Below are 55,048 nucleotides of genomic sequence, written 5' to 3'. Positions count from 1 at the left end.
GCGGATCTGCTCAACCTGGCTGATCCGGCCTTGCTGATCGCGGCGTTTGCCGTGGCTTTCATCGCGAGCGCCGAAACCTTGCTCTCAGCCGCCGCGGTTGATCGCATGCACAGCGGTCAGCGCTCGGACTTCGATCGGGAATTGTCGGCGCAAGGTATCGGCAACATGCTGTGTGGCCTGCTTGGAGCATTGCCGATGACCGGCGTTATCGTACGCAGTTCGGCGAATGTTCAGGCCGGCGCAACCACGCGGTTTTCGACCATTTTCCACGGCCTGTGGTTGTTGGCGTTCATACTGTTGCTATCCAGCGTGCTGCAAAGCATTCCGGTGGCGAGCCTGGCGGGCGTGCTGGTGTACACCGGTTTCAAGCTGGTGGATCTCAAGGTATTCCGTGGTTTGGGCCGGTATGGTCGGGCACCGATGTTCACCTATGCGGCAACCGCGCTCGCCATCGTTTTCACGGACCTGCTGACTGGCGTATTGATTGGCTTCGGCCTGACGCTGGTGAAACTGGCGCTGAAAGCTTCGCGATTGAAAATCAGCCTGATCGACCTGCCTCAGGAAGGGGAAATGGAATTGCGCCTGGTGGGCGCGGCGACCTTCCTCAAAGTGCCGGCGCTGACCCAGGTGCTGGGTAGTATTCCACCAGGCGCGACGGTGCATGTGCCGCTTAACAACCTGAGCTACATCGATCACTCGTGTCTGGAGCTTCTGGAGGAGTGGGGCCGGGCGAATGCGGCCAAGGGTTCGAAGCTGTTGATTGAATCACGGGGGCTGAAGCGCAGACTTGAAGGCAGGGTTCGTACCAACACGGGCATAGGTGCGGCTGGCTGAGGCCCGATGTGGGAGCGAGCTTGCTCGCGATGGCGGTAGATCAGTCAACTTTGATGTTGAATGACATAGCCTCATCGCGAGCAAGCTCGCTCCCACAGGGGATTGTGTTTACCGGTGAATCAAGCCGCCGGTTGATCCAGTTCCAGGCCTACGCCCAAACGGCGGGACATGCACGGCCAGCGTTTCCACGCGGCGCCGGTGTCCGGGCTGTTGAGCTTCTCGCGGTAGGCTTCCACGGACTCCAGTGCGAAGGTTTCGTCGTTGAGCATCTCGTCGATGGCGTGATGCACCACTTCGTCCAGTTGGTTGGCGAACGTCTCACCGATCAATTGGTGAGCAATCAGGTTGGCGACAGTCATGTCCAAGGGGATCAGTGGCTGGCCAAGATGCTTGATGTACAGGTCGTTGACCTCTTCGACAAACCGGTGCGCCAGATAGGCTTCATCCAGCAGACTGTCGAGCCCGGCATGGCCGGCCATGATGGCTGGCGGCTGGAGGAAGTATTGCTCGGCGATTTTCAGCACCGGTTTGATCTGTGACTCAATGCCCGCTTCCCTGGCGACTTCATTGGCTGCATCCAGCAGATCAGGCACTTCTTCGATGTAGGCGGCGACAAATCGCGTCAGTACGCCTTTGGTATCGGCCTCCGGCAATTGGATCGCCGGGTGCAGATGAGCCAGTTTGCTTTCCAGTTGACGCGTCAGCAGACCGGTCTCGGCTTCGTGTTGTTGGGCTGTTTGGATCTGCTCGCGCAATGCGGCGGTGTTCATGAAAACTCCAGGAAACAAGGCAATGAAATAGGGAAGACATAACTTAGCTGGCTTACGAAAAATGCTAAGACGCATTTGTCATAATTATTTCATCCTTGAGACGGTCCCGTTATATCGATTTGCCACCACTCGTCTGCATCCTTCTCCATTCGTGCCCTGCAACGCAAGTTAATGCTGTTTCAGATCATTTACGCCTTCGCATTGCGAGGTGAGAGTCGCTGTCTATACTCGGGGTGGAATGGAGTTAGCTGATGACGCCCGACTGCATATGCAGCAAGGCCCGGTGCTCAAGTTCGTAGTCTGATGCAGCCGCTCCCTTGCCGCAGGTGAAAGCCGGCGGGATAACAAGAACGATAAGGGGAACCCGCAATGATGCGACATCCACATGTCTGGATGGGCCTCCTGTTGTGGTCGATTTTCAGTCAGGCGCAAGCGGCCTGGACTGTGAATATGGCGCCTGGAGCGACTGAAATCAGTCACGCAGTATTCGACCTGCACATGATCATTTTCTGGATCTGTGTGGTGATCGGCATCATCGTATTTGGTGCCATGTTCTGGTCGATGATTCTCCACCGCCGCTCGACCGGGCAGGTGGCCGCCAAATTTCATGAAAGCACCACCGTCGAAATTCTCTGGACCATCGTGCCCTTCCTGATCCTGGTGGCCATGGCGGTTCCCGCTACCGCGACCCTGATCAAGATGTACGACGCCAGTGAGCCGGAAATCGACATCCAGATCACCGGTTACCAGTGGAAGTGGCACTACAAATACCTGGGCCAGGACGTCGAGTTCTTCAGCAACCTGACCACCCCCCAGGATCAGATCCACAACAAGGAAACCAAGGGCGAGCACTATCTGCTCGAAGTCGACAAGCCATTGGTGCTGCCGGTCGGTGCCAAGGTGCGCTTCCTTGTGACCTCCGCCGACGTGATCCACTCCTGGTGGGTGCCGGCTTTCGCGGTCAAGCGCGATGCGATTCCCGGGTTCGTCAATGAAGCCTGGACCCGTATCGACAAGCCCGGCATCTACCGTGGCCAGTGCGCCGAGTTGTGCGGCAAGGATCACGGCTTCATGCCGACCGTGGTCGAGGTCAAGGAAAAGCCCGATTACGAAAAATGGCTGGCCGATCGCAAGGCCGAGGCCGCGCAGCTCAAAGAGCTGACCAGCAAGGAATGGACGCTCGAGGAGCTCAAGGAACGCGGCGACAAGGTCTATCACACCACCTGCGTGGCCTGTCACCAGGCCGAAGGCCAGGGTCTGCCGCCGATGTTCCCGGCACTCAAGGGCTCGAAAATCGCCACCGGACCGAAAGACGCTCACCTGAGCATTGTTTTCCACGGCAAGCCTGGCACTTCCATGGCCGCATTCGGCAAGCAACTCTCGGAGGTCGATATCGCGGCGGTCGTGACCTATGAACGTAACGCCTGGGGCAACAACAAGGGCGACATGGTCACGCCTAAAGAAGTGCTGGAGCTGAAACAGGCGGAAAGCAAATGACCCGGTCTATTGCGCACGTAAGGAACCGGTCGGGGCTACGCACCCCGGCCCGCCCAGTCCATCTGTTTGCAGGAGACAGGACATGACTGCTGTAATCGATGAGCATGTTCATACCGCCACCGACCACGCCCATGGCCCCGCAAAAGGCCTGATGCGCTGGGTGCTGACCACCAACCACAAGGACATCGGTACGTTGTACCTGTGGTTTGCGTTCTCCATGTTCCTGCTTGGCGGTTCGTTCGCGATGGTGATTCGCGCCGAGTTGTTCCAGCCGGGGCTGCAGATCGTCCAGCCGGAATTTTTCAACCAGATGACCACCATGCACGGTCTGGTGATGGTCTTCGGTGCGGTGATGCCGGCCTTCGTCGGCCTCGCCAACTGGATGATCCCGCTGATGATCGGCGCGCCGGACATGGCCCTGCCGCGCATGAACAACTTCAGCTTCTGGCTGTTGCCGGCGGCGTTCCTGATGCTGGTGTCGACCCTGTTCACTGCGGGTGGCGGGCCGAACTTCGGCTGGACGTTCTATGCGCCGCTGTCGACGACCTACGCGCCGGAAAGCGTGACTTTCTTCATTTTCGCCATCCACTTGATGGGGATCAGTTCGATCATGGGCGCGATCAACGTGATCGCCACCATCCTCAACCTGCGCGCCCCCGGCATGACGCTGATGAAAATGCCGTTGTTCGTCTGGACCTGGCTGATCACCGCGTTCCTGCTGATTGCGGTGATGCCGGTACTGGCCGGTTGTGTGACGATGATGCTGATGGACATCCACTTCGGCACCAGTTTCTTCAGTGCCGCCGGTGGCGGAGACCCGGTGCTGTTCCAGCATGTGTTCTGGTTCTTCGGTCACCCCGAGGTGTACATCATGATCCTGCCGGCGTTCGGCGCCGTCAGCTCGATCATTCCGGCCTTTTCGCGCAAGCCACTGTTCGGCTACACCTCGATGGTCTACGCCACGGCGAGTATCGCGTTCCTGTCGTTCATCGTCTGGGCGCACCACATGTTCGTGGTCGGCATTCCGCTGGTGGGCGAGTTGTTCTTCATGTACGCCACGTTGCTGATTGCGGTGCCGACGGGCGTGAAGGTGTTCAACTGGGCCAGCACCATGTGGCAGGGCTCGCTGACGTTCGAGACGCCGATGCTGTTTGCCGTGGCGTTCGTGATCCTGTTCTCCATCGGCGGTTTCTCCGGGTTGATGCTGGCCATCGCCCCGGCGGACTTCCAGTACCAGGACACCTACTTCGTGGTCGCGCACTTCCATTACGTGCTGGTGCCGGGGGCGATCTTCGGGATCTTCGCCTCGGCCTACTACTGGCTGCCGAAATGGACCGGCCACATGTACGACGAAACCCTCGGCAAGCTGCATTTCTGGCTGTCGTTCATCGGCATGAACCTGGCCTTCTTCCCGATGCACTTTGTGGGGCTGGCGGGCATGCCACGACGGATTCCGGACTACAACCTGCAGTTCGCCGACTTCAACATGGTGTCGTCGATCGGCGCATTCATGTTCGGCGCCACGCAGATCTTCTTCCTGTTCATCGTGATCAAGACCATTCGCGGCGGCGCGCCGGCACCGGCCAAGCCGTGGGATGGGGCTGAAGGTCTGGAGTGGAGCATCCCGTCGCCGGCGCCGTATCACACATTCACCACGCCGCCGGAAGTGAAATGAACGCCTGGCCCTTTGTAGGAGCGAGCTCGCTCGCGATGGTCGTCAACGATGACGCTGGAAGCCTGACACACCACGGCGCTCTCAAGTTTTTCGCGAGCAAGCTCGCTCCTGCAGGGGTGTGCGGAAATCATGGCTGACTCGATTTCGATGAAGAAACTGGTCACGCGCCTGCTGACCGTGGTGGTGGCAATGTTTGTGTTCGGCTTTGCCCTGGTGCCGATCTACGACGTGATGTGCAAGGCCTTCGGCATTAATGGCAAGACCGGCGGGCAGTACGAGGGTGAGCAAACGGTCGACACCTCGCGGCAGGTGCGCGTGCAGTTTCTGTCGACCAACACCGCCGACATGCCGTGGGACTTTTACCCCAAACATGACGAATTGACCGCGAACCCGGGGGCGGTGAACGAGATGATCTTCATCGCCCACAACCCCACCGATAAACCGATGAGCGCCCAAGCCGTGCCGAGCATCGCGCCCAGCAATGCGGCGGCGTACTTCCACAAGACCGAATGTTTCTGCTTTACCCAGCAAGTGCTGCAGCCCGGTCAGCGGATCGAGATGCCGGTACGTTTCATCGTTGACCGTGATATGCCCAAGGATGTGAAGCACCTGACGCTGTCCTACACGCTGTTCGATATCACCGCCCGACATCCACCGGTAGCTGTAAACACTGGCGGCTGAGCGTGCCCGATAAGGAGAACAATAAATGGCAACTCATGAACATTATTACGTCCCGGCCCAGAGCAAATGGCCGATCATCGCCACGGTCGGGATGTTCGTCACGGTGTTTGGCCTGGCCACCTGGTTCAATGATCTGAAAGCAGCGCGTCCGGAATCCCACGGGCCGCTAATCTTTTTCGTCGGCGGGCTGTTGCTGGCCTACATGCTGTTTGGCTGGTTCGGCACGGTGATCAAGGAAAGTCGCGGCGGCTTGTACAGCGCACAGATGGATCGCTCGTTCCGCTGGGGCATGAGCTGGTTCATTTTCTCGGAGGTGATGTTCTTCATCGCCTTTTTTGGCGCGCTGTTTTATGTGCGTCAAATCTCCGGACCGGCGCTCGGTGGTGAAGGCGCCAAAGGTATGGCGCATATGCTGTGGCCGAACTTCCAGTTCACCTGGCCGCTGCTGAGCAACCCCGACTCGAAACTGTTTCCGCCGCCCAAGGAAGTCATTAGCCCCTGGGGCCTGCCGCTGCTCAATACCGTGTTGCTGGTCAGTTCCAGCGTGACCGTGACCATCGCCCACCATGCCTTGAAAAAGGGCCATCGCGGCGCACTGAAACTCTGGTTGGCACTCACTGTATTGCTCGGCAGTGCGTTCCTCATCTTCCAGGCCGAAGAGTACATGCACGCCTACCGCGAACTGGGCCTGACCCTGGGCTCGGGCATCTACGGCGCGACCTTCTTCATGCTCACCGGGTTCCATGGCGCCCACGTCACCATCGGCACCATCATCCTGTTCGTGATGCTGGTGCGGATCATGCGCGGGCACTTCGACAACGAGCACCAGTTCGGTTTCGAAGCGGCGACCTGGTACTGGCACTTCGTGGACGTGGTGTGGATCGGGCTGTTTGTTTTCGTCTATGTGCTTTAAAGCAGCAGTTACCAGGGGGCATTGGAAACCAGCTGGCCGCTGAAAAAGCCCCAGGCAATCAAGCCAAGGGTAAGGGCGGCCAGGGTCACACGAACACTCAAGGCAATGACGAGGCGGTTTGAGCGGCTGTCGTCCTTGACCAGAAAAAACAGGCCGCTGAACAGGCTGACAACCGTGGCAATCAGCATCAGGACGATGGCTGCTTTGAGCATGGTGAGACTCCGGGGGGACAAGCGATGTACTTGAGTATAGCTATCGCGATGACCGATTTTCTGGCAATGCCATGAAGTGCTTTCGGCCAGGTATCGTGCCAACGCTGGTGGTGGCGCTGCTGCTGCCGCTACTGGTGTCCCTGGGGTTCTGGCAGTTGAGCCGGGGCGCGGAGAAAAGCGCGCTGCTGCAAAGCTACACCGAGCGGCGGGCCGCCGAGCCGATGGCCAGCACCGAACTGCAACACACGACAGACCCGGCCTTCCGTCGGGTTCACCTGTACGGCCGGTTCGATGCCGAACACAGCCTGCTGCTGGATAACAGTCAGCGCAACGGCAGGGTTGGCGTCGAGCTGTTGCAACCCTTTCACGATCAGGCCACCGGGCTTTGGCTGCTGGTCAATCGCGGCTGGTTGCCTTGGCCGGAGCGCCGCACACCACCGCAATTCAAGACACCCACCGAGGCGGTAAGCCTTGACGCGTGGGTCTACGTCTCCCCTGGGGCGACGTTCCAATTGCACGCAGATCCCACAACGTTGACATGGCCGAAGCTGATTACGGCCGTTGAGCCAGACAAGCTCTGGACAGCACTGAATCGCGAAGGCTTTGCCTACGAACTACGTGCCGAAACCGGACCCGCCATCTACCAGGCCGACTGGCCCGTAGTCGCCATGGGCCCGGAAAAACACATCGCTTATGCCGTGCAGTGGTTCGCCATGGCGATCGTCCTGTTCGGTCTTTATCTCTATCTCGGCTGGCACAACGCAAAGGAGAAACACCATGGGAGCGGCCATGAATCCACCCAGCATGTCTGAGGCGAAACCGTTGGTGAACCGGCGCAAGGGCCGTATGCAACTGCTGCTGATCCTGCTCGGGGTGATCGGTCCGATGATCCTTGCCACCGGCATGTACAAGCTGAATTTCTGGGTGCCCGAGGGCCGCAGTTATCACGGCGAGCTGATCGGTAACGGTCAGACCCGGGCGGACATCGGCGTGCAGGCCCAGGAAGAGCGTTGGCAGATACTGGTGACCGCGCCCAAGGATTGCGCGGTGGACTGCCAGCAACTGGTGTATCTGGCGCGGCAAATCCAGATCGGCCTGGGCCGCGATGCGTCCCGCGCCAGCCATGCATTGGCCACCGCGCAGACGCTGAACAGCGATTACGAGACTAAACTTCAACGCGAGTACCCGCAGTTGCAACGTTATTCACTGGACTTGCCTGCCTACACAAAAGGCGCTCAGAGCAATGACGTGCCGCACCTGTGGATCATCGACCCCCACGGCAATCTGGTGCTGCGCTACGACCCGTCGGTGAAGGGCAAGGACTTGCTCAACGATCTGCGCCACCTGCTGAAACTGTCGAACATCGGATAAGGGCATCGTCATGGCCAAGCCTGGATTTCGCCTCGCGTTGTTTGCCACCTTGCTGGCACTGATTGTGGTGTTGCTCGGCGCCTACACCCGCCTGACCCACGCCGGCCTCGGCTGCCCGGACTGGCCCGGCTGCTATGGCTTCATCAGCGTGCCGAAAAGCGAAGCCCAACTGGCCCATGCCGAATTGCATTTCCCGGACGCTCCGGTCGAGGCCCACAAGGGCTGGAACGAGATGATCCACCGCTACACCGCCGGCACGCTGGGGCTGTTGATCGCGGTGTTGGCCGGTCGTGCGTGGGTGCATCGCCGCCATCCCGGACAGCCGGTGAAGCTGCCGTTGTTCCTGTTGGCGGTGGTTTTTGGTCAGGCCGCGTTCGGCATGTGGACGGTAACGCTCAAGCTCTGGCCGCAGGTGGTCACCGGGCATTTGCTGGGCGGCTTCGCGACCTTGAGCCTGTTGTTTCTGCTGACCTTGCGCCTGTCCGGCGTACTGCCGGCGTTGACGGTGCCACGACGTTTACAGCACTGGGCGACGGCAGGGCTGTTGCTGGTGATCGGGCAAATCGCCCTCGGGGGCTGGGTCAGTTCCAATTACGCCGCCGTGGCCTGCATCGACTTTCCGACCTGCCACGGCCAGTGGTTGCCAGCGGCGGACTTCGCCAACGGCTTTCACCTGACCCAGCACATCGGCCCGAACTACCTCGGCGGGCAACTGGACAGCGATGCCCGTACGGCCATTCACCTGACTCATCGCATCGGCGCGTTACTGGTCACCCTGGTATTGCTCGGTCTGGCCTGGCAACTGAAGGCGGTTGGCATGACGCGCCTGGCAGGCCTGGTGCTGATCGCACTCGGCGCACAAATCACCCTGGGCATCAGCAACGTGCTGTTCCATCTGCCGCTGCCGGTGGCCGTCGCGCATAACGCGGGCGGCGCGGCGCTGTTGCTGACCATGGTGCTGGTTAATTACCACGCCCGAACCAGTCTGGTTCGGGTCAAGCAAGCGCGCTGGCACTTCAGCCCACGTAAACACTCAGCCGGGCCCATAACAATAAAAGGAGAAATGCCATGGCGATTCTGATCGGCGAACGTCCCAGTCAGGCGATCTGGCGTGACTACCTGGAACTGACCAAGCCCAAAGTCGTGGTGCTGATGCTCATCACTTCACTGGTGGGGATGTTCCTTGCGACCCGTGCGGGCGTGCCGTGGACGGTGCTGATTTTCGGCAACCTGGGCATCGCCCTGTGTGCCGGTGGCGCGGCGGCGGTCAATCATGTGGTGGACCGGCGCATCGACGCGGTGATGGCGCGCACCCACAAACGGCCGCTCGCCGAAGGCCGGGTTTCGCCGACCGCCGCGCTGACGTTCGCGCTGGTATTGGCGGTCCTCGGGCAAGCCATGCTGCTGGCGTTCACCAACCCGCTGACCGCGTGGCTGACCCTCGCCTCGTTGCTCGGCTACGCGGTGGTCTACACCGGATTCCTCAAGCGCGCGACCCCGCAGAACATCGTCATCGGTGGTCTGGCCGGTGCCGCGCCGCCATTGCTTGGCTGGACCGCCGCCACCGGTCACGTCAGCGCCGAACCGCTGCTGCTGGTGCTGATCATCTTCGCCTGGACCCCGCCGCACTTCTGGGCGCTGGCGATCCATCGCAAGGAGGAATACGCCAAGGCTGACATCCCGATGTTGCCGGTCACCCATGGCGAGCACTACACCAAGATTCACATCCTGCTTTATACCTTCGCATTGCTTGCCGTCAGCCTGATGCCTTATGTGATCCACATGAGCGGCACGCTCTACCTGGTCTGCGCGCTCGGGTTGGGCGCGCGGTTTCTGCAATGGGCCGTGGTGCTGTACCGTGGCACTCGGCCGCACGCGGCGATCAACACGTTCAAGTACTCTATCTACTACTTGTTCCTGCTGTTTATCGCCCTGCTCGTAGACCACTACCTATTGTTGAACCTATGACTCGAACCCAGAAAACCGTCTTCATACTTGTCGCCCTGGTCGCACTGATCCTGGGCCTGACCGTCAACAAGGTGTTGTCCGGGAAAAACCAGGGCGATCCGACGGCGCTGATCGACGCCGGCATCATCTTGCTGCCGCAGAGCCGTAATCTGCCGGACGTGATGATGACCAATCAGGACGGCCAGCCGGTCGCGATCAATGAATTGAAAGGCAAGTGGAGCCTGCTGTTCTTCGGCTACACCTTCTGCCCGGACATCTGCCCGACCACCCTCGCCCAGTTGCGGCAGATCAAGAGCGAATTGCCACCCGAGGCTGTGGATAAATTGCAGATTGTGCTGGTCAGCGTCGACCCGAACCGCGATACGCCCAAGCAGCTCAAGCAGTACCTGGGCTACTTCGACCCGCAGTTCATCGGCCTGACCCCGGCGTCGACCGATGAACTGCAAACGATCGCCAACGCGGTGAGCATTCCGTTCATTCCGGCGGACACGAGCAAGCCGAACTACACCGTTGATCACAGCGGCAACCTCGCGGTGATCGGGCCGGATGGGACACAGCGTGGGTTCATTCGGGCGCCGTTGAACAATGCGAAGCTGGTGGCGCAGTTGCCGGTGATGCTCAAGCGCAATTAAACAACACAAAACCCTTGTAGGAGCGAGCTTGCTCGCGATGGAGTGTCAGTCGACACCTATGCAGCTGACACACCTTCGCGAGCAAGCTCGCTCCTACAAGGGGTGGTGGTTCGGGCACAAAAAAGGGGCGCATTCAATGCGCCCCTTTTTCGTTTACGTCAGCTGATCAGAACGCCGGCACCACCGCGCCTTTGTACTTCTCGAGAATGAAGGCCTTCACTTCCGGGCTGTGCAGGGCAGCCACCAGTTTCTTCATCGCATCGGTGTCCTTGTCGTCTGGACGGGCAACGAGGATGTTCACGTAAGGCGAGTCGCTGCCTTCGATGAACAGCGCGTCCTTGGCCGGATCAAGCTTGGCTTCCAGCGCGTAGTTGGTGTTGATCAGCGCCAGGTCGACCTGAGTCAGCACGCGCGGGATGGTCGCGGCTTCCAGTTCGCGGATTTTCAGATCCTTGGTGTTCTCGGTGATGTCCTTGACGGTCGACAGGATGTTGTTCGAATCCTTCAACTTGATCAGGCCGGACTTGGCCATCAGCAACAGCGCACGGCCGCCGTTGGTAGCGTCGTTCGGGATGACCACGTTGGCACCGCCAGGCAGTTCAGCGATGGTCTTGTACTTGCTGGAGTAAGCGCCCAGGGGCTCCAGATGCACGCCAGCCACAGAAACCAGATGGGTGCCCTTGGCCTTGTTGAACTCATCCAGGTACGGCTGGTGCTGGAAGAAGTTGGCGTCCAGGCGTTTTTCCGCGACCTGCACGTTTGGCTGGATGTAGTCGGTAAATACCTTGACCTTCAGGTCCACGCCTTCTTTGGCCAGGGCCGGCTTCACGAATTCGAGGATCTCGGCGTGCGGAACCGGAGTGGCCGCGACGGTCAGGGTTTCAGCGTGGGCAGAGAATGCCGCAACGGCCGCGAAGGCAACGAGTAGTTTTTTCATTCAGCTAACTCCATGTGAGGCGCCCGTTTGGCGCCTGCCAGCGAATGGCCGGCTCATGTCTTACTTACGGGAAAAGTGGACGACCAATTTGTCGCCAACGGTTTGCAGTACCTGGACCAGTACCAGCAGCAACACCACTGTCACCACCATCACATCGGTCTGGAAACGCTGGTAACCGAAACGGATCGCCAGGTCACCCAGACCACCAGCGCCAACGACACCGGCCATCGCCGTGTAGGACACCAGTGTAATGGCGGTCACCGTAATCGCCGCGAAGATGCCCGGACGAGCCTCCGGCAGCAAGGCATTGGTGATGATCTGTCGTGTAGTCGCGCCCATGGCCTGGGTCGCTTCGATGATGCCGCGATCTACTTCACGCAGGGCGGTTTCCACCAGGCGCGCGAAAAACGGCGTGGCACCCACTACCAGCGGCGGAATTGCACCGGCGACACCAAGGGAGGTACCGGTGATTAACACGGTGAACGGAATCATCACGATCAGCAGGATGATGAACGGCAGCGAGCGCAGGATGTTCACCACCAGCGACAACATCGCGTAGATGCCTTTGGCTTCCAGCAACTGGCGCGGGCTGCACAGGAACAGCAGCACACCCAGCGGCAGGCCAAGCAGTACGGTGAACAACAGCGAACCACCCAGCATCAGCAAGGTGTCACCGGTGGCCAGCCAGATTTCGAACCAGTCGATATTGGCGAAGAAACTTGTCAGGGCTTCCATTAGCGCAGCACCTCCATGTGGACGTCGGCTGCGGTGAAGCGGGCGAAGGCTGCTTCCATGTCACCGCCGGTCACGGCCAGGGTCAGTTGCCCGTAGGGGATGTTTTTGATGCGGTCGATGCGACCAGCCAGGATGCTGTAGTCCACACCGGTTTCCCGGGCGACGGTGCCCAGCAACGGCGCGTAGGTCGCGTCGCCCTGGAAGGTCAGACGCACGATGCGGCCTGGCACGTGAGCGAAGTCGTCACGCTGTTCGCTTTCGTCGATCTGCTCGTCTTCCTGCACGAAGCGCTTGGTGGTCGGGTGCTTCGGATGCAGGAACACTTCGGCCACCGAGCCTTGCTCGACGATCACGCCGGCGTCCATCACGGCTACCTGGTCGCAGACCCGGCGGATCACGTCCATCTCGTGGGTGATCAACACGATGGTCAGTTTCAGCTCGCGATTGATCTCGGCCAGCAATTGCAGGACCGATGCGGTGGTTTGCGGGTCGAGGGCGCTGGTGGCTTCGTCGCACAGCAGGATTTTTGGCTTGGTCGCCAGCGCACGGGCAATGCCGACACGCTGCTTCTGCCCGCCGGACAATTGCGCCGGGTACTTTTTCGCGTGGTCGGACAAGCCGACCCGCGCCAGCAACTCGGCCACGCGCGAATCGATCTCGCTGCGCGACAATTCGCCGGCCAGGGTCAGAGGCAGCGCGACATTGTCGGCGACAGTCTTGGAGGCCAGCAGGTTGAAGTGCTGGAAAATCATCCCGACCTGCTGACGGAAGCGGCGCAGGCCGTTGGCGTCGAGTGCGGTGACTTCTTCACCGTCGACGGTGATTTTGCCGCCACTGGCGTTTTCCAGGCGATTGATCAGACGCAGCAGGGTACTTTTTCCTGCGCCGGAATGACCGATCAAGCCGTAAACCTGCCCGTTCTCAATCGTCAGACTGGTCGGATGCAGGGCGGGGATTTCCTTACCGGCGACGCGGTAGGTTTTATGGACGTTTTGAAACTCGATCACGTAGCGAACCTTGTGGGGCGCGTTAGAAAAGGATCAGCGGTTAGCCGGGCGCGCATTTTAGCCTGTCCGTATAGAGGTTCTTAGCATTTATTTCGTATTTGTCCTGTCATTTGGCAATAACGCGATCAAAGGTCAGAAAAAAGGAACGGCTGAAGAAGCACGTCAGTCACTACTTAGGCCACTGGAATACGCCTGAGGAGTTCACGCCTGATGAGTACCAAGAAGCCTGCCGCCACCCGGAGTGCCCTGGCCGGGTCCGATACCCCGGACCGCCACAACACCAACGCCAAGCTCGATAGCCTGGAAACATTTCGCTCCGATGCCACTGAGCAAGCCTTGCGCACCAACCAGGGTGTGAAAGTGGCGGACAACCAGAACACCCTGAAGGCCGGGGCCCGCGGGCCGTCTTTGCTGGAAGATTTCATCATGCGTGAAAAGATCACGCATTTTGATCACGAGCGGATCCCGGAGCGCATCGTTCACGCTCGCGGGACCGGTGCCCATGGTTATTTCCAGAGTTATGAAAATCACTCTGTGCTGACCAAGGCCGGTTTTCTGCAGGATCCGGCGAAGAAAACCCCGGTCTTCGTGCGCTTTTCCACGGTGCAGGGGCCGCGAGGGTCCGGTGATACCGTGCGCGACGTGCGAGGTTTCGCCGTGAAGTTCTTCACCGACGAAGGCAATTTCGACCTGGTGGGCAACAACATGCCGGTGTTCTTCATTCAGGACGCCATCAAGTTTCCTGACTTCGTGCACGCGGTCAAACCCGAGCCACACAACGAAATCCCTACCGGGGGCTCGGCCCATGACACCTTCTGGGACTTTGTCTCGCTGGTGCCGGAGTCGGCGCATATGGTGATGTGGGCGATGTCCGACCGGGCGATCCCGAAAAGCCTGCGCAGCATGCAGGGCTTCGGCGTGCATACCTTCCGCCTGATCAACGCCGAAGGAAAATCGCGGTTCGTCAAATTCCACTGGCGACCCACGGCCGGCACTTGCTCGTTGGTGTGGGACGAAGCGCAGAAGCTTGCGGGAAAAGATGCCGACTACCACCGTCGTGATCTGTGGGAGTCGATCGAGATCGGCGACTACCCGGAGTGGGAGTTGGGGGTGCAGGTCATCGAAGAAGAGAACGAACATGCCTTCGATTTCGACATTCTCGACCCCACCAAGCTGATCCCCGAAGAATTGGTCCCTATCACGCCGCTGGGCAAGATGGTGCTGAACCGCAACCCGGACAACTTCTTCGCCGAAACCGAGCAGGTTGCCTTCTGCCCCGGGCATATCGTCCCGGGGATCGACTTTTCCAACGACCCTCTGCTGCAAGGTCGATTGTTTTCCTACACTGACACGCAAATCAGCCGACTTGGTGGGCCGAACTTTCACGAGATCCCGATCAACCGTCCTGTGTCACCCTTCCACAATGGCCAGCGGGATGCGCAGCACCGCACCACTATCGACAAGGGACGTGCCTCCTATGAGCCGAACTCCATTGATGGCGGCTGGCCAAAGGAAACGCCGGCCTCCGCTCAGGACGGCGGGTTCGATAGCTACCCGGAACGCATCGACGCCAACAAGATTCGCCAGCGCAGCGAGTCGTTCGCGGACCACTTCTCCCAGGCTCGCTTGTTTTTCCACAGCATGAGCAAGCATGAGCGGGAGCACATCATCTCGGCCTATAGCTTTGAGTTGGGCAAGGTTGAGCGCGAAGCGATCCGCGTCCGGGAAGTGAACGAAATCCTCGCCAATATCGATCTGGAGTTGGCCAGGCGCGTGGCGCAGAACCTTGGATTGCCTGCGCCCAGTCGAGGAACCATCGAGGTGCGCAAAACTTCACTGGATCATTCACCTGCACTGAGCCAGGCCAATCTGTTGCCGGAAACCATCAAGACGCGAAAAGTCGCGTTTTTGGTGGCAAACGGCGTTGATGTCGCTTCGATCGCTGCAATGAAGAAAGCGCTGGAAGCAGAGGGCGCCCACGCGAAACTGTTAGGGCCGAGTTCGGCGCCAGTGAAAACGGCTGATGGCAAAACCCTGGCTGTCGATGCTTCGATGGAGGGTTCGCCGTCAGTGGCGTTCGATGCGGTGTACGTGCCGGGCGGAGCCGCGTCGATCAAGGGGTTGAGCACTGACGGGGTGGCGCTGCATTACTTGCTGGAGGCATACAAGCATCTGAAGGCTATTGCCTTGCAGGGCGAGGCGAAGCAGTTGCTGGATGTGTTGAAACTGGAGGCTGATGCGGGATTGATCGTTGGCGCGGATGCGAAATTGGTCAAACCGTTTTTGGCCGCGATCGGGCAGCATCGGGTTTGGGACAGGGAGGCGAAGGCCAAGGCGATTCCGGCCTGAAGATCTGCGGAGCCAGGGAGACCGCCATCGCGAGCAAGCTCGCTCCCACAGTAGAGAAGTGTTGGTCACAAAATGTGTGGGCAACCCGAAACCCTGCGGGAGCGAGCGTGCTCGCGATGCTTTTAAGATTTACGAGGCGTTAGAACCATCTGCGCCGGGACACTGCGCAAAATCTGCCGCTCCAGCTTCAGGTCAAACTCAGGATCGAGTTTCTTCACCCGTTTGGTCAGCAAGTTGGCCAGCCAAGGGTAATCATTGGTGCGTGGAGCCTGAATGCTCACGTCGCACTGAAAATTCACCACATCGGCGGCAATGGCATCCAGTTGGCGACGCAGTTTGCCCATATCGTTGATATTGAGCACGACCGTGGTGCTTTCAGCCGTCAGGTCGATAACCTTGGCTTTTGGCTTGGCTTCGGCAGCCTTGAGGGCGGCTTCGGCTCTTTCCAGTTCGGCCTTGCGCGCCTGGGCAATCGAGCCGTTGACTCCGCCGGTCAGTGCCGGAGCCTTGGGCATCAACGCGCGGGCACGGCTCAGGGCAGTTGCTGCGGCATCCACGTCACCCTTTTGCAGCACGATCTGGCTGCGGCGCAGATAGGCTTCGGCCAGCTGCCGCTGGTATTGCTCAAGGGAAGCATCGTTGGGCGATTCGGCCTGCAAGGCTGCCAATTGGTCTTCGGCGATGGCCAGTTCATCGCTGGCGATGTTTTGTTCCAGCTGTACGATGGCCGCGGCCCGCGCATCGGCGGCCTCGGTGGCCGCCGGTGGCGTGCTTTGGCAGGCGCCCAGCAGCAAAGAAAATGCGACAAGGAGCAGATAACGGGAGGCGAACGACTTCATTCCTGCGACTCTCTATTTGCGCAAAAAACGAGCAAGTCTACACCCCTCGACGGGGCAGAACAAAACTCAGCAGAAATAGCGCGGCGGCCGTCACCACAATCGACGGGCCGGCCGGGGTGTCCTTGAACCAGGACAGCGCCAGCCCGCCACACACGGCGAGTATGCCCAGCAGGCTCGCGCCCAGTGCCATCTGTTCCGGCGAGCGAGCATGACGTTGTGCCGCCGCCGCCGGGATGATCAGCAACGAAGTGATCAGCAACACGCCGACGATTTTCATCGCCACGGCAATTACCACGGCGATCAACAGCATTAACGCCAGGCGCAATCCCGCCACGGGCAAACCTTCGACCCTGGCCAGTTCTTCATGCACCGTGATCGCCAGCAATGGGCGCCACAACGTAACCAGCAAGACCAGTACCGCCGCGCTGCCGCCAAGAATCCAGGCCAGATCGGTCGGGCTGATCGCCAGCAGGTCACCGAACAGATAGGCCATCAGGTCGATCCGCACTTCGTGCATGAAGCTTAGTACCACCAGGCCCAGAGAGAGCGTGCTGGGTGCGAGAATTCCCAAAAGTGTGTCGGATGCCAGCGGCTGGCGTTGTTGCAACGTCACCAGCATCACCGCCAACAGCAAGCAGCCAACAGTGACGGCAACGGTCGGGCTGACATCCAGCAGAAAACCCAGGGCCACGCCGAGCAATGCCGCGTGGGACAGGGTGTCGCCGAAATAGGCCATGCGCCGCCAGACCACGAAAGACCCCAGCGGGCCTGCGACGACGGCCAGGGCCAGGCCTGCAAGCAGGGCGTAGAGCAGAAAATCAGCCATGCTTGCAGCTATCTCCGTGAACATGGGGTTGGCCCGACGCGGGCGCCTTGACCACCGAGCCATGCAAGTCGTGGGCGTGGTCGTGATGGTGGTGATAAATCGCCAGGCTTTGTGCGTTCTTTCCGAACAGCTCGACGAAAGCCGGATCGCCGCTGACCTGCTCGGGATGGCCGGAACAGCATACGTGACGATTGAGGCAAACCACCTGGTCCGTGGTGCTCATCACCAGATGCAAATCGTGGGAGACCATCAGCACACCGCAACCATGACGGTCACGCAGGCGGGTGATCAGGCTGTACAGCTCGGCCTGGCCGGCCACGTCGACGCCCTGTACCGGTTCGTCGAGTACCAGCAGTTCCGGTTCGCGCAACAAGGCACGGGCCAGCAACACACGTTGCATTTCGCCACCGGAAACGCTTTGCACCGGGCTGTCGATCACCTGTTCGGCGCCGACTTCCTTGAGTGCAGCCAACGCCATCGCACGGTCCACCCCCGGTACCAGGCGCAGGAAACGCAGGACCGACAGCGGGAGGGTCGGATCGACATGGAGTTTTTGCGGCATGTAACCGACCCGCAGTTTCGGCTTGCGCCAGACGCTGCCGCTGTCCGGTTTCAACAGGCCGAGCACGGCACGCACCAGGGTGGTTTTGCCTGCGCCGTTGGGGCCGATCAGGGTAACGATCTGCCCCGGCTCGACGCTCAGTTCGATGTTGTCCAGCACCGGTTGCCCGGCGAACGTGACGGCAACCTGCTCAAGACGGATCAGCGCGTTGCTCATCAAGCCCCCTGGCAGCCGGAGCAGAGACCGACCACTTCAACGGTCTGGCCTTCGACGACAAACCCGACATCCCTGGCGCTGGCGATGATCGCGTCGCTGATGGATTTTTGCTCAAGTTCGATCGCGGCGTGGCACACACGGCAGATCAGGAACTGACCCTGGTGAGCATGTTCCGGGTGATTGCAGCCGATGAAGGCGTTGAGCGAGGAAATCCGATGGACCAGGCCGTTTTCCAGCAGGAAATCCAGCGCGCGGTACACCGTCGGCGGTGCGGCGCGGCGACCGTCCTGCTCGCTGAGGACCGCGAGAATGTCGTAGGCACCCAAAGGCTTGTGGCTTTGCCACACCAGCTCCAGCACTCGCCGGCGCAACGCGGTCAGGCGCAGACCTTGACGTGCGCACAGGGCATCGGCCTCGGACAAAGCGCTGTGAACGCAATGTGAGTGGTCGTGGGGACGGCTGGCGATCGGTGTTTTTAGCATGAGCGGCGACGAGGTTTGTGAGAGACGTTATTATGTTACCCGTTCTCGCCTCTTCGAGTGGTCATCGTGTCCCGACTTTTTTCTGTTTTTGTCGCATTTATCGCAAGTTTTCTGCTGATCGGTTCGGCGCAGGCCGAGGTCAAGGTCCTTACCAGCATCAAGCCTCTGCAACTGATCGCCGCGGCGGTGCAGGACGGCGTGGCGATCCCCGAGGTTTTGCTGCCACCGGGTGCCTCACCGCATAACTATGCGTTGCGCCCTTCCGACGTACGCAAGGTGCAATCGGTGGACCTGCTGTACTGGATCGGCCCGGACATGGAGGGCTTCCTGCCACGGGTGCTCAATGGTCGTACGTTGCCCAACGTCGCCGCGCAGGATTTGCCGGGCATGAAACTGCGTCACTTTGCCGAAGATAACCACTCCCACGCTGAAGAAGCCGACGAACACGACCACGATCACCGTCCGGGCAGCCTGGATGCGCACTTGTGGCTGTCGCCGGTCAACGCCCGGGTCATCGCCACGAAAATGGCGGCTGACCTGAGTGCCGCCGATCCTGCAAATGCCGCGCGCTATCAGAGCAATCTGAAAGCCTTCGACGAGCGTCTCGATGCACTGGATGCGCGCCTGAAGAACCGCCTGGCCGATGTTCAGGGCAAGCCCTACTTCGTTTTCCACGAAGCCTTCGACTACTTCGAAGACGCCTACGGCCTCAAGCACGTGGGTGTGTTCAGCGTCGCGGCCGAAGTGCAACCCGGTGCTCAGCATGTCGCGGCGATGCGCGCGCGATTGCAGGAAGTCGGCAAGACCTGCGTGTTCAGCGAACCGCCGCTGCGGCCCCGTCTGGCGGAAACACTGGTGGCGGGTTTGCCGGTGAAACTGGCTGAACTGGATGCGCTGGGCGGGTACACGCCGGCGACTGCCCAGGGCTATGAGCAGGTGTTGGAGAAATTGGGGAATGATCTGGCGGGGTGCCTGGAGTCGTTGTAACCGACACCAGACCCTGTGGGAGCGAGCTTGCTCGCGAAGGCGGCATTACATCAATATCAATGTTGACTGACCCGCCGCTATCGCGAGCAAGCTCGCTCCCACAGGTCAAAGCCTTTAAAGGGCGAAAGGCAAAGGCGTGTTGACTGTCTGTCGCTGTGCCAATCGCAATTGAAATTCCATCGGATCGTGAATCAACACATCCTGTCCGGCAAACGACTCCGCCGCGATCAGGCGTGACAACCAGAACCGTACACAAGCCACCCGCAGCATGGTCGGCCACAACTCGGCTTCAGCGGCGGTGAACGGTCGCAAGGCCGCGTAAGCGCCCAGCAAGGCCCGCGCTCGCGGTCCATCGATTACGCCATCGTCGTCCGAGCACCAGTCGTTCAAGGCAATCGCCACGTCGTAGAGCATCGGCCCGGAGCAGGCGTTGTAGAAATCGATCAGCCCGGTCAGGTGAGTGCCTTCGAACATCGCGTTGTCGCGGAACAGGTCGGCGTGAATATTCGCCCGCGGCAGTGCCAGGATTTTTTCTTTCTGCCGGGTGATTTCTTCCAGCGCCCGTTGCAGCAGGTCTTTCTGTTCGGCATCGAGGTGCGACAAAAACTGCGTGCCCTCCTCCAGCATCCAGTCCAGGCCGCGATCGGTTTTGCGCTTGATCATATTGGCCTGGGTTGCCAGGTGCAGATGGCCGAGCAATTCACCCACCTGCGCGCAATGTTGCGCGTTGGCTTGCTTGATGTGCTTGCCGGCCAGGCGCGGTTGCAGCAACGCAGGTTTGCCCGCCAGTTCGCGCAAGGCCACGCCGTCTGTGGTGCGCAAGGCGTAAGGCACCGGCAGGTCGGCGCCGTGCAGTACGTCGAGCAGTTCGATGAAGAATGGCATCTCCTGAACCGGACCGCGCTCGACCAGGGTCAGGACAAATTCGCCCTGCTCCAGGCTGATAAAGAAATTGGTATTTTCGCTACCGGCGGCAATCCCCTGGAAATCAAGCAGGCGGCCGAGGCCATAAGGGGCGAGAAAAGCTTCCAGCTCGGGCCGAGCCAGGGGGGTGAACACAGACATGTTTAAGCTGCCAGTACGGGCGCCGCTGTTGAGCCGGCGCCGATTAAAGTTAAGGACGACTTACCACTTAAAAATTTCCCACGCCGGAATCAGCATATCCGGGTAGTCGGAGCGGACGAAGTTTCCCTCCGAGCCATCCGCGCGCACCAGGAAATACGGTTTGCCAACCTTTGGGGTGACCTTGATGGCGTACAAAAAGCCGTTTTGCCGGTATTCCTGAATGAGTTTATCCCCTTCCGTGCGAATGGTGACATCCGGGTCCGCCGATGGCGCATCGTCCGCCGCCATCACGGCCGATGGTGCGATTGCAAACAAGCCAGCCAGCAACAGGCGATTTAGTGTGCGCATGATAACCTTGTCCCTTTGTCGTCAACGGTCCCGCTATTCTAGCGCCGGACCCGCCGAAAAGGTTGATCCTGCTCATGAGCCAAGCCCCCCTCGTCCTGGTGGACGGTTCTTCTTACCTGTACCGCGCCTTTCACGCGCTGCCACCGCTGACCACGTCCAAAGGCCTGCCGACCGGCGCGGTCAAGGGCGTGCTGAACATGCTCAAGAGCCTGCGCAAGCAATATCCGGACAGTCCGTTCGCCGTGGTGTTCGACGCCAAGGGTGGGACTTTTCGCGATGAGATGTTCGCCGAATACAAGGCCAACCGTCCGAGCATGCCCGACGATATGCGCGTGCAGATCGAGCCGCTGCACCAGAGCGTGATCGCCCTGGGCTTCCCGCTGCTGTGCGTCGAAGGCGTCGAGGCCGATGACGTGATCGGCACCCTGGCCCGCAGCAGCGCGGCGGCGGATCGTCCGGTGATCATCTCCACCGGTGACAAGGACATGGCGCAACTGGTCGACGGTCACATTACCTTGGTCAACACCATGACCGGTAGCAGCATGGACGTGGAGGGCGTGAAGGAGAAATTCGGCGTCGCTCCGGAGCAGATCATCGATTATCTGGCGCTCATGGGCGATTCTTCCGACAACATTCCGGGTGTTCCAGGCATCGGTCCGAAGACGGCTTCCGGCCTGCTGGTCGGTGTGAACGGCGGTCTGACCGAGCTCTATGCGCAACTCGACATCGTGCCGACCCTGCCGATTCGCGGCGCCAAGACCCTGCCGGCCAAGCTCGAAGAGCACAAGGAAATGGCCTTCCTGTCCTATCAGCTGGCGACCATCAAGGTTGACGTGCCACTGGACGTTGGCCTCGACGACCTGAAAATGGGCGCGGAAGATCCTGCGAAACTCTACGAGTTGTACTCTCTGCTGGAGTTCAAGAGCTGGCTGAACGACCTTGATCGCGACGCCAAACGCCAGGAACTGAGCGCTGCTGCCGAGCCAGCACCGGCCGCCGATCTGTTCAGCGAACCAGAGGCCGAAGCACCGGCCGTCGCTGCTGAAGCCGCCTATGAAACCATCCTCGATCAAGCGCGGTTCGATGCTTGGCTGGAAAAACTGAACAACGCCAAACTGTTTGCCTTCGACACCGAAACCACCGGCATCGATGCGCAGCAGGCGCAATTGGTGGGTCTGTCGTTCGCGGTTCAGGCTAACGAAGCGGCCTACATCCCGTTGACTCATTCCTACATCGGTGTGCCGCAGCAACTGGATCGTGACACGGTCCTGCGCGCGCTCAAGCCGATTCTGGAAGATCCGAACAAGCTCAAGGTCGGCCAACACGCCAAGTTCGACATGAACATCCTGGCCAACTGCGCCATCGGCGGCGATCAGGACAACGGCATTACCGTGCGTGGCATCGCCTTCGACACCATGCTTGAGTCCTACGTGCTCAACTCCACGGCCACCCGCCATGACATGGACAGCCTGGCGCAGAAGTATCTGGACCACACCACGGTAAGTTTCCAGGACATCGCCGGCAAAGGCGTGAAACAGCTGACGTTCGACCAGATCGCCCTGGAGCAGGCCGGGCCTTACGCCGCCGAAGATGCAGATATCACCTTGCGTCTGCACCATGCCCTGTTCGAAAAACTCTCGGCTATTCCGAGCCTGGCCAGCGTACTGACCGACATCGAAATCCCGTTGGTGCCGGTATTGGCGCGTATCGAGCGCCAGGGCGCATTGGTCGACGCCGCCTTGCTGGGCGTGCAAAGCATCGAACTGGGCGACAAGATGGTGGCGCTGGAGCGTGAAGCCTTCGAGATTGCCGGCGAGGAATTCAACCTCGGTTCGCCCAAGCAACTTGGTGTGATCCTATACGAGAAGCTCGGCCTGCCGGTACTGAAGAAAACCGCCAAGGGCCAGCCATCAACCGCCGAAGAAGTGCTGGCCAAACTGGCAGAAGACGACTATCGATTGCCGAAAGTGCTCATGGAATATCGCTCCATGAGCAAGCTGAAAAGCACCTATACCGACCGTCTGCCGGAGCAGATCAACCCGCGTACCGGGCGGATCCATACCTCGTATCACCAGGCGGTGGCGTCCACCGGGCGGCTCTCCTCCAGCGATCCGAACCTGCAGAACATCCCGGTGCGCACCGCCGAAGGGCGTCGCATCCGCCAGGCCTTCGTGGCCTCGGTCGGTTACAAGCTGCTGGCTGCGGACTATTCGCAGATCGAACTGCGGATCATGGCGCACCTGTCCCGGGATGAAGGGCTGATGAACGCCTTCCGCCACAATCTGGACGTACACACCGCGACCGCCGCCGAAGTGTTCAAGGTCGAACTGGCCGAAGTGACCTCCAACCAGCGCCGCAGCGCCAAAGCGATCAACTTCGGCCTGATCTACGGCATGGGCGCGCAGAAGCTCGGCAAGGACATCGGCGTCGACACCAAGACCGCCAAGGCCTACATCGATACCTACTTTGCCCGGTACCCAGGCGTTCGCCAGTACATGGATCGCACGCGTGCCCAGGCCGCCGAGCAAGGTTATGTCGAGACGTTCTTCGGCCGTCGTCTGTACCTGCCGGACATCAACTCCAACAAGCCGCAAGAGCGCGCCGCTGCCGAACGCACGGCAATCAACGCACCGATGCAAGGCACCGCTGCGGACATCATCAAGAAAGCCATGGTCGCGGTGGATAACTGGCTGACCGCGTCGGGCCTCGACGCCAAAGTCATCCTGCAGGTGCACGATGAACTGGTGCTCGAGGTGCGTGAAGACCTGGTCGACCAGGTTCGCGATGAAATTCGCGTACACATGAGCGAGGCGGCGAAGCTGGATGTGCCGTTGCTGGTCGAAGTGGGTGTTGGAAATAACTGGGATGAGGCTCACTGAGCCTTCTTGTAGGAGCGAGCTTGCTCGCGATGGAATTTCAGTCGAAATCGATGTGTCTGACACTCCATCGCGAGCAAGCTCGCTCCTACAGAAAATTGTCGAGTTCTGCTGCGGCATAGTGCCGCGGCAGAAGGGCGTAAAAAACAGCTTGGGCCGGAGGGCTATCAGAGTTATTTCAAAGCTCTCTGAAAAAAATCTGAACTAATCTTGCACACCACCACTCAGAGTTACTGAATGGCTGGTGAAGCCCTTCGATGCTCCTATGTTGTGTTAAGTGTTGGCAGATATCTGGACCCCGCCCTAGCGGTCTAGAGCTTCAACCCCGGAACTTCTCCCTCCCCATATGAAGCCCGGGGTTTTTTTTGCCCCGAGAAAACTGCCTGCGTGCGCCGCAGGCAGTTTTCGGCACTTACTGAGCTTCTGCTTCAGCACCCTTGTCCGCCAGCTCCATCCAGCCAGCCAGTACGGTGTAGGCATCTTCCAGGCCCATGCGTTTGGGGGCCGAAAACAGCTGGATTGTCACCAGATCGCCCCAACCCTTGCGGATTTCCGCCTGAACCTTGAGCAGGGTGTTCTTGGCCGCGCCATAGGTCAGCTTGTCCGCTTTGGTCAGCAGAATGTGCATCGGCATCCCGGCAGCCACGGCCCAGTCGAGCATCAGCAGGTCGAAATCGGTCATCGGATGGCGGATGTCCATCATCAGGATCAGACCCTTCAAACTCTCGCGACCACCCAGATATGCCTCCAGGTGACGCTGCCAGTGTTGCTTGAGCGGGATCGGTACTTTTGCATAACCGTAGCCCGGCAGGTCGACCAGACGGCGTTCATCGTCTAGCTTGAAGAAGTTCAACAGCTGCGTGCGTCCCGGGGTTTTCGAGGTGCGCGCCAGGCTGGCGTGGGTCAGGGTGTTCAAGGCACTCGACTTGCCGGCGTTGGAACGCCCGGCGAAGGCGACTTCGAAGCCCTCGTCATCCGGACATTGATCGACTTTGGCGGCGCTGAGCATGAAGGTGGACTGTTGGCACAGACCGAGGATGGGATTCTTGAGTTGCATGGGATTTCCGATGTGGGCGGCGCCAGGAATGGGTGTGGCAAGCAGTGTCGCTTCCGTTTCAGTGACGCCAGTATATAATGCCGCAGATTTTGTGTGCGCTTTGTCCCAGCGTAGGACGAAGTTCACGAGAGCGACAGACCTTGATTGCGCACTAGAACGCAGCTCGCTCTCAACCCTGAAAAGGTCGTTTTATGACGAAATGGCTGCTAGCTGCCGGTGTATTGATGCCGCTTTACAGCGCTCAGGCTACACAGGATCCGGAAGCTGTGTACAACCGTGTTTGTGGTGCCTGTCATTCCGGCCAACTCCCCATGGCGCCGAAAAAAGGCGATCAGGAAGCTTGGACGCCGAGGTTGGCGAAAGGTATGGAGACGCTGGTGCAACACGTGACCCAGGGTTTCAAGGCGATGCCGCCGCGTGGTTTGTGCATGGACTGCAGTGCCGAGGATTACCAAGCCATCATCCTTTGGATGAGCGAGTAAGCCCGGTCCATAACTCTTAACCCTTAGCCGTAGTTGGATTAGCTGATGAAGAAATTGATCGTGAGTCTGCTGTTGACCGTGGGCATCTCCGGCATGGCCCATGCTGCAGGTGAGGCAGTACAACCGGGTGATGCAAAAGCCGGCCAGGCCAAAGCCGCCGTCTGTGGCGCCTGCCACGGCCCGGATGGCAACAGCATGGCGCCAAACTTTCCGAAACTGGCAGGTCAGGGTGAACGCTACCTGACCAAGCAATTGCACGACATCAAGTCGGGCAAGCGCACCGTTCTGGAAATGACCGGCCTGCTGACCAACCTGAGCGATCAGGACCTGGCGGACATCTCTGCCTACTTCGCCAGCCAGAAAGGCAGCGTCGGTGCCGCCGATCCGAAGATCGTCGCTCGCGGTGAGGCCCTGTTCCGTGGTGGTGACCTGGCCAAGGGCCTGCCAGCCTGCACCGGTTGCCATTCGCCAAATGGCGCAGGTAACGCGGCTGCCGGTTTCCCGCACCTGGGTGGACAGCACGCTCAATACGTCGGCAAGCAACTGGTCGATTTCCGCAAGGAAGAAGGTGGCCGCACCAACGACGGCGATACCAAACCGATGCAGAGCATTGCCAAGAAGCTGAGCGACGAAGACATCGCCGCGGTGTCCAGCTACATTCAAGGCCTGCACTAAGGCCGGTGGATCGGGCGTTGAACGGCGTGCTGATCGCCTGCAACGTTAACGCTCGATTAATCCGTCTCGGCAAGTATAAAAAGGGTGGCCTTGGCCGCCCTTTTTTGTGGCCGCTGCCGTTACACTACAGAACTCAAGCCCGCCAGGATCTGTCTGAAAACAATCGCGCGCGGCGAAAAAATTTGTCCAGGAGTAAAGCATGCGTAATCTGATCATCAGTGCCGTTTTTGCCGCTGCCAGCCTGTTTGGCATGACTGCCCAGGCCGCCGACGCCCCAGCCGCCCCTTATGTCGAGCTGACCAATCCGGTTCCGGTTGCCGTGCCTGGCAAGATCGAAGTGGTGGAGCTGTTCTGGTACGGCTGCCCGCATTGCTATCATTTTGAACCGACAATCAATCCTTGGGCTGAAAAGCTGCCATCCGATGTGAATTTCAAGCGTATTCCAGCCATGTTCGGCGGAGCTTGGGATGCTCATGGCCAAATGTTCTTGACCCTTGAGTCCATGGGTGTTGAGCATAAGGTTCATGCCGCGGTATTCGACGCGATCCAGAACAAAAAAATGAAGCTGATCGACAAGAATGACATGGCTGACTTCCTGGCTACCCAGGGCGTAGACAAGGATAAATTCCTGGCCACCTTCGACTCCTTTGCTATCAAGGGCCAGGTTGTTCAAGCCCGTGAACTGGCCAAGAAGTATGAAATCTCCGGCGTTCCAACCCTGGTCGTCAACGGCAAGTATCGCTTCGACGTGGGTTCTGCCGGCGGTGCCGAACAGGCCCTGCAACTGGCCGACAAACTGATCGACAAAGAGCGAGCGGCTAACAAGGCTGCCGCCAACTAAGGGCAGTCACTGCCATGCGCCGATGGGGTACTGAACGCATCGTTGGCCTGCATGATCCGCGGGTCAACGAGCATCATCTGGAATCCACGGGCCTGCCCGCAGACAGTCGTCTGCGCTTGCTCAGTTTCAATATCCAGGTCGGCATCAGTACCGAGCGCTATCGGCATTACCTGACCCGGGGCTGGCAGCACCTGCTGCCGCACACGGGACGTGCCGATAACCTGCAGAAAATCGGCAATCTGCTGGGCGACTTCGATCTGGTTGCCTTGCAAGAGGCCGATGGCGGCAGCCTGCGATCAGGCTACGTCAATCAGGTCGAACACCTGGCCCAGCTCGGCGCCTTTCCCTACTGGTATCAACAACTCAATCGTAATCTCGGTCGCCTGGCCCAGCACAGCAATGGCGTGCTCAGCCGATTGCGTCCGTGGGCAATTGAGGATCATCCGTTGCCGGGACCAAAGGGTCGCGGAGCCATTCTGGTACGGTTCGGCGAAGGCCCGGAAGCGCTGGTGGTGGTCATGATGCACCTGGCGTTGGGCGCCCGGGCACGCAGTCTGCAATTGGCCTACATCCGCGAGTTGATCGGCGACTACAAGCATCAGGTACTGATGGGCGACATGAACACCCATGCCAGTGACCTGTTGCAACATTCCCCGTTGCGCGATCTCGGCCTGCTCGCGCCGCAACTGGAAGCGACGTTTCCCAGCTGGCGCCCACAGCGCTGCCTGGACCATATCCTGCTGAGCCCGAGCCTGACCCTGGAAAAGGTTGAGGTGCTGGCACAGCCCATTTCCGATCACCTGCCGGTCGCGGTAGAGATTCGTCTGCCGGGTTCGCTCACGGCCGATGCATTGCCCGCGTTGAGTCCTGCCCCTCGCGGATCCCATGAATGAGCGACGAAGCACAGCGCTGGAAAGAGAAATACCTCAAAAGCATCGAACAACAGGAAAAGCTCGAACGTCGCTGGGACGCGCGGCTCGACTTGCTGCGTCGCGGGCTGGTGCGCAGCACCCTGGCAGCGGAAGGTACGGACCGCGCCGTTGACCAATGCATGAAGGAAATGCGCGAAGTCGTGCGCACCGATGACATGGACGCCGGCCTGGCTGCGCTGATTCCACGCCTGGAAAAAGCCGTGCTCGACTCCGAACAGCGTCGGGAAACCCGAGTCAACCAGACCAGTGCCGCCTTGACTGCGCTGGTCACGCAACTGCAAACATTGCCATTGCCACGGGATGTGAGTCGGCCACTCAAGAATTTCGCCAAGCACCTGGATGCGCGGGTCAGTCAGGCGCGCGAGATGCCCTTGCTACTCAGCGAGCTGAGTGGCTTGCAGGGCAAGGCCCTGAGCCAGCTGGAGACCCCAACGGAGAACGGCCGGCCGGGTTTGCTGCAGCGGTTGTTCGGCGGTCGTGAAGCGCAGGAGGCGGAGGCATCGACGGCCGCTGCTCCTGCGCTGGCTGCCCCTGTAGCCGAGAGCCCTGCGGCAAGCTGCGAGGTACCCGCTGTTGAGCGAGTCGAAGACGAGTTCGCGCCGACCGAGCCAGCCGTGGCTTTTGCACCTCCGGCTGCGGAGCCTCAACCAGCCAGTGCAGCCGCGGCAGAAATCGAATCGGCCGAGAAACCGACCCCGGAAACCATCGCGACATCACCTGAGTCGCAAGCGAACCCCGACGAGCTGACCGCGCAAGCATCGCCCGATAGCTTGCCCTTACCTCCGATTCCGATGCAGGACGTGGCCGTCGTCGATCAGACGCCATCCGAACACGACATTCTCTACGCACTTCCGGATTCCCCCGAGCCCTCCTACAGCTCGGTGGCCAGCCACATCGAAGACACGTTGCTGGGGCTGCTCGACGACCTGACACTGCCCGAGCGTCATCGTCCACAAGCCGAATCCATGCGCGATCGTCTGAAAAACGGTCTGAACTGGTACGAATTGCTGCCGATTCTCGACGACTTCGCCACATTGATGCTGGCCATTACCGACAGCGGCCAGCATGAGTTCGAAGCCTATCTGCAACGACTGAACGAACGTCTCGAATCGTTCCAGAGCAACTTGCAGGCCGCCACCGCGGGACACGCCGACAACCGTTCGGCTGCGCGACAGATGGACACGCAGATCCGCGAACAGGTCGATGGCCTGCAAAGCAGCATGCAGGAAGCCGCGGACCTGGAAGATCTCAAGCACGTACTGGAAAACCATCTCGAAGGCTTGCTGGGCACCATGGACCAGCACCAGAAACAGCGCGATGAGCGCGAGCAGGAGGTCGCTGCGCGCCTGCACAGCCTGGCCGAGCGGGTCGCCCATATGGAGCAGGAGGCCCAGGGTTACCGCGAGCACCTTGAAGAGCAACGACAGAAGGCATTGGTCGACCCGTTGACCGGGCTGCCCAACCGCGCGGCCTGGAGCGAGCGCCTGGGTCATGAAGTCACACAATGGCAACAACATGGCAACACGCTGTTGCTGGCCATGCTCGACCTCGATCATTTCAAGCGCATCAATGACAACTACGGGCATCTGGCCGGTGACAAAGTGCTGAAAATCATCGCCAGCGTACTGCGCAAGCGGCTGCGCGGAACGGATTTCATTGCCCGGTTCGGCGGCGAGGAATTTGTGCTGTTAATGCCATCCACGGTGCCGGCGGCGGGGCTGAAGATGCTGGAAAGCTTGCGGGCCTCCATTGAAGCCTGTCCGTTCCACTTCAAGGGAGAGCCGGTGACCATCACCGTGTCTATCGGAATGACGGCGTTCAGGCCGGGTGAACATAGCGATCAGGTACTTAAAAGAGCCGATCAGGCGCTGTATCGCGCAAAAAATGCCGGCCGCAACCGAGTGGAACCGAGCTGACGGTGATCTGTTCCATTTTGTTTAATTCGATGGGATTGCCGTCCGCCCGCAAGGCATTACGTTACACTGTTGCATTATTGTCTTGCGTGTACTGCCTTTCGCCATGAAATATTTTGCTCTGATCTTATCGCTGATTGTGCTTGCCGGCTGTGCCAGCGGCCCCCGTTTCAACACCAGCCACTCTTCGGCCAATTACGACAGCCGCGTGCAATTTGTGGTGGTGCATTACACCAATGCCTCGCTGGAGCGTTCGTTGCAATTGCTGACCCACGGTGAGGTCAGCAGCCATTACCTGATCGGCGACGACAAGGGCGCCACCATCTACAAGCTGATGGATGAAAATGTGCGGGCCTGGCACGCCGGGGAGAGTGAGTGGAATGGCCGCACCTGGCTGAACTCCAGTTCCATCGGTATCGAAATCGTCAACCCGGGCTTCGAGGACACCCCGACCGGACGCGTGTGGTATCCCTACACCGAAGACCAGGTCCAGTCGCTGATCGTGTTGCTCAAGGACATTAGCAAACGTCACGGCATAAAACCTCGCGAGATCATTGGCCATAGTGATATTGCACCCTTGCGCAAGCTGGACCCGGGGCCGCTGTTCCCCTGGAAGCGTCTGGCCGCCGAAGGCTTGGGCATCTGGCCGAATGAACAGTCGGTGGCGCGCCAGCAAATGTTGTTCGCCGAGCAGTTGCCGAGCATCAGTTGGTTTCAGGCGCAGTTGGCCCGCCTGGGTTATGCCTCGCCACAGACCGGCGAGCTCGATGTCGCGACACGACATGTGATAGCGGCATTTCAGATGCATTTCCGTCCGGCGCGTTTCGATGGCACTCCGGATGCGCAAACCGCCGCGCTACTGTGGGTGTTGAACCAGACAAAATAATGACGCCCGCCCGACGGTCAGGGCTTTTTTCCAATCAGCAGCTATAACTCATTGGTAATACATCGGATATTGCACAATGACTGCTGCTCGAGAGACCTTCCGTAGTTGGTTCCATCGCCCCTGGTTCCTGGGGCTGATGTCTACTGTCTTGAGCGCAACATTATTGATGGCCGGCAGCCTGTTCGTCGCCATACACCAGGTCGAGCAAAGCGAAAGCGAAGAAATGAATGCTCAGGGCGAACGCTTCCTCGCCCGTCTCGAACAGCTCTTCGGGCAACTGCGTGAAAGCCTTGATGACCTTGAAGCGCAACCGTTGCGCGGCTGCGATGCTGAAATGATCGCGACCTTGCAACAGGTTACGTTCAATTATCGCTTCGTCTACGAAGCCGCCTACATGGACTCTTCACGAATCTGCTCCAATCGCCCTCGTCAGGAAGGGCTGTCGCTGAGTCGATCGCCAGACATCAAAGGCCCGACTTACAGCTATTGGCTCAATACCACCACTGAACCCGATGAAAACCGTGCCGCGCTGATGCTCGGGCGCGGGAATTTCCGGGTGGCGACCTCTCGCGGGCATTTGACCGATATGGTCGACCTGTCGCCGGGCAGCAGCCTGCTGGTAGTTCTGGACCATGGCGCGCGCGCGATTCCGGTGCTGGGCGCTTCTCAGGTCTGGCCGCCGGCCGAGGCCTGGCCACCGAAAAACCGTGATGCGCTGCAGATCACCCAGGCACGCCTGATATACCGGATGCCCACCGACAACCCGGAATATCAATTGGTGTTGATCAGCCCGCGCACCGGCATGCATATCCCGGCGGTCTGGTGGTGGTTGCTGCCGGCCAGCCTTGCGCTGGGCATATGCGTTGGGTTCCTGGTGTTTCTGCTGGTGCGCCAACGGCAGTCGCTGGACGCCGAACTGGCCGGCGCGATTCGCCGTGGCGAGTTGCAGGTGCTGTACCAACCGATCTTCGACCTCGATAGCCGCAACTGTGTCGGGGCAGAAGCACTGCTGCGCTGGCGCAGGCCGGACGGTACCCTGACCAGTCCCGACCTGTTCATTCCGATGGCGGAGAACACCGGGCAGATTCGCCAGATGACGGACTTCGTCTTGCAGCGCCTGCTCGAGCAACTCGGCCAGTTGCTGCGTGCGAACCCGCAGCTGTACATCTCGGTCAATCTCGCGGCGTGTGATGTGATGGTTCCGCGGATTGGCCAGGTGATGGCGCGGCTGCTGACCCTGCATCGCGTCGCTGCGCGGCAAATTGCTTTTGAAGTCACCGAGCGCGGGCTGGTCGATGTGGTGGTGGCCCGGGAAAACCTGCAAGCGCTACGGGATGTCGGGCATCAGGTGTTGATCGATGATTTTGGCACCGGCTATTGCAGCCTCGCCTATTTGCAAACCCTGCCGGTCGATTGTCTGAAAATCGACAAGGCGTTCATTGATGCGCTGGGCCATGACGCCGCCAGCAGCGGCGTCGCGCCGCATATCATTCATATGGCCCAGTCGCTGCACCTGAAGGTGATTGCCGAGGGCATCGAACATGAGGCCCAGGCCGCGTTCCTGTGCAGTGAAGGCGTGAAGTTCGGCCAGGGCTGGCTGTTCGCCCGCGCGTTGAGCGCAGTGCAGTTCACTGAATTGATTACCCGGGGACGGCGTCGAGCCGGCCGGCGCCTGGATGACGAGGCGTGAGGGTGACCTAAACGGTCAGCGTCATGTAGAACTGAGTACCTTGCCCCGGCCGTGAATAGACACCCATCCGTCCGCCATGCAATTGCACGATTTCCTTGCACAAGGCCAGGCCGAGCCCGGCCCCGCCCTTCTTGCGTCCAACCTGCACGAAGGGCTCGAAGATCCGCCCCTGCTGACCGTAGGCAATACCTTCGCCGTTGTCTTCGACACTGATGATGACCCGGTCACCGTGACGCCGGGCCTGCAAGCGTATCCGCCCGCCGGAGCCGGTGTGACGCAAGGCGTTGTCGAGCAAATTGTCGAGTACCCGCTCCAGTTGTGGCTGGTCGGCCTGCAACCGCGGCAAAGGCCCCTGCACTTCCACGAGCAGATTGATTTCCTTCTCTTCGGCCGATGTGGCAAAACGTGACCGAGCCTGTTCCAGCAACGCCTCGATGGAACACGGCGTCAGGGTGAGTTTCTGCAAACCGTTCTGGTAACGGGAGAAATTCAGCAGGTCATTGATCAACTGCATCAGCCGCTGCATCTCTTCGTTAACGGTATCGAGCAGGTCGGCTTCCCGGGAATCCGGGGCAAAGTGAGCGCGCTCACGGAACAATCCGAAGGCCATGTGCATGCCGGTGACCGGTGTGCGCAATTCATGGGAGGCTCGCAATACGAATTCGCTGCGTACCCGTTCGAACGCTCGTTGCTCCGTGACGTCATGCAGCACCATCACGGCACCCAGAATATGGCCCTGGGTATGGCTGACCGGGGTCAGGCTGTAGGTCAGCAGTCTCGACTCACCATCGACTTCGACACTCAAGTCTTCCGGCGCCCGCTCCAGCGTGCCGCCGCGCAGCACCAGTTGCAGCTGCTCATCGAGCTCGGGGCGCTCCAGCGCCGTACCCAACCCCTGCCCCAGACGATCGGACTCCCAGCCCAACTGACGCTGGGCTACAGGGTTAAGGTGTTCCAGATGGCCCTGACGGTCGATCATCAGCAGTCCGTCGTCGATGCTGTCGAGCACGGCCTGCAAGCGCTGCTGACCGGCCAGCAGCTCATCTACGTTGGTGGCCTGATGTTCACGCAGCGCCTGGGCCATGATCCCGAAACGCCGGGTCAGCTGGTTCAGTTCCACCGCCGAAGAAATCGGCAGGGTGACATCGAAATTGCCTTGGCCGATATTGTCCGCCGCCTTGGCCAAGGCCTCGATGGGCTCCCCGAAACGCCGGGCGATGGCTTGTGCGGTCACGAAGCCGATGATCAGCACCGCCAGCCCCACCAGTCCAAGCAACCCGGCAAACAGCAGCGCCTGCTCCCGGGCCTGGCGCTCGGTATCGCTGATGTTATCAAGCGCGCGCTTGTGCTCGGCGATCAGGCCATTGCGTAGCGCATTGAATTTTTCCGTCAGGTTGTCGTGGCTGCTGAGCACCTTCGACGGGTCCGGGGACGCTTCATAAGCCTGGATAAAGCGCTCGTAGTCGGCCTTGGCTTTTCTGAAACCGTGCTCGCTTGCGGTTTCCTCCGGTTCCTGGGCGATGCCCTCCTCCAGCAGTTGGAAATAACGCTGCTTCGAGGCGGCGAAAGCGGCGGAGTCAGGCTTCTCGCTGAGCATGATGATCAGTTGATCACCCAGGGTCTGACGCAGCTTGAGCCCCAGGTCCAGGGTGATGAAGTTACTGCGGATCAGTGCTTCCTGGCTGCCGGCCATCTGCATCACGCTGACCAGCCCGAGCAAGAGCCCGAGCAACGCGACGGTGATCAGTGCGGAGATGCTCAGGAAAAGCCGGGTCCGCAATTTCATCGCCAGTTTCATCGGCGATTGCTCACAAGTTGTACTGCTTGCGTTTGCGGTACAGCGTCGAGGCGTCGATACCCAGGGTTTTCGCCGCTTGATCCAGGGTATCGGCGGTGGCCAGGACCGCGCCGATGTGGGCCTTCTCCAGCTCATCCAGGCTCAATGCCGCGCCGATGCGCGGTGCATTGTTGACCGGGGTTTCAGCCATGCCCAGATGACTGATCTCGACCCGCTCCTGCGGACAGATGATGCTCGCCCGTTCGATCACGTTGCGCAGTTCACGGATGTTGCCCGGCCAGCGATAGCCCAGCAGTGCTTCCCGGGCCTCGTCGCTGAAGACGCGCGCGGGACGGGCGTACTCCTTGACGAAGCGTGCCAGGAAACGGTCGGCCAGGTTGAGAATATCTTCGCGGCGTTCGCGTAGCGGTGGCAGGTGCAAGGTAATGACATTCAGGCGATAGAGCAGGTCTTCACGGAAACGACCGTCGCGCACCATGTCCTCAAGGTTGAGGTTGGTGGCTGCAAGGATGCGCACATCGGCACGGCGGGTCACCGGATCACCGACGCGCTCATATTCCTTGTCCTGAATAAAACGCAGCAACTTCGGCTGTAATGTCAGGGGAAAGTCGCCGATCTCGTCGAGAAACAGCGTTCCGCCGTCAGCTTGGTTGACTCGGCCCAAGGTGCTTTCGCTGGCGCCGGTGAAGGCGCCGCGGCTGTGGCCGAAGAGTTCGCTTTCCATGAGCTCGGCGGTCAGCGACGGGCAGTTGATCGTGACGCAGGATTTCTTCGCGCGTTTGCTCCAGCCGTGAATGGCTTGGGACAGTTCGCCCTTGCCGGTACCGGATTCACCCAGAATCAGGATATTGGCATCGGTCGTGGCAACCTGGCGGGCGGTTTCGAGTACCACTTTCATGGCCGGGCTGTGGGAGTCCAGACCATCCATGGGCTTGCGTACCTCGCCTTCCAGGGCTTCCAGTCGCGCCGACAATTGCCGCACTTCCAGTTGCTTGGCGGTTGCCAGCCGCAATTGATCGGGGCTGCACGGCTTGACCAGATAGTCGGCGGCGCCAGCCTGAATCGCATCCACCGCCGTGTCGACGGCAGAGTGCGCAGTGACGATCACCACCCGCATCCAGGGCGCCTGGATACGCATCTGGGCCAGCACATCGAGGCCGTTGTCTTCACCCAGGCGCAAGTCGAGGAAGCACAGGTCGAAAACCTGCCGTTGCAACAGGGCTTCTGCCTGCGCGGCGCTGGTGGCGGTGGCCACGCTATAGCCTTCGTCTTCGAGGCAATAACGGAAAGTACGCAGGATGGCGGATTCGTCATCCACCAGCAGAATGCGGCCTTGATGCTCAGTGGCGGACTCCATTTTCCTACGCTCCTTAATGAATGATCGTTATTTAGTCTCGGAGAAATCGGGCATGTTGCATGATTGATTCTGAGCCATTCCTGTCATGGCAGGGTAGCTTTCATCCCATGTATCGCTTAGCCGGTTAATTTCGTGGGTCTTAAATGGATGCCCGGTTTCCTGCAAAGGCCAGCGTGTATTTCTGACATCCGCGCCCTTCTCTCAATTCAAAAAATTTACGTCTTCCTTCAAACCAATCGTGCAATACGCACGACTGAACAAGAGGCATCGTGCAGGATGCGTGCGAAGTGAATTTTTTTATGCTCATAAAGCATTGATATAAAAAGAAATTATTCAAAATAAAAGCTGGCATGCAGGCTGCAATTGTCTGGTTAACCAGGGCATTCAAAAACAAACGCCCGCAATCGAATACCGACCCCAGTGGTAGGAGCTCCAGGATGAACCGTCAACGTGCCGCCCACCTGCACCTCTCGCCTGTGTCTATCCAGCAAGGGTTGTTTGCCGTTCTGGCACTGTTGATCACCCTGATCGGCGGCCAGCAGTTTCTGCGCTGGGAGCAGAGCCAGCAGCCGGAAGCGCCACGCTTGTCGGTTCCGCATCCGACCCAAACCCATTTCAGCGCTGTCAGCAGCGGTCAGGCCGATAGCCCCCCGATGCGCATGATGGATGTCGACCAGGCCGGGCCTGTGGGTGAGATACGTCATCAAGAACGTTGGGTGTTCTAGGCAAAACTTCCGCCGCACCCCATGCGCCGGGAAACGCAGCACCTTTAAACAGAAGCGTAAGGAGAATCACCATGTTGAGCTGGGCAATCACATTCCTGATCATCGCCATCATCGCTGCTGTACTGGGCTTCGGTGGTATCGCGGGCACCGCCACGGGTATCGCCAAGATTTTGTTTGTCGTGTTCCTGGTGATGTTCATTGTCTCCTTCTTCTTGGGCCGTCGCGGTCGAGGCTGATATGAGAAGGGTTGTTCAAGACTTGGCAGCCGCCCAGCTGTTGGGCGGTAGTGCCATGGCATGCGGGCTGGCGTTTCCCCGATATGCCTGACCTGCCCATGCAGGCTTGTTGACCGGACAGAATTTGTACACGAAGGAGGCCAGCGCCTCTTTCTACCTGCGCCACCTGAGGAAGGCCGGCGCATGACCAAGGGGTCGGGACGTTCTGCCTGTTTCAGGGGCGGAGTGACCTACGGGTACAGGGAGTACCTGCGCAAGGGCCGGGTCAGGAAAAGCTGCTGCGCAAGTTCGTCGGACCGCCAAGGCTCGACGGACTTGCCAAGGGCTTGATCAAGCAACACATTGAAATAGAGCGCTCGTCTCGATTTCATCAGTGTTATCCCGTCCTTGTCCGTGTTACGTCGGAAAATACTTTTCCCGGTGTTTCATCTGCGACCGTATATCGAGAAAAATCACCTTTCTTTGGCCGCGATTTTTCCCTTCGTCCTGCGGGATTTTGCTGAAAAATCAACGCTCGGCCACTGCTCGAAAAATACTCAATCTGCTCTGTGATGGCCGGTTCACGGCACTTATGCCTGCCGAAATGTCGTATTCGAACCGGTTGGGACGCGCGTTTCGGTAAAAAAACCTCATGCCGATTCGGCATAGGGTAGGCGTTTACGGCATTAGACGGCGCTTCCTTGCATCGGAATAGTTGCGCCTTTTTTCGCCTGCCAGAGAGCCGTAAACACGCGCTCCGGGGCACCTTATACGGGGGGCAGATGCACTGGACTTTTTCGCCACAAGCGTTCCAGTTCGCGCATCTCCCTGAGTCAAACAACAAGTAAGGGTAAAGATATGAAGAAGGCAAAGCTTAGCCTCGCCTGGCAGATCCTCATCGGTCTGGTATTGGGGATTGCAATCGGTGCACTGCTCAACCATTTCAGTGCCGAAAAAGCCTGGTGGATCAGCAACGTCCTGCAACCGGCAGGCGATATCTTTATCCGTCTGATCAAGATGATCGTGATCCCGATCGTCATTTCCTCTTTGATCGTCGGCATTGCCGGCGTCGGTGACGCCAAGAAGCTGGGGCGCATCGGCTTCAAGACCATCATCTACTTCGAAATCGTCACCACCATCGCCATCGTGGTCGGTCTGCTGCTGGCCAACCTGTTCCATCCGGGTGCCGGCATCGACATGAGCACCCTGGGCACTGTGGACATTTCCAAGTACCAGGCCACGGCGGCCGAGGTTCAGCATGAACATGCGTTCATCGAAACCATCCTCAACCTGATCCCGTCGAACATCTTTGCGGCCATGGTTCGCGGCGAAATGCTGCCGATCATCTTCTTCTCTGTATTGTTCGGTCTCGGTTTGTCGAGCCTGCAGGCGGACCTTCGCGAGCCGCTGGTGAAGATGTTCCAGGGCGTATCGGAAAGCATGTTCAAGGTCACTCACATGATCATGAACTACGCCCCGATCGGCGTGTTCGCACTGATTGCGGTGACCGTTGCCAACTTCGGCTTCGCGTCGCTGATACCGCTGGCCAAACTGGTGATCCTGGTTTACGTCGCCATCGCCTTCTTCGCTTTCGTGATCCTGGGCCTGATCGCTCGCCTGTTCGGCTTCTCGGTGATCAAGCTGATGCGCATCTTCAAGGATGAGCTGGTACTGGCCTACTCCACCGCGAGCTCCGAAACCGTGCTGCCGCGCGTGATCGAGAAGATGGAAGCCTACGGCGCGCCGAAAGCCATTTGCAGTTTTGTGGTGCCGACCGGTTACTCGTTCAACCTCGACGGTTCGACCCTGTACCAAAGCATCGCGGCGATCTTCATTGCCCAGCTGTATGGCATCGACCTGTCGATCAGCCAGCAACTGCTGCTGGTACTGACGTTGATGGTCACCTCCAAAGGCATCGCCGGCGTACCGGGTGTGTCCTTCGTGGTACTGCTGGCCACCCTGGGCAGCGTCGGTATTCCACTGGAAGGCCTGGCGTTCATCGCTGGTGTCGACCGCGTCATGGACATGGCTCGTACCGCACTGAACGTGATCGGCAACGCCCTGGCCGTTCTGGTTATCGCTCGTTGGGAAGGCATGTACGACGACGCCAAGGGCCAGCGCTACTGGAACTCCCTGCCGCACTGGCGCAGCAAGGAAAAACTGCCGGCGGGTGAAACCTCCAGCAATTGATGCAAAACCTGTGGGAGCGAGCTTGCTCGCGATGGTGGCAGGAGCACCGGGCTTATCCAGAATGCCCGCATCATGATTGACGTCCATCGCGAGCAAGCTCGCTCCTACAACAAACCCCGGAGAAATCCGGGGTTTGTCGTTTCTGGCTACCCCGCTATCATTCGCGGATCTTTTGGGGGGATTTGACTGATGCTCAATGGCCTGTGGCTTGGCTTCTTCATCGTGGCAGCTGTATCGGCGCTGGCCCAGTGGCTGATCGGTGGCAACGCCGGGATATTCGCGGCGATGGTGGAAAGCATTTTTGCCATGGCCAAGCTGTCGGTCGAAGTCATGGTGCTGCTGTTCGGCACCCTGACCCTCTGGCTGGGTTTTCTGCGCATTGCCGAGAAAGCCGGGATCGTCGAATGGCTGGCAAGGGCCCTGGGGCCACTGTTTTTGCGCCTGATGCCTGAAGTCCCGCCAGGTCATCCAGCCATCGGCCTGATCACCCTTAACTTCGCGGCCAACGGCCTGGGCCTGGACAACGCCGCCACACCGATCGGCCTCAAGGCCATGAAGGCACTGCAGGAGCTCAATCCCAGCGCTACCGTCGCCAGCAATGCACAGATCCTTTTCCTGGTGCTCAACGCCTCCTCGCTGACCCTGCTGCCGGTGACCATCTTCATGTATCGCGCCCAGCAAGGTGCGCCGGACCCGACGCTGGTGTTCCTGCCGATCCTGCTGGCGACCAGTTGCTCGACCATTGTCGGCTTCCTGTCGGTGGCGTTCATGCAGCGCCTGCGCGTCTGGGACCCCGTGGTGCTGGCCTACCTGATCCCCGGCGCCCTCGCCCTCGGTGGCTTCATGGCGTTGCTGGCGACCCTTTCGGCGACCGCTCTGGCCGGCCTGTCATCGATCCTCGGCAACTTGACGCTGTTTGGCCTGATCATGTTGTTTTTAGTGATCGGCGCGCTGCGCCAAGTGAAGGTCTACGAGGCCTTTGTTGAAGGTGCCAAAGAGGGTTTCGATGTCGCCAAGAACTTGCTGCCCTACCTGGTGGCGATGCTCTGCGCGGTGGGTGTCCTGCGGGCATCCGGGGCACTGGACTTCGGTCTGGACGGGATCCGTCATCTGGTGGAATGGGCCGGTTGGGACACGCGTTTCGTCGATGCGCTGCCGACGGCGATGGTCAAACCCTTCTCGGGAAGCGCCGCCCGGGCGATGCTGATTGAAACCATGAAGACCTCGGGCGTGGACAGCTTCCCGGCGCTGGTGGCAGCAACAATCCAGGGCAGTACCGAAACGACGTTCTATGTGCTGGCGGTGTACTTTGGTGCCGTGGGCATCCAGCGCGCACGCCATGCGGTTGGCTGCGCATTGCTGGCGGAGCTTGCCGGGGTGCTGGGGGCTATCGGGGTTTGCTACTGGTTCTTTGGTTGATCGGCCCCGCCAGCCAACACTTTCAGCGCGGCCTTGCGCTCGCCCGTCGGCAAGGCGCCGAGCTTTTCCACGGCGGTGTAAAATTTGAGCCAGTCGCCACCCTCCTGATGGAACAGCGCGGCAAAAGCCGGCACCCATTGGTCGTACAAACCAAACGGCAATAACCGGGCGTTGTTCATGGGGGCATGGATCCACGCGTCGTAGCGTTTGTCTGCGGCCCACTGACTGTCACGCAATTGCCGGTATTCGCTGCGCAAGCGTTCGAACTCGGCCGCCTTGCGCTGGCGCATTTGTTCGGTTGGCAACGGCAAGGTGTAGAGCTTTTCCAGTCGGGTGCGGGTCTTGAGTACCAACTCAGTGAACTGGTCGCGCTGACGTGCCTGCGCATTGTTATCCGGTGGCATGTGGCGGTAGGCGCGCCATTGGCGAGTACCTTCCTGCTCGACGAAGGTGGCGAAGGATTCGTTGAACTCCGTGTCGTCCTTCACATAGAAACGCTGATGGGCGAGCTCGTGAAAGATCAGCGTGGCCAGTCGCTCATCCCCCCAGCCCATCATCGAACTGATGATCGGGTCGTTGAACCAGCCAAGTGTCGAATAGGCCTCGACGCCGCCAATCGACACGTCCATGCCTTGCAAGCGTTGCAAAGCCGCTGCACCGCGGGCTGCGCTCTGGCTGTAGTAACCGCGATAAGCCACACAACCAGCGATGGGGAAGCAGTGGTTTACGGGCTTGAGGGAAAACTCCGGTGTGGCGAAGACATTCCAGACGACGAAGGGACGCCCAATGTCCGCGTACAGGCGGTAGCTCTGGTTATCCGGCAGGTGCAATTGCTGGCTGGCGAAGGTTCGGGCTTTTTGCGATTGCTCCAGGTGTGTGCGCAGTTTTTGATCGCGCGCCGGGTCGGCAATCACGCTGGAAACAGGCTCCCTCGCCCGCAGCAACTGCAGTTGGCCGCTGGCCAGTTGGCTGTAATAGCTGGTGCTGGTGCAGCCGTTGAGCAACAAAAACAGCAGGCTCGGAAACAAAACGCGAAAAACGCGATCAAGTAACCCAAGGCTAGGAAGCGGCCTGATCACAATAATTCTTCCTTGGAGAGTCTTTCCACAAGACTATCCCGCCAGACTGGAGCTCCGCTATGCGCATGTTGATACTGTCAGGAGGCCTGCTGATGCTGGCCGGCTGTGCTGGTTTCGGAATACCCCGCCATGATCCTGCGCAAGCCTGGATCGACCTTGATTCGAAGCAGGAAGATACGGCGCTGCAGGCGCTGGAGGTCGATGACAAAATCACCGACGATAAACGCTATTTCCAGGTTCATCCCGGTAGCCATGAGTTGACGGTCCGCTACCAATTCGCGGTCCAGCCCACCAATATCGGCCCGGACGCCGAGCCGTTGTGGCGCGATTGTCAGTTGAGCGTGAAATTCAGCGACTTCAACGCGGGTGAGCGTTATCAACTACAGGCGGGGAACATCGGTTTTCGGCCTTGGGCGAAACTCTACGATCAACAGCGCAAAGTGATTGGCCAAGGCACACCGGCAGGCTGTCAACACACCTGATCGGCGTTATGCTGGATGCATATCCCCTTGGGACATCCATCATGCGCAGGTTGATGCTGTTACTCGCCGTCGGTGTTGTCGCGGGCTGCCAAAGCCCGATGCCGACACCCAATCCACAGATGGCCTGGGTAGAGTTTTCGACGCCCTTCCCTAACGACAAGTTGTTGATGGCCGAACGACTGGATAAACAACGCCTGCGTGACGGGCGTTTTTTCGAGGTCACGCCGGGAAGCCATGAACTGATCGTGCGTTTCGACTTTGAAGTACCCGGTGGCGGATTGGGCATGATGGGCGGCCCCTCGGAACGGCTGTGCTACCTGACCATCAATTACGATCATTTCGAAGCCGGTCAGCGTTATGTGCTCGAAGGCCGTTCCATCGCCTTTACCCCCGGTGCCCGGCTGTACAATGCCAAGCGCGAAATCGTTGCTGAAGACCGGGAATCCTACTGCCTGATGTGAGCGGTCAGCGGTCGTTTTTCTGGTAGATGATTTTCTTGGTGCCGTTTTCGCACGAACCCACAACCATGTTCTGGTCATGGACCTCGTCGTTGGTGACGATTTCAAGCGTGTAGGAAGATACGCCGCTGGCCTGGATCTTGGCTTCGATCTCGGTCTTGAGCTCTTCGCAGGGTTTCGGTGCCGCCAAGGCCGAAGTGGCCAGTGCGCAACAGATAACCGCCAAGGCAAAACGTTTCATGGTTGAAGCTCCTTTGAGGCAGCACGCACAATCGTGGTTTTCGCTGCTGTCATTTATTCGACCACAGTTTTAGCGGGCGAGTCTGTCGCGACGCAAAAAAGATCGCAGCCTTGAGCACCTTTTGCCAAATGATCCCGGCAGGTTGCGCAAGGCTGCGATCTTTTCGTTTCAATTAAAATCTAGCCGACCAATGTTGCCTCCAGGCTGATCTTCGCATTCAGCACTTTGGATACCGGGCAGCCCTCTTTGGCCTTGTTGCTGAGTTCTTCGAACTGCGCCTGCGTCGCCCCGGGGATTTTCGCTTTCAGAATCAATTTCACTGCGGTGATCGCAAAACCGCCGTCCACTTGATCCAGAGTGACTTCTGCCTGGGTGTCGATGCTATCGGCCTTCAGGCCGGCATCACCGAGAATCATGGAAAACGCCATGGAGAAACAGCCGGCGTGGGCCGCGCCGATCAACTCTTCCGGGTTGGTGCCCCGGCCGCCCTCGAAGCGCGCCTTGAAGCCATAGGGTGCTTCCCGTAGCACGCCGGTTTCTGTGGAAATCGAGCCGATGCCGGTTTTCAGATCACCTTCCCAATGGGCCGATGCTTTCTTAACGATAGCCATGCCAGTCACCTCAAGATTGGCGCGAAACGTCGCGCCTTCGTGGTTTTCACTTGCCAGGGTTGTGAGGATAGACAGTGGCGCAAAGTTCATCACGTCCGATCAGTCTGCTTTTTTCGCGGGATTTTTTACCGGGCTATTGAAACTCGGGTATATGCCCACATTGCATGAATACGCTTTTGGATTCGGCAGGTTTGCGTTCGCAAGAACAAACCTGCGCCCTCAATTGGAGAAGCAGGTTTATGAAACGACTGTCCGATATCAAGTTCTCGACCCTCGATCTGGTGCCCGTGCGCGAGAACGGCAGCGCGGCCCAATCGCTGCGCAACTCGCTGGACCTGGCGCAGCATGTCGAGAAGTTCGGTTACAACCGCTTCTGGGTGGCTGAGCACCACAACATGGATGGCATCGCCAGTTCCGCGACTTCGGTGCTACTCGGTTACCTGGCCGGTGGCACGTCGACCATTCGAGTCGGTTCGGGCGGGGTAATGTTGCCCAACCACGCACCGTTGGTAATCGCCGAACAGTTCGGCACTCTGGAAAGCCTTTATCCGGGCCGGATCGATCTGGGCCTGGGGCGTGCCCCCGGTTCCGACCAGATGACCGCACGTGCGCTGCGCCGCGAACGCTCCGGCAGCGCCGACGATTTCCCGGAAGACGTGGCGGAACTGGTGCGCTACCTTGGGCCACGTACCCCGGACCAACGCATCATCGCCATGCCGGGGACCGGGACCAATGTGCCGGTCTGGTTGTTGGGGTCGAGCCTGTTCAGTGCGCAACTGGCCGGTGAGCGCGGTTTGCCCTACGCCTTCGCATCGCATTTCGCACCACGCTACATGCATGAAGCGATTCGGGTCTACCGCAATCACTTCAAGCCGTCAGCCGTTTTGGACAAGCCCTACGTGATGCTCGGCGTGCCATTGGTGGCCGCCGATACCGACGAGCAGGCCGATTTTCTGGCGACCTCGGTGTTCCAGCGGATTCTCGCCCTGATGCGTGGCCAAAGCCTGGTACAGCGTCCGCCGGTGAAGACGATGGACGGCTTGTGGCTGCCCCATGAGAAAGATGCCGTGCACGACTTCCTTGGCCTGGCGATGATCGGCAGCCCGCAGAAAATCCGCGCCAAACTCGAGGTCCTGATCGAACAGACCCAGGCTGACGAGCTGATTTTCACCTGTGACCTGTACGAACATTCGGATCGCGTGCATTCCTACGAGTTGCTGGCGCAGGTCATGCGAGGCTGATACTCAAACGGCAGGCGTAAAAAAGCCGACACCGTGGTGTCGGCTTTTTTTCAGGCGGAATTCTGCCTACTTTTTATAGACGATCACTTTGGCACCCGCTTCGCATTTGCCAACAACTTTCCCGCCGGCAGCGGCACCTTTGTCGACAATCTCCAGCGAGTAACCGGAAACGCCCTTGGCATCAAGTTTCGCTGCGATTTCGGCTTTCAGTTCTTCGCATGGCTTGCCGCCCGCCAACGCGCTCCCCGCAAGGCTCAACAAACCTACTGCCAACATAAACTTCTTCATCGGTTGCATTCCCTGGTCGGATCATAGGGGGTAACCAGCCGTCAGCCGGACGCACTCATGTAGTGCTTTGCCATTCCCTATGGCATTCGACCGGCGTGCAAGTTCAGAAGACTAGCCCAAAGTCAGCTGCTGGCAATCCGGAACCCGACTTTCAAGGTCACTTGAAAGTGCGCAGCCTTGCCGTCCCTTATGTGCCCACGGGTCTCGGTCACTTCAAACCATTCCATGTACTTGATGCTTTTGCTGGCTTCGGCCAGCGCGTTGTTGATCGCATCTTCGATACTGCTGGTGGACGAGCCGATCAGCTCGATTTTCTTGTAGGTGTGATGGTCAGACATGGCGTTCTCCTCGGCGTGTGAATTACAGACTAGCAGTGATTTTTCCTATTTCTTCTGTTGGTCGTTCTGAGGGTGAAGTTCAGATTTTCTGCACTTTCTCGAACCCATGAAGTCCCAACCAACACACGCCACTCATCACCAATGCAGGAGAGCCACCATGGCCAACACCTCGTTACGCAAAGCCTCATTGCAAAGCATGGAAGCCGAGATCGAGAGTCTGCTCAAGTCTTTGGAAAGCCTGAAGGACGACGCCTCGGACGAGTCGCGTAAAACCCTCAAGACCTTGAAAAGCAACGCCGAGAATGCCTTGAAGCACTCGCGCCATTTGCTTGGCGATGCCTATGAAGAGGTCAAGGTCAAAACCCGTGAAACCGGGATTGCCACCCGGGACTACGCCCAAGAACATCCTTGGACAACAGCTGGTGTCGCCGTGGGTGCATTAGGCTTGCTGGCCGCTTATCTGTTGTGCAAGCGTGATTAATCCGCGCGACGCAGCTCGTTCTTGAGCCACTGCGCCAGTTGCCGGGCGCGTCCGTCCGCGGCGCGCTTGGGTAGCCACAACGCCAGTTGCGCCGGGGTTTCACTGAAGCCCCAAGGCGCAACCAGGCGGCCGGCCTTCAAGTCCTCCGTCACCAAGGGTTCGGGGGCAATTGCCACGCCCAGACCTGCGACGGCGGCTTCCAGCAAGTAATACAAATGTTCAAATCCCTGACCGTACTTCAGCGCCCTGGCGTCGAGCCCGCGTGGTTGCGCCCAGTTCGGCCAGGCTTGCGGGCGTGACGTGGTGTGCAGCAAGGGTTCGTTCAGCAGTGCAGTTTCCGGCGCCTTCTTGAGCCGTTCATAGCCGGCGAACCGCGGGCTCATGACCGGGCCGATACGTTCGCTGGCCAGCTCAAAAACCTGCATGTCCGCCGGCCAGGGTGGCTCGGCAAATACGAGCAAGGCATCCAGCCCCGGTCTTCGCGGATCCAGATCGCCTTCTCCGGCCGACAGGTGCAAGCGCAAGTCCGGCAGGTCGGCATTGAGTCTCCCCAGTCTTGGAATAAACCAGCGCGCCAGCAGACTTCCAGAGCAACCGAGCACGAATGGCGCATCGGCGGAGCTTTGTGTGAGTTCGGCGCAGACGCCGCGCAGGCGCTCGAAGGCTTCGCTGCTGGCGTCACGCAGGCGTAACCCGGCATCTGTGAGTTTCAGGCCGCGACCGTCCTTGATGAACAGGCTTACGCCGAGGTGTTCTTCAAGCAACTTGAGTTGCCGACTGACTGCGCCGTGGGTGACGTGCAGCTGTTCGGCCGCCTGACTGACGCTGTTCAAGCGGGCAGTGGCTTCGAAGGCGCGAAGCGCGTTCAGCGGAGGAAGGTCATGGCTCATTTGATCTGTGAGTTTTCCTGACAGGTTGTGGCGATCTTATCGGTTTTCAGGCCGGGGCGTCAGGGGTAGAGTGAAGCCCACTATCTCTTTATGCATCACTTCATGCATTCAACTGGAGCGCCCCATGACCCAGACTAATCTGCGCAACGGCCCTGATGCCAACGGCCTGTTTGGCGCGTTCGGCGGCCGCTACGTTGCCGAAACCCTGATGCCGTTGATCCTCGACCTGGCCCGCGAATATGAGTTGGCCAAGGAAGATCCTGCATTCAAGGAAGAACTGGCCTACTTCCAGCGCGACTACGTCGGACGTCCAAGCCCGCTGTACTTCGCCGAGCGTCTGACCGAGTTCTGCGGCGGCGCGAAGATCTACCTCAAGCGTGAAGAGCTGAACCACACCGGCGCGCACAAGATCAACAACTGCATCGGCCAGATCCTGCTGGCGCGGCGCATGGGCAAGAAGCGCATCATCGCCGAGACCGGCGCCGGCATGCACGGTGTGGCCACGGCCACTGTTGCTGCGCGTTTCGGTCTGGATTGCGTGATCTACATGGGCACCACTGACATCGAGCGTCAGCAGGCCAACGTGTTCCGCATGAAGCTGCTGGGTGCCGAAGTGATCCCGGTGGTAGCCGGTACCGGCACGCTGAAAGACGCGATGAACGAAGCCCTGCGTGACTGGGTGACCAACGTCGACAGCACCTTCTACCTGATCGGTACCGTGGCCGGTCCACATCCTTACCCGGCGATGGTTCGCGACTTCCAGGCCGTGATCGGCAAGGAAACCCGCGAGCAACTGCAAGCCCAGGAAGGTCGCCTGCCGGACAGCCTGGTGGCGTGCATCGGCGGTGGTTCCAACGCCATGGGGCTGTTCCACCCGTTCCTCGACGACAAGAGTGTCGAGATCATCGGCGTTGAAGCCGCCGGCTATGGCATTGAGACCGGCAAGCATGCGGCCAGCCTCAATGGCGGCGTTCCAGGCGTCCTGCACGGCAATCGTACTTTCCTGCTGCAGGACGACGATGGCCAGATCATCGATGCCCACTCGATCTCCGCCGGCCTGGACTACCCAGGCATCGGCCCGGAACATGCCTGGTTGCATGACATCGGCCGCGTTCAGTACACCTCGGTGACCGACGACGAAGCCCTCGCTGCGTTCCACCAGTGCTGCCGCCTGGAAGGGATCATCCCTGCCCTGGAAAGCGCCCATGCCTTGGCTGAAGTATTCAAGCGCGCCCCGACCTTGCCAAAGGATCACCTGATGGTGGTCAACCTGTCCGGCCGTGGCGATAAAGACATGCAGACCGTGATGCACCACATGGAACAATCCAAGCAGGAGAAACACTGATGAGCCGCCTGCAAACGCGTTTTGCCGAACTCAAGGAACAAAACCGTGCCGCCCTGGTGACCTTCGTGACCGCCGGTGACCCGGGCTATGACACGTCCCTTGCTATCCTCAAGGGCTTGCCGGCGGCTGGCGCCGATGTGATCGAGCTGGGCATGCCCTTCACCGATCCGATGGCTGACGGCCCGGCAATCCAGCTCGCCAACATCCGTGCGTTGGGTGCCAAGCAGAATCTGGCGAAAACTCTGCAAATGGTTCGCGAGTTCCGCCAGGACAACAACGAAACACCGCTGGTGCTGATGGGGTACTTCAACCCGATCCACATGTACGGCGTACCGCGCTTCATCGCCGAAGCCAAGGAAGCCGGCGTTGACGGCCTGATCGTGGTCGACCTGCCGCCAGAGCATAACGGCGAACTGTGCGACCCGGCGCAGGCCGCGGGCCTGGACTTCATTCGCCTGACCACGCCAACCACCGACGATGTGCGCCTGCCGACCGTTCTCAACGGCAGCTCCGGCTTCGTCTACTACGTATCGGTGGCCGGTGTGACCGGCGCCGGCGCTGCCACACTGGAACACGTCGAGGAAGCGGTCGCCCGTCTGCGTCGCCATACCGACCTGCCTATCAGCATCGGTTTCGGTATCCGGACTCCGGAACAGGCGGCGTCCATCGCGCGTCTGGCCGACGGTGTTGTGGTGGGCTCGGCTTTGATTGATCACATCGCCAATGCCACCTCCTCGGAACAAGCCGTGGATGGCGTGCTGAGCTTGTGCTCAGCGTTGGCCGAAGGCGTGCGCAAAGCTCGCGTCAGCTGAAGGTAAAGTTCCTGATACAGAGGAATTAGTGCCGCGCGGCACAGGCTGAACAGCAAAAAGGGCTTCAGGACTGAGTTCTGAAGCCCTTTTTGCTATGTGTGGCTAAACGCTGTAAATCTTTTTGGGAGCGAGCTCGTTCCCACAAGTTACGGTATCAAGGTAACTCTATCCCGCCTGATGCCTTGTGCAGTTTGCGCAGGTGTTCACCAATCTGCTTCACGTTGGCCTCGTTGGCGGCCATTTCGGCGGCGCGGCCCGGTTCAAGCAATGCCCTCACTTCCTTGTCCAGATCCCCGGACAGCGCCAGAAGCTGCTTCTGGCGCTGGCTGCTTTCCGATTCCAGATGCTCCCACTCGCTCGGTTGCGGCAGGCCATAACCCTTGGTGCCCAGCAGTTCTGCCGGCCGGCTGAGGAAACCACTGTTGGCCAGAATGTCCTTGAGCGTCTCGTTGGCCTTGTCCATGCCGCCATTCTTTAGTTCTCGGGCGCCAAGATAGCGCTGCTTCACTTCATCCTGGGCCAGCAGCAACTGCTGACGGAAGCTGGCTTGTTCCAATAGCAACAACGCCGCGCTGGTGCGCAAATCGGCCTGCTCGAACCATTGCCGACGCTCTGCCGCTTTCAATTCGAGCCAGTCTTCGACGGTTTCCTGTTTGATCGGCAAGTGCTTTTTCAGGATCTCGAACATCGCCTGATAACGCTCGCGGAAGGAGTCGAAACGATAACCCAGGCGCAAGGCTTCTCGTGGGTCGTCCAGCACACTGGCGTCCGCCAGTCCGCGGCCCTTCAGCACTTCGAGCAAACCGTTGGGCATGATGTTGTCGAGTCCCACCAATTGCGGGTTATTGGTGCCGCCACGCAGTAACTTCAGCTCTTCCACCGCGCAGTTGTTCGACAGGAAGAAGTAGTTGCCGTCGTAGCTCCAGTGCATCTCGGCGGCACGTCCGACCACGTCTTCAATCTCTCTGCGCGACAGGTTCAGGGGCACGGAGGCCAGGCTGCGCAGTTCGGTCTTGGTGTATTCGTCGATGACCTGGGATAGCGGCAGGATAAACAGTCGCGACGGGTATTTACCGACCAGGCCATCCCAGCTCGACAGCTGCACGTCGCCCACGAAGGCGCGGTAAGACAGCACCAGATGCTGGTCCAGATCCAATCGGCAATCCGGTCCGCGTGGTCGGCCTGGCGCGCAGATCACCAGGCGCAACATGCTGTGACCCCAGCGGCTGAACAGGTTCTGGTTGGCCTCGGCCAGCAGATAGTCAACGGCATAGACTCGCTCCGGATCGACCTGGCCCAAAGGTGTCTTGGCGAAGTCGCTGCCGGCATTGAGGAACGCGAAGGTCTTGCTACAGGTGTCTTTGGCGGCAGGCGCCCAGCGGAAATGTTCCTGGTAGTAGCGATACAGCGAGGGACGGCGGCAGGCGTAGCTCGGGTCGAGGAGGAAATACTCCATGTTGACCGCGACGAACTCCTTTGGACTGCTGGTCTCGTAGATGTCCGGGCTGCGGGCAATCTGGCGATTGTGCTGTTCGCGTTCACCGCGACGGCCTACGTATTGCTGCCAGCCGGCGAGGTCGAGCAGACGCGGATCGTCACTGAGGGTAAAACGCCGATCGGACTGGCCCCGGCATTGGTCGGGAATGCCAACCAGCCCTGAGCTGTTGTTGCGCTGGGTGCAGCGCTGAATCAGCTTGCGTTCGGCATCCGACCACAGGCGCGAGCGATCATAGATGTGAGTCAGCTCGTGCACCACCGTGGCCAGCATTTCCCGGCGCACGGTGCCATGGGGGCGAAGGGTTTTCTTGGTCGCGGCGCTGCCATCGGTGAGGCTGGCCAGCAGGTTGCGGTTCAGATCGAGTTCGGACACCAGTGACGCCTGACCGTAGGCGTTGCCCGGCATGTCATCCGTCCAGTCGACGTCGATGCGTCGATCGAGTTGCTCGATAAAGCGTGGCGGCAGTGCCTGCATGGCTTCATCGAGCAGCGCCTGGCTGGCTTGCTGTTGCGCGGGAGTCAGACCTTCGGTCTTGAGCTGTAATTGAAGGCCAGCGTGGGCCGTGTTGCCGAGCAGCAACATGGCCCCGGCCAGCAGCCAGGCACCTTGACGCTTCACAGTGCGAGGATGGCTTCGGCGAGATCCTGGTCACTGGCGTCACGAGCTTCCGGCACACGGGTACGCAGTAAATCGAAGGCGGATTCCAAGTGAGCGCCACGAATGTCGCCATTGCTGGCAACGAAACTGGCGGCATCGTCCTGGGCTTCGCGCACGATTTTCGAATCGCGAATGGACGTAGTGGTGTCGGAGGTGAAATCGAGGGTGCGCTGGGTAGCACGGATCAGAATATTACTCGTGGCAACCAGAGTATGTGCCTGGGCCACATCGGCCAACAGCAGCAGACCTAAGGTGGCAGCAATCAGCGGGTTACGCATGGAATGACTCCAGAAAAAACAGGGATAACTATTGGACGAGAATTGCTTGTGCCAGTTCAAGGTCGTTGGCACGAAGTTTTGCCTGGGTTCGACGCAGATACCGCAAGGCCGACTCCAGTCGTGCGCCTCTCAGTTGGCCGTCACTGGCAATGAATGCCGCGGCGTCATCATGGGCAGCGAGCAGCAGTTTATGGTCGAAGGGGGCGGAGGTCACCAAACTTGTGGCGTAACCGCTGGCGACGATGCCTTGGGTGGACAGGTTGAAGGCGTCATAAGCGTGGGCCGATCCGCAGTAACCAAGGGTAAGAAAGGCTGGGGCGATCAAGAAACTTGAAGGAAAACGCATGAGACTCGACAGTTGAAAGTGAGTCCCAAGGCTAGCGCAAGGCCCGTTCTAGAGCCAGCGCCGAAACATTGGGGCACGTCGGGCGTGCCCCATGTCTTGTGCAGTCGTTTAGATCGTCAGGATCGCCTGCGCCAGTTGTGCGTCGGTTGCGTTCAGCTGTGGCGCCTGGCGGTGAATGTGGTCGATGGCGCTTTCCAGTTTCACTCCGCGAATGGAACCTTCGCTGGCGACGAAACTGGCGGCGTCATCACGGGCCGCGAGGACGATCTTGTCATCCTTGAAGGACGACGATATGACGTCGGAGGTCGCATCGGATGTGGCTTTGAGCGCGTTAACTACAGCGTCGGTGGTCACGATGAAGCTGGTTGCGCTGGCATTGGCTGCCACGGCAAACAGGGCTGCAGCGCTGAGCAGGCGGAGACGGGACATGGGTAACTCCTTTGGGTAAACCAGTTGAAAAATGGCGCAGTGTCTGCAAAGTCAGACGCCAGGCGCTTGGCGCTCGCCACGTTCTGACTTGATATTAGGCCTGAGTGTGTCAGTTCGAACAGCCCGTCATGCAAACAGGCAGTCAGCGCCAGAACGGTTTATCCAGTTCATTGATGCGCTCAGCGTCGCTGATGCCAAGATCCGATAGCTGACGATCATCGAGTTGAGCCAGTAAACGTCGTGTTCTCGCCCTTTCCAGGCTAGCGAAGAATCCTGTCAGCAGATCTCTGACCCAGTGCAGGCAAGGTCTTGATCGAAATGATGGGGTCGAAACATCCTGTAAAGAACTCATGGCGCGTTCCCTGTCCTGATAAGTGGAGGGCTCCATGCTGACACCGGTCGAATCTCCGTTGCAGACACACTGCGACGATATTGTACTCATTCAGTTTGTAGTTTTTGCAAACTGTACTGGTGTTCAGGGTTCCCTACTGTAAAAGCGGATTTGACAGGCCAAAACGACAAAACCCGTCGTGGCTTCCCACGACGGGTTTTGTTTTTTCAATTCGGGTTGCTGGCGGTGGACCTTCAGGTCAGAGCCAGCGACGCTAACTTAGCGCCAGAACGGCTTGCTCAGCTCTTCGTAGCGTTGTGCTTCGCTAATCCCGGCGTCAGCCAGCAGGCGCGAATCCAGACGAGCCAGTTGATGGCGGCTGGTGATGCGGCGCTGCCACAGCATCAAGTTGGCGATAACGCGCAGAGGCAGGGAAGCCTGGGTTTTTGCAGCGGTGTCTTCGAAGAACAGTTCGGAACTGAGTGTACGTTCCATGGTTTTCATCCTTCCGCTTATGGCGGGATTAGGTAGTGGCTTAACTGGTGCCCATGATCCTCTCGTTTGCCTAGTCTCTGTAGATACAGTTCATCTGTATTGTGCGAGCTCAGTTAACTGTTTATAGGGGGTGTACTGGTCGAATTTGAGGCAACTGTACCTATCTGCACTGTTAAGGTGCAAAATTGCTGTTTTGACTCGATAAGGTAGGAATTTCCCCTAGGAAATTACCGGTACAGTAGTACAGTTTTTTTCAGAGTGTGAAGTAGTAAGAGCAAGCTGACGAAACTGTGTTTGCGCCAGCTGCTATCTGTACCAATTACTTCTTCAGCATTTGCCCGGTTTCTTCCAGGTTGATGTGCCAGCTCAGGGCATCACGCAGGATGTGCGGGGTGTGCCCGCCGATGCCGCACGCGGTGGTGAAGTAATCATTCAGCGCCTGGCGGTAATCCGGGTGCACGCACTTGTCGATGATGACCCGGGCACGCTCCCGAGGCGCCAGGCCTCGCAAGTCTGCCAGGCCCACTTCGGTCACGAGGATGTCGACGTCATGTTCGGTGTGGTCAACATGGCTGACCATCGGCACCACGCTGGAGATCGCACCGCCCTTGGCGATCGACTTGGTCACGAACACGGACAGGTGCGCGTTGCGCGCGAAGTCGCCCGAGCCGCCGATGCCGTTCATCATCCGCGTGCCGCAGACGTGAGTGGAGTTGACGTTGCCATAGATGTCGAACTCCAGTGCCGTGTTGATGCCGATGATGCCAAGGCGACGCACGACTTCAGGGTGGTTGGAGATCTCCTGCGGACGCAGAACCAGTTTGTCCTTGTAGCGCTCCAGATTGCCGAACACGTCGGCATTGCGCCGGCTCGACAGGGTGATCGAACTGCCCGAGGCAAAACTCAGCTTGCCCGCGTCGATCAGGTCGAAGGTCGAGTCCTGCAGCACCTCGGAATACATTGTCAGGTCTTCGAACGGCGAGTCGATCAGGCCACACATCACCGAGTTGGCGATGGTGCCGATACCGGCTTGTAGCGGGCCGAGCTTGTTGGTCATGCGCCCGGCTGCCACTTCCTGTTTGAAGAAGTCGATCAGGTGGTCGGCAATGGCTTGGGTCTCGACGTCCGGCGCCAGCACAGTGGAGGGCGAGTCAGCCTGGTTGGTGACCACGATGGCGACGATTTTTTCCGGTGGAATCGGGATGGCGGTGCTGCCAATGCGATCGTCGACCTTGACCAGCGGAATCGGTGTACGGGTCGGACGGTAGGTCGGAATGTAGATGTCGTGCAGACCTTCGAGATTCGGGTTGTGCGCCATGTTGATTTCGACGATCACGTGCTTGGCGAAAATCGCGAAGCTGGCCGAGTTGCCGACCGAGGTGGTTGGCACGATATGCCCTTGCTCGGTGATCGCCACGGCTTCAATCACGGCAATGTCCGGCAGCTTCAATTGCTGGTTGCGCAATTGCTCCACGGTTTCCGACAAGTGCTGGTCGATGAACATGACTTCGCCGGCATTGATCGCCTTGCGCAGAGTGCTGTCGACCTGAAACGGCATGCGTCGCGACAGCACGCCAGCTTCGGTCAACTGCTTGTCGAGGTCGTTGCCCAGGCTTGCGCCGGTCATCAGGCTGATCTTGAGCGGCGTGACCTTGGCACGCTCGGCCAACGCCTGGGGGACGGCCTTGGCTTCGCCTGCGCGAGTAAAGCCACTCATGCCGACGGTCATGCCGTCCTCAATCAGAGCGGCAGCGTCGGCAGCGCTCATCACTTTGTCCAACAACGAAGGCAGGCGAATACGGTCACGGTACATGGATTGTTATCTCGGGCAACAGGTAGCAGGACGTGCAGTCTAGTGAATTGTGCCGGCTTCTGTCCCGCTACCAAGGTCGCAATCAAGGCGTCTATTCCGGGCCTTTCAAGCAAAACACCGTTACCGGATCGGTAACAAAAGGATAGTTTGTCCGACGATTTGCGCAAACAAAAACGCCCCGACGAGTCGGGGCGTTTTTGTTTGCCGCAGAGGGTTACTCGACGGCTTTGACCATGTCTTCGATGACCTTTTTAGCGTCGCCGAACACCATCATGGTCTTGTCCAGGTAGAACAGTTCGTTGTCCAGGCCGGCGTAGCCGCTGGCCATCGAGCGCTTGTTGACGATGATGGTCTTGGCCTTGAACGCTTCGAGGATCGGCATGCCGGCAATCGGCGATTTCGGATCGTTCTTCGCGGCCGGGTTGACCACGTCGTTGGCGCCCAGCACCAGCACCACGTCGGCCTGGCCGAACTCGGAGTTGATGTCGTCCATCTCGAACACCTGGTCGTAAGGCACTTCGGCCTCGGCCAGCAACACGTTCATGTGGCCGGGCATACGGCCGGCAACCGGGTGGATCGCATACTTCACGGTCACGCCGCGATGGGTCAGCTTCTCGGTCAGCTCTTTCAGCGCGTGCTGAGCACGTGCCACCGCCAGACCGTAGCCCGGCACGATGATCACGGTGTCGGCGTTGGTCAGCAGGAAGGTCGCGTCGTCGGCCGAACCGGACTTCACCGGACGGGCTTCTTTCGAACCCGCCGGGCCGGCCGCGTCCGCCGTATTGCCGAAGCCACCGAGCAGCACATTAAAGAAGGAGCGGTTCATCGCCTTGCACATGATGTACGAGAGGATCGCACCGGACGAACCTACCAGCGAACCGGCGATGATCAGCATCGAGTTGTTCAGCGAGAAGCCGATGCCCGCCGCTGCCCAGCCGGAGTAGCTGTTGAGCATCGACACGACCACGGGCAT

General features: G+C 59.4%; 58 protein-coding genes and 1 pseudogene (1 of these 59 cut by a window edge). 31 read left to right on the top strand and 28 right to left on the bottom strand.

From position 1 onward, the window contains the following. On the top strand, positions 1-834 hold the 3' portion of the coding sequence (locus tag ABIE16_RS17975; protein ID WP_429521678.1) for a SulP family inorganic anion transporter. Its footprint begins 690 nt before the window's first position; the window shows 834 of its 1,524 coding nt (coding positions 691-1,524); its start codon lies beyond the left edge, outside the window; the stop codon is at positions 832-834. 119 nt (positions 835-953) lie between these two features. Here ABIE16_RS17975 and ABIE16_RS17970 read toward each other — a convergent pair whose 3' ends face one another. Then, positions 954-1,604, bottom strand: a complete 651-nt coding sequence (locus tag ABIE16_RS17970; protein ID WP_057712613.1) for a hypothetical protein — start codon at positions 1,602-1,604, stop codon at positions 954-956. A gap of 369 nt (positions 1,605-1,973) precedes the next feature. On the opposite strand from ABIE16_RS17970, the gene coxB reads away from it, so the two are divergent. The 5 genes and pseudogenes from coxB (at position 1,974) to ABIE16_RS17945 (ending at position 6,370) form a co-directional block, all read left to right on the top strand. Next, positions 1,974-3,101 carry a cytochrome c oxidase subunit II gene (gene coxB / locus ABIE16_RS17965; protein WP_429521677.1) on the top strand — a complete coding sequence of 376 codons (1,128 nt, stop codon included), beginning with the start codon at positions 1,974-1,976 and terminating at the stop codon, positions 3,099-3,101. Between the two features lie 82 nt (positions 3,102-3,183). After that, the gene (gene ctaD, locus ABIE16_RS17960) at positions 3,184-4,776 is read left to right on the top strand and encodes a cytochrome c oxidase subunit I (protein ID WP_057712611.1); all 1,593 of its coding nucleotides are present in this window, start codon (positions 3,184-3,186) and stop codon (positions 4,774-4,776) included. After that, a pseudogene (locus ABIE16_RS17955) lies at positions 4,773-4,898 on the top strand (outer membrane lipoprotein carrier protein LolA); the annotation flags it as partial. The gene ctaD and the pseudogene ABIE16_RS17955, both read left to right, overlap by 4 nt. A 7-nt stretch (positions 4,899-4,905) precedes the next feature. Continuing rightward, positions 4,906-5,457 (top strand): cytochrome c oxidase assembly protein, encoded by a 552-nt coding sequence (locus ABIE16_RS17950; protein WP_056726726.1) that lies wholly within the window; start codon positions 4,906-4,908, stop codon positions 5,455-5,457. A gap of 25 nt (positions 5,458-5,482) precedes the next feature. Continuing rightward, positions 5,483-6,370, top strand: a complete 888-nt coding sequence (locus ABIE16_RS17945; protein WP_090452324.1) for a cytochrome c oxidase subunit 3 — start codon at positions 5,483-5,485, stop codon at positions 6,368-6,370. 8 nt (positions 6,371-6,378) lie between these two features. On the opposite strand, the gene ABIE16_RS17940 is transcribed toward ABIE16_RS17945, so the two are convergent. After that, entirely contained in the window at positions 6,379-6,582 is a 204-nt protein-coding gene (locus tag ABIE16_RS17940) for a twin transmembrane helix small protein (protein WP_057712609.1), read from the bottom strand. A 71-nt stretch (positions 6,583-6,653) separates the two neighbouring features. On the opposite strand from ABIE16_RS17940, the gene ABIE16_RS17935 reads away from it, so the two are divergent. The 5 genes from ABIE16_RS17935 to ABIE16_RS17915 are packed head-to-tail and all read left to right on the top strand — an operon-like array spanning position 6,654 to position 10,553. Next, on the top strand, positions 6,654-7,394 hold the full coding sequence (locus tag ABIE16_RS17935; RefSeq protein WP_218494531.1) for an SURF1 family protein: 741 nt from the start codon (positions 6,654-6,656) through the stop codon (positions 7,392-7,394). Further along, positions 7,360-7,953 (top strand): hypothetical protein, encoded by a 594-nt coding sequence (locus tag ABIE16_RS17930; RefSeq protein WP_090457722.1) that lies wholly within the window; start codon positions 7,360-7,362, stop codon positions 7,951-7,953. Before ABIE16_RS17935 ends, ABIE16_RS17930 begins: the two co-directional genes overlap by 35 nt. 10 nt (positions 7,954-7,963) lie before the next feature. Next, the gene (locus ABIE16_RS17925) at positions 7,964-9,034 is read left to right on the top strand and encodes a COX15/CtaA family protein (RefSeq protein ID WP_429521676.1); all 1,071 of its coding nucleotides are present in this window, start codon (positions 7,964-7,966) and stop codon (positions 9,032-9,034) included. Next, positions 9,022-9,921, top strand: coding sequence for a heme o synthase (gene cyoE, locus ABIE16_RS17920; protein ID WP_008045805.1), 900 nt, complete (start codon positions 9,022-9,024; stop codon positions 9,919-9,921). The genes ABIE16_RS17925 and cyoE overlap by 13 nt, the downstream gene beginning before the upstream one ends. Continuing rightward, positions 9,918-10,553, top strand: a complete 636-nt coding sequence (locus tag ABIE16_RS17915) for an SCO family protein (protein ID WP_057712605.1) — start codon at positions 9,918-9,920, stop codon at positions 10,551-10,553. The genes cyoE and ABIE16_RS17915 overlap by 4 nt, the downstream gene beginning before the upstream one ends. Before the next feature lie 166 nt (positions 10,554-10,719). On the opposite strand, the gene ABIE16_RS17910 is transcribed toward ABIE16_RS17915, so the two are convergent. The 3 genes from ABIE16_RS17910 to ABIE16_RS17900 are packed head-to-tail and all read right to left on the bottom strand — an operon-like array spanning position 10,720 to position 13,232. Continuing rightward, complete coding sequence (locus ABIE16_RS17910) at positions 10,720-11,490, bottom strand: MetQ/NlpA family ABC transporter substrate-binding protein (protein WP_340312679.1); 771 nt, start codon at positions 11,488-11,490, stop codon at positions 10,720-10,722. A 60-nt stretch (positions 11,491-11,550) separates the two neighbouring features. Next, positions 11,551-12,225, bottom strand: a complete 675-nt coding sequence (locus ABIE16_RS17905) for a methionine ABC transporter permease (RefSeq protein WP_057712603.1) — start codon at positions 12,223-12,225, stop codon at positions 11,551-11,553. Beyond that, positions 12,225-13,232: a methionine ABC transporter ATP-binding protein gene (locus tag ABIE16_RS17900; RefSeq protein ID WP_349735887.1), complete on the bottom strand. Its 1,008-nt coding sequence runs from the start codon at positions 13,230-13,232 to the stop codon at positions 12,225-12,227. The genes ABIE16_RS17905 and ABIE16_RS17900 overlap by 1 nt, the downstream gene beginning before the upstream one ends. Before the next feature lie 210 nt (positions 13,233-13,442). Here ABIE16_RS17900 and katE point away from each other — a divergent pair, with 210 nt between their 5' ends. Further along, the gene (katE, locus tag ABIE16_RS17895; RefSeq protein WP_429521675.1) at positions 13,443-15,581 is read left to right on the top strand and encodes a catalase HPII; all 2,139 of its coding nucleotides are present in this window, start codon (positions 13,443-13,445) and stop codon (positions 15,579-15,581) included. Between the two features lie 122 nt (positions 15,582-15,703). On the opposite strand, the gene ABIE16_RS17890 is transcribed toward katE, so the two are convergent. Genes ABIE16_RS17890 through zur form a run of 4 tightly spaced genes read right to left on the bottom strand, consistent with a single transcriptional unit; the run spans position 15,704 to position 18,506 of the window. Then, positions 15,704-16,420: a PA5502 family lipoprotein gene (locus ABIE16_RS17890; protein WP_057712601.1), complete on the bottom strand. Its 717-nt coding sequence runs from the start codon at positions 16,418-16,420 to the stop codon at positions 15,704-15,706. Between the two features lie 37 nt (positions 16,421-16,457). Beyond that, complete coding sequence (gene znuB, locus ABIE16_RS17885; RefSeq protein ID WP_057712600.1) at positions 16,458-17,246, bottom strand: zinc ABC transporter permease subunit ZnuB; 789 nt, start codon at positions 17,244-17,246, stop codon at positions 16,458-16,460. Then, positions 17,239-18,024: a zinc ABC transporter ATP-binding protein ZnuC gene (gene znuC, locus ABIE16_RS17880; protein WP_007989407.1), complete on the bottom strand. Its 786-nt coding sequence runs from the start codon at positions 18,022-18,024 to the stop codon at positions 17,239-17,241. Before znuC ends, znuB begins: the two co-directional genes overlap by 8 nt. After that, positions 18,024-18,506 carry a zinc uptake transcriptional repressor Zur gene (zur, locus tag ABIE16_RS17875; protein WP_008045818.1) on the bottom strand — a complete coding sequence of 161 codons (483 nt, stop codon included), beginning with the start codon at positions 18,504-18,506 and terminating at the stop codon, positions 18,024-18,026. Before zur ends, znuC begins: the two co-directional genes overlap by 1 nt. Before the next feature lie 66 nt (positions 18,507-18,572). Here zur and znuA point away from each other — a divergent pair, with 66 nt between their 5' ends. Then, on the top strand, positions 18,573-19,493 hold the full coding sequence (gene znuA, locus ABIE16_RS17870) for a zinc ABC transporter substrate-binding protein ZnuA (RefSeq protein WP_429521674.1): 921 nt from the start codon (positions 18,573-18,575) through the stop codon (positions 19,491-19,493). Between the two features lie 114 nt (positions 19,494-19,607). Here znuA and ABIE16_RS17865 read toward each other — a convergent pair whose 3' ends face one another. Both ABIE16_RS17865 and ABIE16_RS17860 read right to left on the bottom strand, forming a co-directional pair. Continuing rightward, positions 19,608-20,558 (bottom strand): homoserine kinase, encoded by a 951-nt coding sequence (locus tag ABIE16_RS17865; protein WP_007969797.1) that lies wholly within the window; start codon positions 20,556-20,558, stop codon positions 19,608-19,610. A 60-nt stretch (positions 20,559-20,618) separates the two neighbouring features. Further along, positions 20,619-20,906 carry a DUF2782 domain-containing protein gene (locus ABIE16_RS17860; RefSeq protein WP_057712597.1) on the bottom strand — a complete coding sequence of 96 codons (288 nt, stop codon included), beginning with the start codon at positions 20,904-20,906 and terminating at the stop codon, positions 20,619-20,621. 74 nt (positions 20,907-20,980) lie between these two features. On the opposite strand from ABIE16_RS17860, the gene polA reads away from it, so the two are divergent. Further along, a complete protein-coding gene (gene polA / locus ABIE16_RS17855) occupies positions 20,981-23,785 on the top strand; it encodes a DNA polymerase I (RefSeq protein ID WP_429521673.1) in 2,805 nt (934 codons plus the stop codon). A gap of 409 nt (positions 23,786-24,194) precedes the next feature. Here the strand turns inward: polA and yihA are convergent, their stop codons facing one another. After that, on the bottom strand, positions 24,195-24,839 hold the full coding sequence (yihA, locus tag ABIE16_RS17850; RefSeq protein WP_046042671.1) for a ribosome biogenesis GTP-binding protein YihA/YsxC: 645 nt from the start codon (positions 24,837-24,839) through the stop codon (positions 24,195-24,197). Positions 24,840-25,030: 191 nt separating this feature from the next. Here yihA and ABIE16_RS17845 point away from each other — a divergent pair, with 191 nt between their 5' ends. The 7 genes from ABIE16_RS17845 (at position 25,031) to ABIE16_RS17815 (ending at position 32,258) form a co-directional block, all read left to right on the top strand. Continuing rightward, a complete protein-coding gene (locus tag ABIE16_RS17845; RefSeq protein ID WP_008002190.1) occupies positions 25,031-25,321 on the top strand; it encodes a c-type cytochrome in 291 nt (96 codons plus the stop codon). Positions 25,322-25,366: 45 nt separating this feature from the next. Beyond that, complete coding sequence (locus ABIE16_RS17840) at positions 25,367-25,996, top strand: c-type cytochrome (RefSeq protein WP_057712594.1); 630 nt, start codon at positions 25,367-25,369, stop codon at positions 25,994-25,996. Positions 25,997-26,195: 199 nt separating this feature from the next. Further along, positions 26,196-26,837: a thiol:disulfide interchange protein DsbA gene (dsbA, locus tag ABIE16_RS17835; RefSeq protein ID WP_090452332.1), complete on the top strand. Its 642-nt coding sequence runs from the start codon at positions 26,196-26,198 to the stop codon at positions 26,835-26,837. A 14-nt stretch (positions 26,838-26,851) separates the two neighbouring features. Continuing rightward, positions 26,852-27,730 (top strand): endonuclease/exonuclease/phosphatase family protein, encoded by an 879-nt coding sequence (locus tag ABIE16_RS17830; protein ID WP_057712592.1) that lies wholly within the window; start codon positions 26,852-26,854, stop codon positions 27,728-27,730. Beyond that, positions 27,727-29,685 (top strand): GGDEF domain-containing protein, encoded by a 1,959-nt coding sequence (locus ABIE16_RS17825; RefSeq protein ID WP_429521672.1) that lies wholly within the window; start codon positions 27,727-27,729, stop codon positions 29,683-29,685. The genes ABIE16_RS17830 and ABIE16_RS17825 overlap by 4 nt, the downstream gene beginning before the upstream one ends. A gap of 103 nt (positions 29,686-29,788) precedes the next feature. Next, positions 29,789-30,568 carry an N-acetylmuramoyl-L-alanine amidase gene (locus tag ABIE16_RS17820; protein WP_057716533.1) on the top strand — a complete coding sequence of 260 codons (780 nt, stop codon included), beginning with the start codon at positions 29,789-29,791 and terminating at the stop codon, positions 30,566-30,568. Between the two features lie 76 nt (positions 30,569-30,644). Then, positions 30,645-32,258, top strand: coding sequence for an EAL domain-containing protein (locus tag ABIE16_RS17815; RefSeq protein WP_057712590.1), 1,614 nt, complete (start codon positions 30,645-30,647; stop codon positions 32,256-32,258). A 7-nt stretch (positions 32,259-32,265) separates the two neighbouring features. Here the strand turns inward: ABIE16_RS17815 and ABIE16_RS17810 are convergent, their stop codons facing one another. Together ABIE16_RS17810 and algB are read right to left on the bottom strand one after the other, a co-directional pair. After that, entirely contained in the window at positions 32,266-34,056 is a 1,791-nt protein-coding gene (locus ABIE16_RS17810; RefSeq protein ID WP_218494521.1) for a KinB sensor domain-containing domain, read from the bottom strand. Positions 34,057-34,066: 10 nt separating this feature from the next. Continuing rightward, entirely contained in the window at positions 34,067-35,413 is a 1,347-nt protein-coding gene (gene algB / locus ABIE16_RS17805; protein WP_057712588.1) for a sigma-54-dependent response regulator transcription factor AlgB, read from the bottom strand. 437 nt (positions 35,414-35,850) lie between these two features. Here algB and ABIE16_RS17800 point away from each other — a divergent pair, with 437 nt between their 5' ends. The 4 genes from ABIE16_RS17800 (at position 35,851) to ABIE16_RS17785 (ending at position 39,962) form a co-directional block, all read left to right on the top strand. Further along, complete coding sequence (locus ABIE16_RS17800) at positions 35,851-36,138, top strand: hypothetical protein (protein ID WP_429521671.1); 288 nt, start codon at positions 35,851-35,853, stop codon at positions 36,136-36,138. Between the two features lie 71 nt (positions 36,139-36,209). Continuing rightward, positions 36,210-36,374, top strand: a complete 165-nt coding sequence (locus ABIE16_RS17795; protein ID WP_090452337.1) for a DUF1328 domain-containing protein — start codon at positions 36,210-36,212, stop codon at positions 36,372-36,374. Between the two features lie 837 nt (positions 36,375-37,211). Then, entirely contained in the window at positions 37,212-38,543 is a 1,332-nt protein-coding gene (gene gltP / locus ABIE16_RS17790) for a glutamate/aspartate:proton symporter GltP (protein ID WP_057712586.1), read from the top strand. 189 nt (positions 38,544-38,732) lie between these two features. Then, a complete protein-coding gene (locus tag ABIE16_RS17785; RefSeq protein ID WP_057712585.1) occupies positions 38,733-39,962 on the top strand; it encodes a nucleoside recognition domain-containing protein in 1,230 nt (409 codons plus the stop codon). On the opposite strand, the gene ABIE16_RS17780 is transcribed toward ABIE16_RS17785, so the two are convergent. Then, positions 39,944-41,041, bottom strand: a complete 1,098-nt coding sequence (locus tag ABIE16_RS17780) for an aminopeptidase (RefSeq protein WP_429521670.1) — start codon at positions 41,039-41,041, stop codon at positions 39,944-39,946. The two genes, ABIE16_RS17785 and ABIE16_RS17780, sit on opposite strands and share 19 nt — an antisense overlap. A gap of 59 nt (positions 41,042-41,100) precedes the next feature. On the opposite strand from ABIE16_RS17780, the gene ABIE16_RS17775 reads away from it, so the two are divergent. Next, positions 41,101-41,523: a hypothetical protein gene (locus tag ABIE16_RS17775; RefSeq protein ID WP_090452343.1), complete on the top strand. Its 423-nt coding sequence runs from the start codon at positions 41,101-41,103 to the stop codon at positions 41,521-41,523. Between the two features lie 41 nt (positions 41,524-41,564). After that, on the top strand, positions 41,565-41,984 hold the full coding sequence (locus ABIE16_RS17770) for a hypothetical protein (RefSeq protein WP_057712582.1): 420 nt from the start codon (positions 41,565-41,567) through the stop codon (positions 41,982-41,984). A gap of 4 nt (positions 41,985-41,988) precedes the next feature. Here the strand turns inward: ABIE16_RS17770 and ABIE16_RS17765 are convergent, their stop codons facing one another. Beyond that, positions 41,989-42,222 carry a DUF1161 domain-containing protein gene (locus ABIE16_RS17765; RefSeq protein WP_349735894.1) on the bottom strand — a complete coding sequence of 78 codons (234 nt, stop codon included), beginning with the start codon at positions 42,220-42,222 and terminating at the stop codon, positions 41,989-41,991. Between the two features lie 179 nt (positions 42,223-42,401). Next, positions 42,402-42,833, bottom strand: coding sequence for an OsmC family protein (locus tag ABIE16_RS17760; RefSeq protein WP_090452349.1), 432 nt, complete (start codon positions 42,831-42,833; stop codon positions 42,402-42,404). 239 nt (positions 42,834-43,072) lie between these two features. Between ABIE16_RS17760 and ABIE16_RS17755 the strand changes: the two genes are divergently transcribed. Beyond that, positions 43,073-44,074: an LLM class flavin-dependent oxidoreductase gene (locus ABIE16_RS17755; protein ID WP_150812635.1), complete on the top strand. Its 1,002-nt coding sequence runs from the start codon at positions 43,073-43,075 to the stop codon at positions 44,072-44,074. A 66-nt stretch (positions 44,075-44,140) separates the two neighbouring features. Here the strand turns inward: ABIE16_RS17755 and ABIE16_RS17750 are convergent, their stop codons facing one another. Both ABIE16_RS17750 and ABIE16_RS17745 read right to left on the bottom strand, forming a co-directional pair. Further along, positions 44,141-44,362 carry a DUF1161 domain-containing protein gene (locus tag ABIE16_RS17750; protein ID WP_008045869.1) on the bottom strand — a complete coding sequence of 74 codons (222 nt, stop codon included), beginning with the start codon at positions 44,360-44,362 and terminating at the stop codon, positions 44,141-44,143. Positions 44,363-44,484: 122 nt separating this feature from the next. Then, a complete protein-coding gene (locus tag ABIE16_RS17745) occupies positions 44,485-44,700 on the bottom strand; it encodes a dodecin (protein ID WP_057712579.1) in 216 nt (71 codons plus the stop codon). 157 nt (positions 44,701-44,857) lie between these two features. Here ABIE16_RS17745 and ABIE16_RS17740 point away from each other — a divergent pair, with 157 nt between their 5' ends. Next, complete coding sequence (locus ABIE16_RS17740) at positions 44,858-45,181, top strand: DUF883 family protein (RefSeq protein ID WP_057712578.1); 324 nt, start codon at positions 44,858-44,860, stop codon at positions 45,179-45,181. Here the strand turns inward: ABIE16_RS17740 and ABIE16_RS17735 are convergent. Then, positions 45,178-46,071, bottom strand: coding sequence for a LysR family transcriptional regulator (locus tag ABIE16_RS17735; protein WP_429521669.1), 894 nt, complete (start codon positions 46,069-46,071; stop codon positions 45,178-45,180). The genes ABIE16_RS17740 and ABIE16_RS17735 overlap by 4 nt on opposite strands. Before the next feature lie 124 nt (positions 46,072-46,195). On the opposite strand from ABIE16_RS17735, the gene trpB reads away from it, so the two are divergent. Beyond that, the gene (trpB, locus tag ABIE16_RS17730) at positions 46,196-47,416 is read left to right on the top strand and encodes a tryptophan synthase subunit beta (protein ID WP_008002146.1); all 1,221 of its coding nucleotides are present in this window, start codon (positions 46,196-46,198) and stop codon (positions 47,414-47,416) included. Beyond that, positions 47,416-48,228 (top strand): tryptophan synthase subunit alpha, encoded by an 813-nt coding sequence (gene trpA / locus ABIE16_RS17725; RefSeq protein WP_057712576.1) that lies wholly within the window; start codon positions 47,416-47,418, stop codon positions 48,226-48,228. The genes trpB and trpA overlap by 1 nt, the downstream gene beginning before the upstream one ends. A gap of 154 nt (positions 48,229-48,382) precedes the next feature. Here trpA and ABIE16_RS17720 read toward each other — a convergent pair whose 3' ends face one another. The 8 genes from ABIE16_RS17720 to ABIE16_RS17685 form a co-directional block, all read right to left on the bottom strand. Beyond that, positions 48,383-50,308, bottom strand: a complete 1,926-nt coding sequence (locus ABIE16_RS17720) for a DUF4105 domain-containing protein (RefSeq protein WP_429521786.1) — start codon at positions 50,306-50,308, stop codon at positions 48,383-48,385. A gap of 32 nt (positions 50,309-50,340) precedes the next feature. Continuing rightward, entirely contained in the window at positions 50,341-50,661 is a 321-nt protein-coding gene (locus tag ABIE16_RS17715; protein WP_057712574.1) for a DUF2388 domain-containing protein, read from the bottom strand. Positions 50,662-50,689: 28 nt separating this feature from the next. After that, positions 50,690-51,007: a DUF2388 domain-containing protein gene (locus tag ABIE16_RS17710; RefSeq protein ID WP_057712573.1), complete on the bottom strand. Its 318-nt coding sequence runs from the start codon at positions 51,005-51,007 to the stop codon at positions 50,690-50,692. 108 nt (positions 51,008-51,115) lie between these two features. Beyond that, complete coding sequence (locus ABIE16_RS17705; protein WP_057712572.1) at positions 51,116-51,436, bottom strand: DUF2388 domain-containing protein; 321 nt, start codon at positions 51,434-51,436, stop codon at positions 51,116-51,118. Positions 51,437-51,578: 142 nt separating this feature from the next. Continuing rightward, positions 51,579-51,788, bottom strand: a complete 210-nt coding sequence (locus tag ABIE16_RS17700) for a DUF1127 domain-containing protein (RefSeq protein WP_079246815.1) — start codon at positions 51,786-51,788, stop codon at positions 51,579-51,581. A 258-nt stretch (positions 51,789-52,046) separates the two neighbouring features. Further along, the gene (locus tag ABIE16_RS17695) at positions 52,047-52,262 is read right to left on the bottom strand and encodes a DUF1127 domain-containing protein (protein ID WP_008018491.1); all 216 of its coding nucleotides are present in this window, start codon (positions 52,260-52,262) and stop codon (positions 52,047-52,049) included. A 319-nt stretch (positions 52,263-52,581) separates the two neighbouring features. Then, positions 52,582-54,075, bottom strand: a complete 1,494-nt coding sequence (locus ABIE16_RS17690; protein ID WP_090452357.1) for an acetyl-CoA hydrolase/transferase family protein — start codon at positions 54,073-54,075, stop codon at positions 52,582-52,584. A gap of 214 nt (positions 54,076-54,289) precedes the next feature. Further along, on the bottom strand, positions 54,290-55,048 hold a 759-nt coding region (locus ABIE16_RS17685), incomplete at its 5' end, for an NAD(P)(+) transhydrogenase (Re/Si-specific) subunit beta (RefSeq protein ID WP_429521668.1).

It is taken from the genome of Pseudomonas sp. 2725, assembly GCF_050434585.1.
Lineage (GTDB): Bacteria > Pseudomonadota > Gammaproteobacteria > Pseudomonadales > Pseudomonadaceae > Aquipseudomonas > Aquipseudomonas jessenii.
Note: the sequence above shows the minus strand (reverse complement) of the source record. Positions and strands in the feature narration are given on the sequence as shown.

Excerpts from the sequence above, each read along its gene's own strand:
- ABIE16_RS17775 (WP_090452343.1), top strand. The coding sequence starts at position 41,101 with ATGCGCATGTTGATACTGTCAGGAGGCCTGCTGATGCTGGCCGGCTGT.
- trpB (WP_008002146.1), top strand. The coding sequence starts at position 46,196 with ATGACCCAGACTAATCTGCGCAACGGCCCTGATGCCAACGGCCTGTTT.
- ABIE16_RS17925 (WP_429521676.1), top strand. The coding sequence starts at position 7,964 with ATGGCCAAGCCTGGATTTCGCCTCGCGTTGTTTGCCACCTTGCTGGCA.
- katE (WP_429521675.1), top strand. The coding sequence starts at position 13,443 with ATGAGTACCAAGAAGCCTGCCGCCACCCGGAGTGCCCTGGCCGGGTCC.
- ABIE16_RS17800 (WP_429521671.1), top strand. The coding sequence starts at position 35,851 with ATGAACCGTCAACGTGCCGCCCACCTGCACCTCTCGCCTGTGTCTATC.
- ABIE16_RS17940 (WP_057712609.1), bottom strand. The coding sequence starts at position 6,582 with ATGCTCAAAGCAGCCATCGTCCTGATGCTGATTGCCACGGTTGTCAGC.
- ABIE16_RS17795 (WP_090452337.1), top strand. The coding sequence starts at position 36,210 with ATGTTGAGCTGGGCAATCACATTCCTGATCATCGCCATCATCGCTGCT.
- ABIE16_RS17720 (WP_429521786.1), bottom strand. The coding sequence starts at position 50,308 with ATGTTGCTGCTCGGCAACACGGCCCACGCTGGCCTTCAATTACAGCTC.
- ABIE16_RS17710 (WP_057712573.1), bottom strand. The coding sequence starts at position 51,007 with ATGCGTTTTCCTTCAAGTTTCTTGATCGCCCCAGCCTTTCTTACCCTT.
- ABIE16_RS17935 (WP_218494531.1), top strand. The coding sequence starts at position 6,654 with ATGAAGTGCTTTCGGCCAGGTATCGTGCCAACGCTGGTGGTGGCGCTG.
- ABIE16_RS17745 (WP_057712579.1), bottom strand. The coding sequence starts at position 44,700 with ATGTCTGACCATCACACCTACAAGAAAATCGAGCTGATCGGCTCGTCC.
- ABIE16_RS17865 (WP_007969797.1), bottom strand. The coding sequence starts at position 20,558 with ATGTCTGTGTTCACCCCCCTGGCTCGGCCCGAGCTGGAAGCTTTTCTC.
- cyoE (WP_008045805.1), top strand. The coding sequence starts at position 9,022 with ATGGCGATTCTGATCGGCGAACGTCCCAGTCAGGCGATCTGGCGTGAC.
- algB (WP_057712588.1), bottom strand. The coding sequence starts at position 35,413 with ATGGAGTCCGCCACTGAGCATCAAGGCCGCATTCTGCTGGTGGATGAC.
- ABIE16_RS17945 (WP_090452324.1), top strand. The coding sequence starts at position 5,483 with ATGGCAACTCATGAACATTATTACGTCCCGGCCCAGAGCAAATGGCCG.
- dsbA (WP_090452332.1), top strand. The coding sequence starts at position 26,196 with ATGCGTAATCTGATCATCAGTGCCGTTTTTGCCGCTGCCAGCCTGTTT.
- ABIE16_RS17950 (WP_056726726.1), top strand. The coding sequence starts at position 4,906 with ATGGCTGACTCGATTTCGATGAAGAAACTGGTCACGCGCCTGCTGACC.
- ABIE16_RS17715 (WP_057712574.1), bottom strand. The coding sequence starts at position 50,661 with ATGCGTAACCCGCTGATTGCTGCCACCTTAGGTCTGCTGCTGTTGGCC.
- ABIE16_RS17890 (WP_057712601.1), bottom strand. The coding sequence starts at position 16,420 with ATGAAGTCGTTCGCCTCCCGTTATCTGCTCCTTGTCGCATTTTCTTTG.
- ABIE16_RS17785 (WP_057712585.1), top strand. The coding sequence starts at position 38,733 with ATGCTCAATGGCCTGTGGCTTGGCTTCTTCATCGTGGCAGCTGTATCG.
- yihA (WP_046042671.1), bottom strand. The coding sequence starts at position 24,839 with ATGCAACTCAAGAATCCCATCCTCGGTCTGTGCCAACAGTCCACCTTC.
- ABIE16_RS17910 (WP_340312679.1), bottom strand. The coding sequence starts at position 11,490 with ATGAAAAAACTACTCGTTGCCTTCGCGGCCGTTGCGGCATTCTCTGCC.
- ABIE16_RS17760 (WP_090452349.1), bottom strand. The coding sequence starts at position 42,833 with ATGGCTATCGTTAAGAAAGCATCGGCCCATTGGGAAGGTGATCTGAAA.
- ABIE16_RS17905 (WP_057712603.1), bottom strand. The coding sequence starts at position 12,225 with ATGGAAGCCCTGACAAGTTTCTTCGCCAATATCGACTGGTTCGAAATC.
- polA (WP_429521673.1), top strand. The coding sequence starts at position 20,981 with ATGAGCCAAGCCCCCCTCGTCCTGGTGGACGGTTCTTCTTACCTGTAC.
- ctaD (WP_057712611.1), top strand. The coding sequence starts at position 3,184 with ATGACTGCTGTAATCGATGAGCATGTTCATACCGCCACCGACCACGCC.
- ABIE16_RS17765 (WP_349735894.1), bottom strand. The coding sequence starts at position 42,222 with ATGAAACGTTTTGCCTTGGCGGTTATCTGTTGCGCACTGGCCACTTCG.
- ABIE16_RS17820 (WP_057716533.1), top strand. The coding sequence starts at position 29,789 with ATGAAATATTTTGCTCTGATCTTATCGCTGATTGTGCTTGCCGGCTGT.
- zur (WP_008045818.1), bottom strand. The coding sequence starts at position 18,506 with ATGCTAAAAACACCGATCGCCAGCCGTCCCCACGACCACTCACATTGC.
- gltP (WP_057712586.1), top strand. The coding sequence starts at position 37,212 with ATGAAGAAGGCAAAGCTTAGCCTCGCCTGGCAGATCCTCATCGGTCTG.
- ABIE16_RS17810 (WP_218494521.1), bottom strand. The coding sequence starts at position 34,056 with ATGAAACTGGCGATGAAATTGCGGACCCGGCTTTTCCTGAGCATCTCC.
- ABIE16_RS17690 (WP_090452357.1), bottom strand. The coding sequence starts at position 54,075 with ATGTACCGTGACCGTATTCGCCTGCCTTCGTTGTTGGACAAAGTGATG.
- ABIE16_RS17700 (WP_079246815.1), bottom strand. The coding sequence starts at position 51,788 with ATGAGTTCTTTACAGGATGTTTCGACCCCATCATTTCGATCAAGACCT.
- ABIE16_RS17705 (WP_057712572.1), bottom strand. The coding sequence starts at position 51,436 with ATGTCCCGTCTCCGCCTGCTCAGCGCTGCAGCCCTGTTTGCCGTGGCA.
- ABIE16_RS17915 (WP_057712605.1), top strand. The coding sequence starts at position 9,918 with ATGACTCGAACCCAGAAAACCGTCTTCATACTTGTCGCCCTGGTCGCA.
- znuB (WP_057712600.1), bottom strand. The coding sequence starts at position 17,246 with ATGGCTGATTTTCTGCTCTACGCCCTGCTTGCAGGCCTGGCCCTGGCC.
- ABIE16_RS17840 (WP_057712594.1), top strand. The coding sequence starts at position 25,367 with ATGAAGAAATTGATCGTGAGTCTGCTGTTGACCGTGGGCATCTCCGGC.
- znuC (WP_007989407.1), bottom strand. The coding sequence starts at position 18,024 with ATGAGCAACGCGCTGATCCGTCTTGAGCAGGTTGCCGTCACGTTCGCC.
- ABIE16_RS17695 (WP_008018491.1), bottom strand. The coding sequence starts at position 52,262 with ATGGAACGTACACTCAGTTCCGAACTGTTCTTCGAAGACACCGCTGCA.
- ABIE16_RS17830 (WP_057712592.1), top strand. The coding sequence starts at position 26,852 with ATGCGCCGATGGGGTACTGAACGCATCGTTGGCCTGCATGATCCGCGG.
- coxB (WP_429521677.1), top strand. The coding sequence starts at position 1,974 with ATGATGCGACATCCACATGTCTGGATGGGCCTCCTGTTGTGGTCGATT.
- trpA (WP_057712576.1), top strand. The coding sequence starts at position 47,416 with ATGAGCCGCCTGCAAACGCGTTTTGCCGAACTCAAGGAACAAAACCGT.
- ABIE16_RS17770 (WP_057712582.1), top strand. The coding sequence starts at position 41,565 with ATGCGCAGGTTGATGCTGTTACTCGCCGTCGGTGTTGTCGCGGGCTGC.
- ABIE16_RS17860 (WP_057712597.1), bottom strand. The coding sequence starts at position 20,906 with ATGCGCACACTAAATCGCCTGTTGCTGGCTGGCTTGTTTGCAATCGCA.
- ABIE16_RS17755 (WP_150812635.1), top strand. The coding sequence starts at position 43,073 with ATGAAACGACTGTCCGATATCAAGTTCTCGACCCTCGATCTGGTGCCC.
- ABIE16_RS17845 (WP_008002190.1), top strand. The coding sequence starts at position 25,031 with ATGACGAAATGGCTGCTAGCTGCCGGTGTATTGATGCCGCTTTACAGC.
- ABIE16_RS17740 (WP_057712578.1), top strand. The coding sequence starts at position 44,858 with ATGGCCAACACCTCGTTACGCAAAGCCTCATTGCAAAGCATGGAAGCC.
- ABIE16_RS17930 (WP_090457722.1), top strand. The coding sequence starts at position 7,360 with ATGGGAGCGGCCATGAATCCACCCAGCATGTCTGAGGCGAAACCGTTG.
- ABIE16_RS17750 (WP_008045869.1), bottom strand. The coding sequence starts at position 44,362 with ATGAAGAAGTTTATGTTGGCAGTAGGTTTGTTGAGCCTTGCGGGGAGC.
- ABIE16_RS17825 (WP_429521672.1), top strand. The coding sequence starts at position 27,727 with ATGAGCGACGAAGCACAGCGCTGGAAAGAGAAATACCTCAAAAGCATC.
- ABIE16_RS17815 (WP_057712590.1), top strand. The coding sequence starts at position 30,645 with ATGACTGCTGCTCGAGAGACCTTCCGTAGTTGGTTCCATCGCCCCTGG.
- ABIE16_RS17735 (WP_429521669.1), bottom strand. The coding sequence starts at position 46,071 with ATGAGCCATGACCTTCCTCCGCTGAACGCGCTTCGCGCCTTCGAAGCC.
- ABIE16_RS17970 (WP_057712613.1), bottom strand. The coding sequence starts at position 1,604 with ATGAACACCGCCGCATTGCGCGAGCAGATCCAAACAGCCCAACAACAC.